This is a genomic window from Pantoea sp. SGAir0175, assembly GCF_043547855.1.
Genome location: NZ_CP028081.1, coordinates 4006908 through 4063602, shown reverse-complemented (window position 1 = coordinate 4063602; position 56695 = coordinate 4006908). Strand labels below are relative to the sequence as shown.

General features: G+C 57.0%; 58 protein-coding genes. 25 read left to right on the top strand and 33 right to left on the bottom strand.

Going from position 1 to position 56695, the window contains the following annotated elements; all coding sequences use genetic code 11:
• Positions 1-4 precede the first annotated feature (4 nt).
• Together C1N56_RS18980 and C1N56_RS18975 are read right to left on the bottom strand one after the other, a co-directional pair.
• Positions 5-1393, bottom strand: coding sequence for a nucleobase:cation symporter-2 family protein (locus C1N56_RS18980; RefSeq protein ID WP_021507110.1), 1389 nt, complete (start codon positions 1391-1393; stop codon positions 5-7).
• A 90-nt stretch (positions 1394-1483) separates the two neighbouring features.
• On the bottom strand, positions 1484-2419 hold the full coding sequence (locus tag C1N56_RS18975; protein ID WP_394516972.1) for a quinone oxidoreductase family protein: 936 nt from the start codon (positions 2417-2419) through the stop codon (positions 1484-1486).
• A 69-nt stretch (positions 2420-2488) separates the two neighbouring features.
• Between C1N56_RS18975 and C1N56_RS18970 the strand changes: the two genes are divergently transcribed.
• The gene (locus tag C1N56_RS18970) at positions 2489-2974 is read left to right on the top strand and encodes a MarR family winged helix-turn-helix transcriptional regulator (protein WP_058775457.1); all 486 of its coding nucleotides are present in this window, start codon (positions 2489-2491) and stop codon (positions 2972-2974) included.
• On the opposite strand, the gene recG is transcribed toward C1N56_RS18970, so the two are convergent.
• From recG to gmk, 5 genes are read right to left on the bottom strand one after another with little or no spacing between them, the layout of a single operon-like run.
• On the bottom strand, positions 2971-5049 hold the full coding sequence (gene recG / locus C1N56_RS18965; RefSeq protein WP_059011671.1) for an ATP-dependent DNA helicase RecG: 2079 nt from the start codon (positions 5047-5049) through the stop codon (positions 2971-2973). The genes C1N56_RS18970 and recG overlap by 4 nt on opposite strands.
• On the bottom strand, positions 5046-5741 hold the full coding sequence (trmH, locus tag C1N56_RS18960) for a tRNA (guanosine(18)-2'-O)-methyltransferase TrmH (RefSeq protein WP_031279638.1): 696 nt from the start codon (positions 5739-5741) through the stop codon (positions 5046-5048). The genes recG and trmH overlap by 4 nt, the downstream gene beginning before the upstream one ends.
• A 3-nt stretch (positions 5742-5744) precedes the next feature.
• The gene (gene spoT / locus C1N56_RS18955; protein WP_021507105.1) at positions 5745-7856 is read right to left on the bottom strand and encodes a bifunctional GTP diphosphokinase/guanosine-3',5'-bis pyrophosphate 3'-pyrophosphohydrolase; all 2112 of its coding nucleotides are present in this window, start codon (positions 7854-7856) and stop codon (positions 5745-5747) included.
• A 20-nt stretch (positions 7857-7876) separates the two neighbouring features.
• Positions 7877-8152: a DNA-directed RNA polymerase subunit omega gene (gene rpoZ / locus C1N56_RS18950; protein WP_021314198.1), complete on the bottom strand. Its 276-nt coding sequence runs from the start codon at positions 8150-8152 to the stop codon at positions 7877-7879.
• 57 nt (positions 8153-8209) lie between these two features.
• Positions 8210-8833, bottom strand: a complete 624-nt coding sequence (gene gmk / locus C1N56_RS18945) for a guanylate kinase (RefSeq protein ID WP_021507104.1) — start codon at positions 8831-8833, stop codon at positions 8210-8212.
• A 238-nt stretch (positions 8834-9071) separates the two neighbouring features.
• Between gmk and ligB the strand changes: the two genes are divergently transcribed.
• Positions 9072-10841 (top strand): NAD-dependent DNA ligase LigB, encoded by a 1770-nt coding sequence (gene ligB / locus C1N56_RS18940; protein ID WP_394516971.1) that lies wholly within the window; start codon positions 9072-9074, stop codon positions 10839-10841.
• On the opposite strand, the gene C1N56_RS18935 is transcribed toward ligB, so the two are convergent.
• Positions 10755-11372, bottom strand: a complete 618-nt coding sequence (locus C1N56_RS18935; protein ID WP_031279636.1) for a trimeric intracellular cation channel family protein — start codon at positions 11370-11372, stop codon at positions 10755-10757. The genes ligB and C1N56_RS18935 overlap by 87 nt on opposite strands.
• A 288-nt stretch (positions 11373-11660) precedes the next feature.
• Here C1N56_RS18935 and C1N56_RS18930 point away from each other — a divergent pair, with 288 nt between their 5' ends.
• Positions 11661-12350 (top strand): response regulator transcription factor, encoded by a 690-nt coding sequence (locus tag C1N56_RS18930; RefSeq protein WP_394516970.1) that lies wholly within the window; start codon positions 11661-11663, stop codon positions 12348-12350.
• A 79-nt stretch (positions 12351-12429) separates the two neighbouring features.
• Here C1N56_RS18930 and C1N56_RS18925 read toward each other — a convergent pair whose 3' ends face one another.
• The 7 genes from C1N56_RS18925 to C1N56_RS18895 all read right to left on the bottom strand — a co-directional run bounded on the left by C1N56_RS18925 (position 12430) and on the right by C1N56_RS18895 (position 18384).
• Entirely contained in the window at positions 12430-13074 is a 645-nt protein-coding gene (locus C1N56_RS18925; RefSeq protein ID WP_021507100.1) for an oligosaccharide flippase family protein, read from the bottom strand.
• A 74-nt stretch (positions 13075-13148) separates the two neighbouring features.
• Complete coding sequence (locus tag C1N56_RS18920) at positions 13149-13415, bottom strand: hypothetical protein (protein WP_058771008.1); 267 nt, start codon at positions 13413-13415, stop codon at positions 13149-13151.
• A gap of 436 nt (positions 13416-13851) precedes the next feature.
• On the bottom strand, positions 13852-14247 hold the full coding sequence (locus C1N56_RS18915) for a hypothetical protein (protein ID WP_021507099.1): 396 nt from the start codon (positions 14245-14247) through the stop codon (positions 13852-13854).
• 121 nt (positions 14248-14368) lie between these two features.
• Complete coding sequence (locus C1N56_RS18910) at positions 14369-15511, bottom strand: alanine racemase (protein WP_394516969.1); 1143 nt, start codon at positions 15509-15511, stop codon at positions 14369-14371.
• Between the two features lie 53 nt (positions 15512-15564).
• Positions 15565-16488 carry a kdo(2)-lipid IV(A) palmitoleoyltransferase gene (gene lpxP, locus C1N56_RS18905; RefSeq protein ID WP_394516968.1) on the bottom strand — a complete coding sequence of 308 codons (924 nt, stop codon included), beginning with the start codon at positions 16486-16488 and terminating at the stop codon, positions 15565-15567.
• Positions 16489-17094: 606 nt separating this feature from the next.
• A complete protein-coding gene (locus C1N56_RS18900; protein ID WP_394516967.1) occupies positions 17095-17958 on the bottom strand; it encodes a YicC/YloC family endoribonuclease in 864 nt (287 codons plus the stop codon).
• A gap of 174 nt (positions 17959-18132) precedes the next feature.
• Positions 18133-18384 carry a hypothetical protein gene (locus tag C1N56_RS18895; RefSeq protein WP_349844101.1) on the bottom strand — a complete coding sequence of 84 codons (252 nt, stop codon included), beginning with the start codon at positions 18382-18384 and terminating at the stop codon, positions 18133-18135.
• A gap of 140 nt (positions 18385-18524) precedes the next feature.
• Here C1N56_RS18895 and C1N56_RS18890 point away from each other — a divergent pair, with 140 nt between their 5' ends.
• The 15 genes from C1N56_RS18890 (at position 18525) to pyrE (ending at position 32125) form a co-directional block, all read left to right on the top strand.
• Entirely contained in the window at positions 18525-19049 is a 525-nt protein-coding gene (locus tag C1N56_RS18890) for a fimbrial protein (protein ID WP_021507095.1), read from the top strand.
• Between the two features lie 63 nt (positions 19050-19112).
• On the top strand, positions 19113-19649 hold the full coding sequence (locus C1N56_RS18885; protein WP_021507094.1) for a fimbrial protein: 537 nt from the start codon (positions 19113-19115) through the stop codon (positions 19647-19649).
• A gap of 29 nt (positions 19650-19678) precedes the next feature.
• Complete coding sequence (locus C1N56_RS18880) at positions 19679-22225, top strand: outer membrane usher protein (RefSeq protein ID WP_215480741.1); 2547 nt, start codon at positions 19679-19681, stop codon at positions 22223-22225.
• A 14-nt stretch (positions 22226-22239) separates the two neighbouring features.
• Positions 22240-22989, top strand: a complete 750-nt coding sequence (locus C1N56_RS18875) for a fimbria/pilus periplasmic chaperone (protein WP_104094259.1) — start codon at positions 22240-22242, stop codon at positions 22987-22989.
• 3 nt (positions 22990-22992) lie between these two features.
• Complete coding sequence (locus C1N56_RS18870) at positions 22993-23523, top strand: fimbrial protein (RefSeq protein WP_132466155.1); 531 nt, start codon at positions 22993-22995, stop codon at positions 23521-23523.
• Entirely contained in the window at positions 23516-24022 is a 507-nt protein-coding gene (locus C1N56_RS18865) for a fimbrial protein (RefSeq protein ID WP_394516966.1), read from the top strand. The genes C1N56_RS18870 and C1N56_RS18865 overlap by 8 nt, the downstream gene beginning before the upstream one ends.
• 9 nt (positions 24023-24031) lie before the next feature.
• Positions 24032-24547: a fimbrial protein gene (locus C1N56_RS18860; protein WP_125311827.1), complete on the top strand. Its 516-nt coding sequence runs from the start codon at positions 24032-24034 to the stop codon at positions 24545-24547.
• 9 nt (positions 24548-24556) lie between these two features.
• Complete coding sequence (locus C1N56_RS18855) at positions 24557-25411, top strand: winged helix-turn-helix domain-containing protein (RefSeq protein ID WP_394516965.1); 855 nt, start codon at positions 24557-24559, stop codon at positions 25409-25411.
• The gene (locus tag C1N56_RS18850; RefSeq protein WP_132466143.1) at positions 25378-25887 is read left to right on the top strand and encodes a hypothetical protein; all 510 of its coding nucleotides are present in this window, start codon (positions 25378-25380) and stop codon (positions 25885-25887) included. The genes C1N56_RS18855 and C1N56_RS18850 overlap by 34 nt, the downstream gene beginning before the upstream one ends.
• A 60-nt stretch (positions 25888-25947) precedes the next feature.
• Positions 25948-26955, top strand: coding sequence for a fimbrial protein (locus C1N56_RS18845; protein WP_394516964.1), 1008 nt, complete (start codon positions 25948-25950; stop codon positions 26953-26955).
• Positions 26956-27078: 123 nt separating this feature from the next.
• On the top strand, positions 27079-28107 hold the full coding sequence (locus C1N56_RS18840) for a fimbrial protein (RefSeq protein WP_394516963.1): 1029 nt from the start codon (positions 27079-27081) through the stop codon (positions 28105-28107).
• Between the two features lie 277 nt (positions 28108-28384).
• Positions 28385-30220, top strand: coding sequence for a PglL family O-oligosaccharyltransferase (locus C1N56_RS18835; protein WP_104094256.1), 1836 nt, complete (start codon positions 28385-28387; stop codon positions 30218-30220).
• Positions 30221-30227: 7 nt separating this feature from the next.
• Positions 30228-30632 (top strand): DUF3574 domain-containing protein, encoded by a 405-nt coding sequence (locus C1N56_RS18830; protein WP_136546208.1) that lies wholly within the window; start codon positions 30228-30230, stop codon positions 30630-30632.
• Positions 30633-30717: 85 nt separating this feature from the next.
• Complete coding sequence (rph, locus tag C1N56_RS18825; RefSeq protein WP_021507082.1) at positions 30718-31434, top strand: ribonuclease PH; 717 nt, start codon at positions 30718-30720, stop codon at positions 31432-31434.
• 49 nt (positions 31435-31483) lie between these two features.
• Entirely contained in the window at positions 31484-32125 is a 642-nt protein-coding gene (pyrE, locus tag C1N56_RS18820; RefSeq protein ID WP_021507081.1) for an orotate phosphoribosyltransferase, read from the top strand.
• Between the two features lie 450 nt (positions 32126-32575).
• Here the strand turns inward: pyrE and slmA are convergent, their stop codons facing one another.
• The 3 genes from slmA to coaBC form a co-directional block, all read right to left on the bottom strand.
• On the bottom strand, positions 32576-33172 hold the full coding sequence (slmA, locus tag C1N56_RS18815) for a nucleoid occlusion factor SlmA (RefSeq protein ID WP_021507079.1): 597 nt from the start codon (positions 33170-33172) through the stop codon (positions 32576-32578).
• 115 nt (positions 33173-33287) lie between these two features.
• Positions 33288-33746, bottom strand: coding sequence for a dUTP diphosphatase (dut, locus tag C1N56_RS18810; protein ID WP_031279631.1), 459 nt, complete (start codon positions 33744-33746; stop codon positions 33288-33290).
• On the bottom strand, positions 33715-34944 hold the full coding sequence (gene coaBC, locus C1N56_RS18805) for a bifunctional phosphopantothenoylcysteine decarboxylase/phosphopantothenate--cysteine ligase CoaBC (RefSeq protein WP_058775471.1): 1230 nt from the start codon (positions 34942-34944) through the stop codon (positions 33715-33717). The genes dut and coaBC overlap by 32 nt, the downstream gene beginning before the upstream one ends.
• A 190-nt stretch (positions 34945-35134) precedes the next feature.
• Here coaBC and radC point away from each other — a divergent pair, with 190 nt between their 5' ends.
• The 4 genes from radC (at position 35135) to mutM (ending at position 37330) form a co-directional block, all read left to right on the top strand.
• Complete coding sequence (gene radC / locus C1N56_RS18800; RefSeq protein ID WP_021507076.1) at positions 35135-35791, top strand: RadC family protein; 657 nt, start codon at positions 35135-35137, stop codon at positions 35789-35791.
• Positions 35792-36034: 243 nt separating this feature from the next.
• Positions 36035-36271, top strand: coding sequence for a 50S ribosomal protein L28 (gene rpmB, locus C1N56_RS18795; RefSeq protein WP_010616494.1), 237 nt, complete (start codon positions 36035-36037; stop codon positions 36269-36271).
• An 11-nt stretch (positions 36272-36282) separates the two neighbouring features.
• Positions 36283-36450, top strand: a complete 168-nt coding sequence (gene rpmG, locus C1N56_RS18790) for a 50S ribosomal protein L33 (RefSeq protein WP_001051798.1) — start codon at positions 36283-36285, stop codon at positions 36448-36450.
• A gap of 70 nt (positions 36451-36520) precedes the next feature.
• Positions 36521-37330 carry a bifunctional DNA-formamidopyrimidine glycosylase/DNA-(apurinic or apyrimidinic site) lyase gene (gene mutM, locus C1N56_RS18785; RefSeq protein ID WP_088516674.1) on the top strand — a complete coding sequence of 270 codons (810 nt, stop codon included), beginning with the start codon at positions 36521-36523 and terminating at the stop codon, positions 37328-37330.
• Here the strand turns inward: mutM and coaD are convergent, their stop codons facing one another.
• The 8 genes from coaD to C1N56_RS18745 form a co-directional block, all read right to left on the bottom strand.
• Entirely contained in the window at positions 37331-37816 is a 486-nt protein-coding gene (coaD, locus tag C1N56_RS18780; RefSeq protein ID WP_136546205.1) for a pantetheine-phosphate adenylyltransferase, read from the bottom strand.
• Positions 37813-38589, bottom strand: a complete 777-nt coding sequence (locus C1N56_RS18775; RefSeq protein ID WP_010616498.1) for a glycosyltransferase family 2 protein — start codon at positions 38587-38589, stop codon at positions 37813-37815. The genes coaD and C1N56_RS18775 overlap by 4 nt, the downstream gene beginning before the upstream one ends.
• A gap of 3 nt (positions 38590-38592) precedes the next feature.
• Positions 38593-39867, bottom strand: a complete 1275-nt coding sequence (gene waaA, locus C1N56_RS18770) for a lipid IV(A) 3-deoxy-D-manno-octulosonic acid transferase (RefSeq protein WP_021507071.1) — start codon at positions 39865-39867, stop codon at positions 38593-38595.
• 85 nt (positions 39868-39952) lie between these two features.
• Positions 39953-41086: a glycosyltransferase family 4 protein gene (locus C1N56_RS18765; protein ID WP_104189256.1), complete on the bottom strand. Its 1134-nt coding sequence runs from the start codon at positions 41084-41086 to the stop codon at positions 39953-39955.
• On the bottom strand, positions 41079-42155 hold the full coding sequence (gene rfaQ / locus C1N56_RS18760; protein WP_394516962.1) for a putative lipopolysaccharide heptosyltransferase III: 1077 nt from the start codon (positions 42153-42155) through the stop codon (positions 41079-41081). Before rfaQ ends, C1N56_RS18765 begins: the two co-directional genes overlap by 8 nt.
• Positions 42156-42228: 73 nt before the next feature.
• Complete coding sequence (locus C1N56_RS18755) at positions 42229-43179, bottom strand: glycosyltransferase (protein WP_058771085.1); 951 nt, start codon at positions 43177-43179, stop codon at positions 42229-42231.
• A 31-nt stretch (positions 43180-43210) separates the two neighbouring features.
• Positions 43211-44332 carry a glycosyltransferase family 9 protein gene (locus tag C1N56_RS18750; RefSeq protein ID WP_394516961.1) on the bottom strand — a complete coding sequence of 374 codons (1122 nt, stop codon included), beginning with the start codon at positions 44330-44332 and terminating at the stop codon, positions 43211-43213.
• 43 nt (positions 44333-44375) lie between these two features.
• Positions 44376-45500: a glycosyltransferase gene (locus tag C1N56_RS18745; protein WP_021507066.1), complete on the bottom strand. Its 1125-nt coding sequence runs from the start codon at positions 45498-45500 to the stop codon at positions 44376-44378.
• Positions 45501-45814: 314 nt separating this feature from the next.
• On the opposite strand from C1N56_RS18745, the gene C1N56_RS18740 reads away from it, so the two are divergent.
• Complete coding sequence (locus C1N56_RS18740) at positions 45815-46780, top strand: polysaccharide deacetylase family protein (RefSeq protein WP_127833500.1); 966 nt, start codon at positions 45815-45817, stop codon at positions 46778-46780.
• A 14-nt stretch (positions 46781-46794) separates the two neighbouring features.
• Here the strand turns inward: C1N56_RS18740 and rfaC are convergent, their stop codons facing one another.
• Genes rfaC through rfaD form a run of 3 tightly spaced genes read right to left on the bottom strand, consistent with a single transcriptional unit; the run spans position 46795 to position 49762 of the window.
• Complete coding sequence (rfaC, locus tag C1N56_RS18735; RefSeq protein ID WP_088516667.1) at positions 46795-47766, bottom strand: lipopolysaccharide heptosyltransferase RfaC; 972 nt, start codon at positions 47764-47766, stop codon at positions 46795-46797.
• A 2-nt stretch (positions 47767-47768) separates the two neighbouring features.
• Entirely contained in the window at positions 47769-48812 is a 1044-nt protein-coding gene (gene rfaF / locus C1N56_RS18730) for an ADP-heptose--LPS heptosyltransferase RfaF (RefSeq protein WP_211727016.1), read from the bottom strand.
• Positions 48813-48829: 17 nt separating this feature from the next.
• Positions 48830-49762, bottom strand: coding sequence for an ADP-glyceromanno-heptose 6-epimerase (gene rfaD / locus C1N56_RS18725; protein ID WP_021507062.1), 933 nt, complete (start codon positions 49760-49762; stop codon positions 48830-48832).
• A 231-nt stretch (positions 49763-49993) separates the two neighbouring features.
• Between rfaD and C1N56_RS18720 the strand changes: the two genes are divergently transcribed.
• Entirely contained in the window at positions 49994-51205 is a 1212-nt protein-coding gene (locus C1N56_RS18720) for a glycine C-acetyltransferase (protein ID WP_058771026.1), read from the top strand.
• Positions 51202-52230, top strand: a complete 1029-nt coding sequence (gene tdh, locus C1N56_RS18715) for an L-threonine 3-dehydrogenase (RefSeq protein ID WP_058781667.1) — start codon at positions 51202-51204, stop codon at positions 52228-52230. The genes C1N56_RS18720 and tdh overlap by 4 nt, the downstream gene beginning before the upstream one ends.
• Positions 52231-52260: 30 nt before the next feature.
• On the opposite strand, the gene C1N56_RS18710 is transcribed toward tdh, so the two are convergent.
• The 4 genes from C1N56_RS18710 to envC all read right to left on the bottom strand — a co-directional run bounded on the left by C1N56_RS18710 (position 52261) and on the right by envC (position 56672).
• Positions 52261-53172: a hypothetical protein gene (locus tag C1N56_RS18710; RefSeq protein ID WP_088516666.1), complete on the bottom strand. Its 912-nt coding sequence runs from the start codon at positions 53170-53172 to the stop codon at positions 52261-52263.
• Positions 53165-54394, bottom strand: a complete 1230-nt coding sequence (locus C1N56_RS18705; protein WP_394516960.1) for a glycosyltransferase — start codon at positions 54392-54394, stop codon at positions 53165-53167. The genes C1N56_RS18710 and C1N56_RS18705 overlap by 8 nt, the downstream gene beginning before the upstream one ends.
• Positions 54395-54461: 67 nt before the next feature.
• Complete coding sequence (locus tag C1N56_RS18700; RefSeq protein WP_394517489.1) at positions 54462-55367, bottom strand: divergent polysaccharide deacetylase family protein; 906 nt, start codon at positions 55365-55367, stop codon at positions 54462-54464.
• Between the two features lie 3 nt (positions 55368-55370).
• Positions 55371-56672 (bottom strand): murein hydrolase activator EnvC, encoded by a 1302-nt coding sequence (envC, locus tag C1N56_RS18695; RefSeq protein ID WP_031279626.1) that lies wholly within the window; start codon positions 56670-56672, stop codon positions 55371-55373.
• Between the last annotated feature and the right edge of the window lie 23 nt (positions 56673-56695).

Below are 56695 nucleotides of genomic sequence, written 5' to 3'. Positions count from 1 at the left end.
AGCATTACTTTTCCTGCGGAAAGACGAGGTTAAGCACGATAGCGGTGATACCCCCGGCGGCGATGCCGGATGACAGCAGGGTTTTCAGCCAGTCCGGGGCAAATTGCAGAATCAGCGGCTGTTGCGATACGCCGAGGCCCACCGCCAGCGACAGCGCGATGATCATAATGGCGCGGCGATTGAGCGGCTCGCGCGACACGATACGCACGCCAGAAGCGGCAATGGTACCAAACATCACGATGGTGGCACCGCCCAGTACCGGTTCCGGAATATGCTGCACAAAGCCGCTCACCGCCGGGAACAGGCCGAGTACGATCAGCATCAGCGCCACCACAAAGCCCACGTAGCGGCTGGCCACGCCGGTCAGCTGAATCACCCCGTTGTTCTGACCAAAGCAGGAGTTAGGGAAGGTGTTGAACAGCGCCGACACAAACGAGTTGAGACCATTGGCCAGCACGCCGCCTTTCAGACGCTTCATATACAGCGGACCGCTGACCGGCTGTTCGGAGACATCGGAGGTGGCGGTAATATCGCCGATGGTTTCCAGCGAGGTCACCATAAACACCAGCATCAGCGGGATCAGCAGATTCCAGTCAAAACCCAGGCCGTAATAGAGCGGCGATGGCACGGCCAGCAGCGCCTGGTTGGTTGGTGCAGAGGTAGCGGGCAGCATATCCAGCGCCCAGGCCAGCGCATAACCCACCGCCATGGCGATCACCAGCGACGCGACGCGCAGATAAGGGTTGCGCTGGCGGTTGAGCAGGATGATAACCACCAGCACGGCACCGGCCAGCAGCAGATTTTTCGGCGCCCCAAAGCTGTGATCGTTCATGGCGGCGAAGCCACCGCCAATCGAGGTCAGGCCGACCTGAATCAGCGACAGACCGATAATCATCACCACAATGCCGGACACCAGCGGCGTGATGATGCGGCGTGCGAGGTGCAGCACGCGTGACAGCAGCATCTCGGTACAGGAAGCCACCATCAGGGTACCAAACAGCGCCGCCATCATGGTTGGCACATCGGCGCCGCCGTTTTTCAGCGCCATACCGCCCATGATCAGCGGCGTGACAAAGTTAAAGCTGGTGCCCTGAATCGACAGCAGGCCAGAGCCCACCGGTCCCCAGGTTTTAATTTGCAGAATGGACGCCACGCCCGAAGCAAACAGCGACATGCTGATGATGTGCTGCGTGTCCTGCGCCGGTAAGCCGAGCGCCTGGCAGATCAGCAGTGCCGGGGTAATCACCGCCACAAACATCGCCAGCAGATGCTGGCAGGCAGCAAACAGCGTTTGCGGCAGCGGCGGACGATCTTCAAGACGGTAAATCAGTTCACTTTTGCTCTCGCCTGGCGCAGTGGCAGGCTGGCGGGATTCAGCAGTATTGACGGACATGGTGGCTTCTCAATAACAACAAAGGGGCGATTTTAAACGGTTGCGTTGTGAAAGCAATCGTTTGCAATACCCCTTTTAGTTGCGATTGATCTAGAGCGTAAACACGGTGCGGCAGCGGCTGTCATCCTGCTGCCACGCCTGCTCTACCTCACTCAGCGGACGCTGCTGAAAAGCGATGGAGAAGTCACTTTCAGCGGCGGCGTTCAGCATCTCACCAATACAGGCGATCAGTTCGCTGTCAGAGACGCTGCCCAGTCCGCTGCCCATCAGCGTCAGCCCGGATGAGCGCAGCAGTTTACTGTGCAGTGCGATCTCCTGCCCGCTGAGCGAGCCAATCTGCACGAAGCGCACCGTTTTCTCACCGCCGGCCACGGCCGCATGCATGATGTCGAGCGCACTCTGGCCCCACAGATAATCCAGCACCACATCAATGCCCTGCTGCATCAGCGCTGGCAGCGCGCCGGGCAGTTCATCCAGCGTCAGGATGATATCCGCGCCCTGCGTGCGCAGCTGCTCCAGCACCGCGCGGTTACGGCCGGTGGCGATGATTTTCCCGGCACCGAGGTGACGCGCAATGCGCACCGCCAGCCCGCCGGAGGTGCCGGTTGCGCCGTTGATCAGCACGGTTTCACCTGCCTGAAACTGCGCGCGACGCGTCAGTGCGGCCCACGAGGACATGCCGGGATTGGCGATTGCCGCAGCCAGCAGCGGATCAAGCGTCGGCGGCAGCGCAACCACCGCCGCAGCCGGCACCCGGGTCTGCTGCGCCATACTGCCCCACGGTGCGCTAAAGGCGAGAAAATAGACCGGATCGCCGTTGCTCAGCGTGCCGGTGCCATCAATACCGGCGATAAACGGATAGTGGCTATCGGCGCTGTAATGGGCGCCGGCAGCTCGCGCTTTCGCCAGCTGGCTGATGGCGGCGGCCTTCACCGTCACCACCACATGCTGTTCATCGGCCTGCGGTGCCGGGAAATCGGCCCATACCGGTTTCTCACCTGCGGCACTGACAATAGCTGCTTTCATGTTTCACCTTCAGTTCATCGGATAATATGTGTAATATGCACACATTAGGCCTGCTCTGGGATGACGTCAATGAAAAGCGTGCAAAATACACGTAATAATGCCGGTTTCGATGATTTGCACAACGCGCTGCTAATGATCGTCGGCACCTTTAATCGTCCGCAACGCGATGAATTATTAATAAAAGAGTCCGGTATCCAGCTGGATCGTGCCCTGTTTCCGCTATTGATCCAGATTGGCCGCTTTGGTCCCCTCGGCGTGGTCGAGCTGGCCGATCGCGCCGGGCGCGATTACACCACCGTCAGCCGCCAGGTGGCGAAGCTGGAAGAGCTGGGGCTGGCGCAGCGGCAGAAAAATGTCAGAGACAAGCGGGTCAATGAGGCGGTGATCACGGCGGCGGGAAAAGCGATGACGGATAAAATCGACGCGGCGCGCACCCAGATCTATCAGCAGCTGTTCGCTGGCTGGCCAGCCGAAGAGCGCGCTGAGTTAACGCGCCTGTTACAGCGCTTCGTCGGGGATTTTATGGCGGTGGATCGACAGCCGCAGCTGGATTAAGCGTGGCTGTAGCGCTCGGTTTCCGGCAGCCAGCGCTCGATCAGCGCCTGAGCCTGTTCAGGATAATGCTGGTGGATATGGCGCGCCACGCGCTGAACTTCCGGAATCATGCTTTGATCGCGCAGTAAATCGGCAACTTTAAACTCGGCGTTGCCGGTCTGGCGCGTGCCGAGCAATTCACCCGGACCGCGAATTTCCAGATCGTGCTGGGCGATGACAAAACCGTCGTTACTGTCGCGCAGCACCTGCAGGCGTTTCTGCGCGGTTTTACTCAGCGGCGCTTTGTACAGCAGCACGCAGTGTGAGGCGACGGCACCGCGGCCAACGCGTCCGCGCAGCTGATGCAGCTGCGCCAGACCAAGTCGTTCCGGGTTTTCGATGATCATCAGGCTGGCGTTGGGCACATCCACGCCGACCTCAATCACCGTGGTGGCCACCAGCAGCTGGATTTCGTTGGCCTTGAACGCCGCCATCACCGCCTGCTTCTCTGCCGGCTTCATACGCCCGTGTACCAGACCGACCTGCAGGTCCGGCAGCGCCACTTTCAGCTCCTGCCAGGTGGCTTCCGCCGCCTGCGCTTCCAGCACGTCGGATTCATCGATCAGCGTACACACCCAATAGGCCTGACGGCCCTCGTGGCAGGCGCTTTGCACCCGGGTGATGATGTCGCTGCGGCGGGTATCGGGAATTGCCACCGTGGTCACCGGCGTACGGCCCGGCGGCAGCTCGTCAATGGTTGAGGTATCGAGATCGGCGTAGGCCGTCATCGCCAGGGTGCGCGGAATCGGGGTGGCGGTCATGATCAGCTGATGTGGATGGAAACCCTGCTCTTCGCCTTTTTCCCACAGCGCCAGCCGCTGATGCACGCCGAAACGGTGCTGCTCATCAATGATCACCAGCGCCATACCGTTGAATTTCACCTGTTCCTGGAACAGCGCGTGCGTGCCCACCACCATCGCCACCTGACCGCTGGCAATCGCCTCCTGCTGCGCTTCGCGCGCTTTCCCTTTCTGTTTTCCGGCCAGCCAGCCAACTTCCACGCCAAGCGGCGCAAACCACTGGCGGAAATTACTGGCGTGCTGTTCAGCCAGCAGTTCGGTCGGCGCCATCAGCGCTACCTGCTTGCCGTGGGCGATTACGTTCAGCGCCGCCAGCGCAGCCACCAGCGTTTTACCGGAGCCGACATCACCCTGCACCAGGCGCATCATCGGGAAGTCGTGCGCCAGATCGCGCTCAATCTCTGCAACCACGCGCCGCTGCGCCGCGGTGGGGGAGAATGGCAGCGCGGCCAGCAGTTTATCCACCAGTTCGTGGCGTGCCGGCATGGGCAGGGCGTGATGGCGCTGCGCGCCGGCGCGTACCGCCAGCATGCTGAGATTGTGCGCCAGCAGCTCTTCGAGGATCAGACGCTTCTGCGCCGGATGACGGCCGGTTTCCAGCTCGCTCAGGCGCAGGTCCGGCGGCGGCCGGTGCAGGGTGCGCAGCGCCTCCGGCAGGCTGATCAGACCGCCGCTCAATTCCGGCGGCAGCAGCTCGGCAATCGGGCAGCTCTCCAGCAGCGTCAGTGCCTGATCGGTGAGATTGCGCAGCGTGGCCTGGCGAATACCTTCGGTGGTGGGATAGACCGGCGTCAGGGTTTCCTGCAGCTCAACGCCACCCAGCTCGCCCTGGACGCGATACTCCGGATGAATGATTTCGGCGCCGCGCTGACCGCGTTTGATCTCGCCATAAGCGGTGACGCGACGGCCCGGCGCCAGGCTGTTTTTCATGCCGGCGTTGAAATTGAAGAAGCGCATGGTCAGCACGCCGCTGCCGTCGCTGATCTGGCATACCAGCATGCGGCGGCGGCCAAAGGTGATTTCGCTGTGCAGCACTTCACCTTCCACTGTCGCCCAGATGCCGGGCAGCAGATCGTTAATTTTGTACAGCTGGGTGCGGTCTTCGTAGCGCAGCGGCAGATGCAGCAGCAGATCCTGAATGGTAAACAGGCCGAGTTTCGCCAGCTTACCCGCCTGGCTGGCGCCGACGCCGGTCAGGGTACTGAGCGGAATGGCATCCAGCAGACGGCCTTTCATTTTTTACCCGTCGCTTGCATGGTGGACCACCAGGCGGCATCGGCTTCGACTTCGCCCTGCGCGTTGATGTGCGGATAGGGCAGGCCTTTCTGCTTCGCTACGCGCGCCAGCACCGGATAACCGCCCTCAAACAGCAGGCGCTGCTGCTCATCCTCGTCCAGCAGGCTGTGCTGGCGGCGATACATGCCGGCGTTTTGCCGCTGGCGCTGGGCTTCATACAGAATCAGTGCGGAGGCCACGGAGACATTCAGCGACTGCACCATACCGACCATCGGAATGATGATATCGCGATCGGCCAGCGCCAGCGCTTCAGCAGTGATGCCGGTTTTCTCCTGGCCCATCAAAATACAGGTCGGTTTGGTGTAATCGATCTCACGGAAATCGACTGCTTTGTCTGACAGATGGGTCGCCAGCACCTGCATGCCGCGATCTTTCAGATGGCGCACCGCATCAGCAATGTGGCGATGGGTTTTCACCTTCACCCAACTGTTACTGCCCGCCGACGCGGACACCATGGTGCGCATACGCACGCTGGGCCATACCGCGTGCACTTCGTGGATGCCGACGGCGTCGGCGGTGCGGATCACCGCAGAGACATTGTGCGGCTTATGCACCTGCTCCATGCAGACGGTGAGATCGTGCTGGCGCATGGCCAGCATCTCCTGGATACGAGCAAAACGTTGAGCGTTCATGCACTAATTACGGTTACGGTGAACTTTAATCACGTCCGGCATCACGCGGATTTTACGCATGATATTGGCCAGATGGACGCGATCGTTCGCGGTGAGGCGGATGAAGGCGCTGTAAACGCGGCCGTCACGCTCTTCGGTATTGAGGCTTTGAATATTCGAACCTGCGGTATTGATTGCCGCGGTCAGGTTGGCCAGCGCGCCCTGGTGGTTAAACATATCCACCTTAATCTCGGCGACAAACTCCTGATCGGTCACTTTATCCCATTCAACCGGCATGAATTTTTCCGGTTCTTTCTGGTAGCCGCGAATGTTACGGCAGGATTCGTGATGCACCACCAGACCTTTACCGGGGCTGACGTGCGCGACAATCGGGTCGCCAGGAATCGGACGGCAGCACTTGGCGAAAGTGATCAGTACGCCATCAGCGCCCTTGATTGGCAGCTTTTTGCTGCGCTTACTGCTGCCAGATGACGGTTCGCTGCCGGATTGCAGCAGGTTCTTCGCCACCACTACGCTCATGGCATTGCCAAGGCCAATCTCCGCCAGCAGATCGTCGATGCTGGAGAGCTTCATACGCTCCAGTTCCTGCTGAATATTCTCCGCCGGAATCTCGGCCAGTTTTTTGCTGCCGCCGAGCGCGTGGCTCAAAAGACGACGACCGAGGTTAACGGAATCTTCGCGCTTGAGGTTTTTCAGCAGCTGGCGAATTTTGGCACGCGCTTTTGAGCTCACCACAAAGTTGAGCCACGCGGCATTTGGCCGGGCGCCAGGTGCGGTAATGATTTCAATCGTCTGGCCGCTGGTCAGCGCCTGCGACAGCGGATACGGCTGGCGATCGACGCGCGCACCGACGCAGGCGTGGCCGATATCGGTGTGCACCGCATAGGCGAAATCCACCGGCGTGGCGCCAGCGGGCAGTTCGACGATACGGCCTTCCGGCGTAAACACGTAGATCTCATCCGGGAACAGATCGGATTTTACGCTCTCGATGAATTCAAACGAGCTGCCAGCGCTCTGCTGCAGTTCCAGCAGGCTTTGCAGCCAGCGCTGGGCGCGAATTTGCGCGGTGGTACCGCTTTCGCCGGCTTCTTTATAAGCCCAGTGGGCCGCCACCCCCATCTCCGCCATCTGATCCATATCTTCGGTACGGATTTGCACCTCAACCGGCACGCCGTGCGGGCCGATCATCGAGGTGTGCAGTGACTGATAGCCGTTGGCTTTGGGAATGGCGATGTAATCTTTCACGCGTCCGGGACGCGGTTTGTACAGGCTGTGCATCTGACCGAGCACGCGATAGCAGGTATCGAGGTCTTTCACGATGACGCGAAAGGCATAAATATCCATGATCGAGTGAAATCGCTGCTCTTTCAGGTGCATTTTGCGGTAGATCGAATAGAGATGCTTTTCACGTCCGCTGACGCGGCACGGAATGCCGGCTTCCTGCAGACGCCCGTCGATTTCCGACAGGATCTTCTGAATCATCTCTTTACGGTTACCGCGCGCCGCTTTCACTACCTCTTTAATCACGCGGAAACGGTTTGGATAGAGCGCTTCAAAGCCGAGCTCTTCCAGTTCCGTTTTCAGGTGATGAATACCGAGGCGGTGCGCCAGAGGACTGTAAATCTCCAGCGTTTCCAGCGCGATGCGCCGTTTTTTATCCGGACGCAGCGCACCCAGCGTGCGCATGTTGTGCGTGCGGTCAGCCAGTTTGATCAGGATGACGCGAATGTCCTGCACCATCGCCATGATCATTTTGCGGAAGTTTTCAGCCTGCGCTTCTTTCTTGTCGCGGAATTTCAGCTTATCGAGCTTGGAAACGCCTTCTACCAGCTCGGCCACGCTTTTTCCGAACAGCTGTTCCATGTCCTGATAGGTGGCGGGCGTATCCTCAATCACATCATGCAGCAGCGCCGCCATCAGCGTTTCGTGGTCGAGCTTCATCTCGGCCAGAATGCAGGCAACCGCAACGGGATGGGTGATATAGGGTTCGCCGCTGGAGCGTGTCTGGCCCTCGTGGGCATCACGTGCGACAAGGTAAGCTTGCTTGAGGCGCTTGATTTGCTCCTCAGGCAAGTATTTTTCAATCAGCTGATTGAGGCTTTCAAACAGATACAAGGTTGACCTGCAGAGTGCTGTTAACGACGACCTTCAGCGATAGCGGTAACGGCTTGTAACTCAGCGGCTTCCTGCTCTTGCTGTTCCTGACGATCACGGACATCCAGAATCTGGTTGGTGATCAGGCCTTCTTCGATTTCGCGCAGGGCGATAACGGTGGCTTTATCGTTCTCTTCCGGAACCAGCGGATCTTTGCCGCCTACCTGCATCTGACGTGCACGACGTGCAGCGACCAACACCAGGTCAAAACGGTTACCAACTTTCTCTACTGCGTCCTGAACGGTTACGCGTGCCATAGGTGTGCTACTCCACAGATGATGAAGAAATGACTGGGCATAATACTGAAAGTGACTTCAGACTGCCAATAGTTTGCTGATTAAAGCATCATGTCGCGCTTTCTGGCGACCCATACGCAGACGTTCTGCGCGAATAATGGTTTTCAGATCCGACAGCGCCAGATCGAAATCATCATTAACAATCAAATAATCGTATTCGGCATAGTGGCTCATTTCTGCCACTGCCTGCGCCATGCGGCGGGCGATCACCTCTTCGCTGTCCTGACCGCGGCCGCGCAGGCGGCGATCCAGCTCTTCGGTGGACGGCGGCAGAACAAAGATACTGCGGGCGGCCGGCATTCTCTGGCGAATCTGCTGCGCGCCCTGCCAGTCAATGTCGAGAAACACGTCAACGCCGGTCGCCAGCACCTGCTCAATCGCCGCGCGTGAGGTGCCGTAATAATTGCCAAACACTTCCGCATGCTCAAGGAAAGCATCCTCGGCGATCATGCGTTCGAATTCAGGCTTTGAGACGAAAAAGTAGTGTTCACCATGCGCTTCGCCGGGGCGCACGCCGCGGGTGGTATGAGAAACAGACACCTGCGTATCGTACAGCGGTTGTGTCTTTAACAGCGCCTGAATCAGGCTGGATTTACCTGCGCCGCTGGGGGCGGAAACAATATAGAGCGTGCCTTGAGCCATGGTTATCTTGAATTGAGTAAAGAGCGGAGTCGATTTCCTGCACAGTATACACGGCTTAAGCGCAGCACGCAGCGTTTGCCGCCCGCACGCGGCAATTCTTTTTCTGTGCGCGCCCTCCAGCGGCAGCGCAACTTTCTGCAATTCGCACAAAAACCCGTCAGTCTCGCTCCACAATCGGCTTTTTAACGCTGGTGTCACTCACCGCGGCACGCTGCAATCAGCAAAAAAGGAGGCGACGATGAAAGGATGGAGATGGCTGGGGGCGATGTTGCTGGCGGGATGTGCGAATGGGATGGCGGTTTGTCCCAACTGGTCACCGGTGCGCGCTGAACAGGAGATGGGCGTGCTGCACAACCAGCTGCGCCACTGGGATGATACCTACTACCGTCAGGGGCAAAGCCAGGTAAGCGATGCCGATTACGACAGCCTGCAGCAGCGCTTACAGCAGTGGCAGCGCTGCTTCACGCCGGCGTTGCCCGGCTATACGGCACAGCTCAGCACTGACGGCAGCACGCTGCACCCGGTGGCGCATACCGGCGTGCGCAAGCTGCGTGACAAGCTGGCGGTGGCCTACTGGATGCAGGATAAACCGGCACTGTGGGTGCAGCCGAAAGTCGATGGCGTGGCGGTGACGCTGGTGTATCGCCACGGCGAACTGGCGGGCCTGATCAGCCGGGGCGACGGACTGCGCGGTGAACAGTGGCTGGCGAAAGCGCAGCACATTGCGGCGATCCCGCAGCATATCGCGACCGACCGTGCGGAAGTGGTGTTGCAGGGCGAACTGTTTCTGACGATGACCGATCACCATCAGGCGCGCGACGGCGGTCAGAATGCGCGCGCCCAGGTGGCGGGCGCCATGATGCGGCGCGAAGCCAGTCCGCTGCTGTCGCGCATTGGCGTGTTTATCTGGGCATGGCCGGATGGGCCGCCGATGATGCAGGCGCGGCTGGCGCAGCTTACGCAGTGGGGCTTTGCCCTGACGCAGCAGTGGAGCCGCCAGGTCAGCAATGAGGAGGAGGTCGCGGCCTGGCGTGAGCGCTGGTATCGCCAGCCGCTGCCTTTTGTCACCGATGGTGTAGTAATTCACCAGTCACCGCAGCGCGTCGGACGCGACTGGCAGCCCGGGCAGGGCAGCTGGTCGGCCGCGTGGAAATATCAGCCTGCCGAAGTCAGCAGCGAAGTGCTGTCGGTGGATTTCAACGTCGGACGTACCGGCAAAATTGCCGTGGTGCTGAACCTGCAGCCGGTGCAGCTGGAGGATAAAACCGTCCGGCGGGTCAATCTGGGCTCGCTGCGTCGCTGGAAGCAGTGGGATGTGATCGCCGGCGATCAGGTCACGCTGTCGCTGGCCGGGTTGGGTATTCCGCGGCTGGAACGGGTGATCTGGCGCGTGGCGCAGCGCGACTATCCGCCGCCGCCGCAGGACGACGCATTCAATCCACTGAGCTGCCTGCACTTCAGCCCAGGGTGCCGCGCGCAGTTTCTGTCGCGTCTCAGCTGGCTGAGTCACAAGTCGGTGCTGGATATTGCTGGCATGCAGCGCAGTAGCTGGCAGCGCCTGCTGGACGGCGGCAGCATCAGCCACCTGTTCTCCTGGCTGACGCTCACGCCAGAGCAGATTGCGCAGGCGCAGGGCATCTCCACCGTACGCGCCCGGCAGATCTGGCATCGCTTTAACCTGACGCGCCAGCAGCCGCTGCGCCGCTGGATCAGCGCGCTGGGCTTACCGCTGCCGCGCACGGCACTCCAGGCGTTGCCCGATACGCAGTGGTCGCAGCTGCTGGCGCGTTCAGCCGACAGCTGGCAGCAGCTGCCGGGTATCGGCAACATCCTGGCACAGCGATTGGTGACGATGCTGCAGGATGCGCGTCTGCAGTCACTGATTCACTTTCTGCAGCAGCAGAATATCCCGGCGCAGCCGTCAGTGCTCGGGGTGGGGGTAGTTGAAAATCGGCAGACCGAGGCGGAAGCGCAGCGCCAGCAGGCGGGCGAAGAAGCCGAACAGTAGCGTGATGATCACCACCACTTCATGTGCCAGCGGTGTTTTCAGCAGCAGGATATACATCCAGCCGGAGGCAAAAGCGATGCCGGCGTACAGCTCTTTCTGGAACACCAGCGGAATGCGGTTGCAGAACATATCGCGCAGCACGCCGCCAAAAACGCCGGTTATGACTGCGGCGATGGCGGCGATGATCGCCGCATGGCCGGAATCCAGCGCAACCTGTGCGCCGATAATCGAGAACACCACCAGACCCAGCGCATCCAGCACCAGAAACACTTTACGCAGATGATTCATCAGCGGCGCGACAAAGGTGGTGACCACGGCCGCCGCCGCGACGATCATGATGTATTCCGGGTGTTTCACCCAGCCGAGCGGATAATGGCCCAGCAGAATATCGCGCACCGAGCCGCCGCCAATCGCCGTGACCGACGCAATAATAATGACGCCGAACAGGTCCATTTTGCGTCGGCCTGCCGCCAGCGCACCGGTCATTGCTTCGGCGGTAATACCAATGATGTACAGGACGGTTAATAACATAGAGCACTCCAGTAAACTGGCGGCAAGGCTAAAGATTTCCCAGAGTGTAGACCACTGAGATTTTCTAAAAAAATGTTTTCGGATTAGCCATGCTGATGGCGAGCCTGCTGATGGGCTTGTTACAGAGGAACTGCAGTTGTCAGCCGGTGTTTTCGCATCAATAAAAATGATGCGAGACGGCGGAACGACCCTGATTTAAGTTTCGCCGATGATGTGTCGTACCTGATTAATGCCTGCTCATTCAGGCTCATCATTTACGGGCGCGACGTGCAGCAACTCTGGACAGGCATGAAAAAACACAGCGAAGACATCCTCTACTACTCCTCCGATAAGCTGGCGGCACTCGGGCTGGAAAGCCTGCTGACGGCATTACCGGTAGGCTGCCGGGCGCATGAGCTCTGGTCGCTCAGTACCGTCATCTCGCAGTGTGAAAAGCTGCGACCCCGCTTGCTGGTGTTTATCTTTCACGAAAATATGCCGCTGAGTGGCACCTTCAAAGTGCTGTATGCGCTGCAGCAGCAGTTTCCGGCTATGCAGGTGCTGGTACTGACGCGACGCCTGTTGCCGATGATGCACGCCCTCAGTCGTTATCTGCCCGGACTCAGCGTCCTCGATTTAAAATCCTCACACACCGCGCTGTGTCGTTGCCTGCTGGCCTGTATCGCCGGCGGGATACCGCAGTTGCAGGAGGGGGCTGACATTCTGCTACCGGACCGGCAGCTACGGGTGCTGCTGATGATGGCGTGGGGCTACAACACGGAGCAGATTGGTAACCGGCTCGGTATCAGCCATAAAACGGTGAATGCACACAAGCTAAATGCGCTTACCCGCCTGCAGGTGAAAAGCAAAAACGATATGGCCGATCTGTTTATGGTGATTGACGAGCTGCGCATGCTGGTGGGATGGCTGCGCCTGCACCGCAATGGCAAGCTGAGCGAGCTGGCTTATCATTCGCTGGAAGAGTTACTGGAAGCATAAAAAGAAAAAAGCGTGCTGGTAACCAGCACGCGAACGCATCTTGCAGATGCCCAGAGCCCACCATACAGACTTGTTGTTATTATCCGTTTCTTGCTCGCACTGCGGCGAAAGCTTTCAGGCTAAAACGGTACTCCGGCTGGAACCAGGGACGTCCGTAGTAGCAGTAGATCAGCATTCTGATGGAAACCATCGCCAGGTAACCCCAGATGGCGCACAGCACTGACGGCGTCAGCCACACGGTAAACAGCGTGACCGCCAGCCCTGCCAGCACGGAAGACGTTTCCGTAAAGGCAATGCGCGTAAATTGTTTTTCCCGTTGCAGGATGGCGCGATAGTGCTGCCCCTGCGGAATAATAATAAAGATGACGGAAATCATCTCCAGCATAATTGCCAGTTCCGGCTGTCCCATTACTCGGCTGTAAATGTCACTGCCGATAAACAGCGCGGCAAAAATAAATAGACCGCTTAATACATTACCCCAGTAAAGCGTCGAGAGTTCGCTGTTATTTAAACTTTGATAGCGAATAAGTGCGTTACCGAAGCCGCGATCGGCTAGTGTATCAATCACTAATAAGATCACTACGGCAATCGCGAGCAAATTGAGCTCATTTGCCTGCAGGATTTGCGCCAGCAGTGAAAGTTGTAATACCCCAATGCCAACGATTTTTATGGATGACAACACTGACCATTTGGCGCTGGCCAGATTTCTTTCGCGTATCGCCATACTCTGCTCATTATGGTACATGTACCAGTGCAATTAAGGGTTCACCCGGGCGGCGGCCCAGAGTACAGATCACATCAATGCAGCGCTTCCTGTCGCAGTCCTGAGATACCTTTCAGTACCGGCCACGTCGCGATGCTGTTAATTAAGTGATGCTCTGATAATAAAATGATGCCCCTGGCGCGTAATTGTTGTGGCGTCTGCGCGGTATCTCCTCCGGTCAGGAGGAAATCCGCGAGATCGTTATAAAATCCTTTTGCATTATTATATTTCCCGGCCAGTATCCGTCTGGCAATCTCAACAAATTCTTTTTCAGATAACAAAGGATAGGTTGAGCGATCCATGTTATGTCCCTGCTGTTTTTATTATTAAGTACTGCTGTGTGTGAAGGAGTTATACCGTGTTTTATTTAAATTAACACCATAAGAAAACTCCTATAAATCGACTGCAGGAATAAATGGTTTCAGAATATGGATGTGAATATATAAGTTCTGGTCTTTACAATTTATTAGTCCTTTTCCACCTTTTATGGCGCTGCAAAGTTGAACAAGTCAGTGCACAGGAAAAAACAGAGATAAATCAGAAGCACTCAGCTCTCGCCAGTCCGGCACGACCAGGAATTTTCCCGGTTATGACGCTTTAGCCAGACTGGTGAATGGTGCGAAAATGCGCTTTGCGCGCGGTGAAACAGTTAAACACCGCTGCGCGAAAAAAATGCCGCTTTTTAGCGATTGCGTCCAGCGCAGGATAAAGGGCGGCTGGTGGGATAATGCATTGATTCTAATGGGTTAACAGATGCAGGAGGCGCTCGAGATCGCGTTTTACCCAGGCAACATCCCCGGCGAACTTCTCATCAGACATCAGCGGCTGACGATAAACCACCATGACGACTTCGGCACCCTGCTCGTTGGCAATGACCCGCATCGGCATATAAATCTCTTTACCGCTGCCGGTGTCAATCCAGTGATCCATCACGCCAAACGGGTTATAGGGAGTGAAACGAATCTTCACTGTGCCTTCCGGGCCTTTCGCTTTCCAGTACTGGCCTTCCTGCGTCAGCGTGCTGCTGCTCAGGCCGCTGGCCCACTTTGCAAAACATTCAGGTTTCCAGATGGTTTCGTACAGATCTAACCAGTTACGGGGAATGGTGAGCGTCACTGTCTGAGATGGCAGCATGGAGCCTCCGCGGGGCAGGTAAACGACAAATTAAACCTGAAACATCGCCTGTCACCTTAACTGAAGGTCACCGGACTGCAAACGGCCCGGTGACGGAAGTGTGCTGCAACAGCGTTTTCTGTCAGATAAAACGACCGCGGCCCTGAATGTCATGCAGTTCGGCGCTGCCGTCGGCCTGACGCAGCACGAAGCGATCGGATTGCGCTACCACCGCACAGCTGTGGTTAGGGAAGATGCGCAGCAGAGCGCCAACTGCAGGCGCATGTTCGCCATAGGTTAAAAAGCCGTGTTCTTCCGACAACTTCTGCACTTCGTACTGATGGCCATGCTCGTCCACCGCGATGCCGAAACCGCTGGCATTGGTGCCGTGCGGGCCTTTGTCCGAGCTCAGCATTTTGGATCCGGCATCAATGATGGCGTAATAAGGATTAACGGCCACCACGCGCGTCACGACTGTTAACGCCAGCGCATCCGCCTCACACAAGCCCAGACGCCAGGCGGTGAGATCCAGCAGGGCATAATTACCGGGGCGAATTTCATCGCTGCCGGCGGCTACCGGTGCCGCCAGCGCCGTGGGCGTGGAGCCAACCGAGACGGGACAAGGGGCAAAACCGGCATCCAGCAGCCGCCGTTGCAGGTCACGCATCAGCGCGATCTCCTGCTGCGCCACCTCAGCTATCGCCGTGGCATGACCCGCAGCGTACGCATGACCCGCATGCGAGATCAGCCCGGCGAAGGGCAATCCGCTGGCGACAATCTGCTGCGCCAGCGTCAGCGCGCTATCGCTATGCGGATCGACGCCAACGCGATGCAGACCCACATCCACTTTAATGGCGATCGCCAGCGCGCAGTCCGGCTGCTGTTGATGGGCGGCGACAATGGCGCTCACGCCCGACGCGCAATCTGCGATGCAGGTAATGCGCGCCTGATGCTGTGCCGCCAGCTGCAGCAGTTCGGTCAGCGCGGCGGCGTGCACCACGGGATAAGCCAGCAGTACATCGCGTGCCCCGCCGTGCACAAAAGCCACGCCTTCGCTCGGTTTCGACACAGTAATGCCGCGCGCACCCAGCTGGCGCTGCTGTTCAGCGATCCAGACGCTTTTATGGGTTTTGATGTGGGGACGCAGCGCGACGCCGGCGGCATCGGCTTTCTGTTGCATCAGTTGCAGGTTACGCTGCAGGCGCGCAGCATCAACTTCCAGGTAGGGCGTAAGCCGGTCGGCGTGCAGCGGTCGCAGCCAGCCTGCTGTCTCAGAGTGTTCCATTATAATAGTCCGCAGGTTATGTCTTGGTGCGGACTATCATTCACGAGCGCCGGTTAGACGTAAAGTGAAGCTTCGCCTGGCGGACGGGTTTTAAAGCGGCGATGCAGCCATAGATATTGCTCAGGCGCGCGCAGAATTTCTTTCTCAATCACCCGATTCATGTACGCCGCGGCGGCCGCTTCATCATCATGCGGGTAGTTTTCCAGCTGCGGCTGAATGATCAGCTGATAGCCGTCTTTGCGCGCATTACGAATCAGCACGATGGTCAGCATCGCCGGTTTCGCCAGCCGCGACAGCACAAAGGTGCCATTGGTGGTGGCCGCTTTCTCGACTGCGAACAGCGGAGCAAACACGCTGCCTTTCGGGCCGTAGTCCTGATCCGGCGCGAACCAGACGGCTTCGCCCTGTTTCAGCGCCTGAACCATGCCGCGCAGATCGCGTCGATCAATCATTGCTTTATTGGATCGCATGCGCCCTTTGGTCTGCGCCCACTCCATCGCCTGATTATTGTGCGGGCGATACATCGCCATCATCGGCTGGCACAGTCCGGTGATACGGCCACCCAGCTCCAGCGACATAAAGTGCACGCCAATTACCATTACGCCGCGCTGCTGGCTCTGCGCCAGCTGAAGATTGGCGATGCCGTGCACCTGAAACAGCTGTCGCACGCGCGCATCGGACCAGAACCAGGCGATGCCGGTTTCTGCCAGCGCCATGCCCAGCGACTCAAAATTGCCGGCAATCATCATCTCTTTCTCGTCTTCATTAATGTGCGGGAAGCAGAGTTCGATGTTACGCCGCGTGATGCGTTCGCGCCGCTTCAGGAAGTGGCGTGATAACCGGCCCGCTGTCGCACCCAGCCGGATCAACATTGGATAGGGGAGCTGCACCAGCAGCCAGAGCACTGCCAGCCCGAACCAGGTAAACCAGTAGCGGGGATGCAAAAGTTTGGAACAGAACTGCCCGGTTTTCTTCATAGCGCCTTCATGTCAGGAGTGAATGTAACGCGCGAAGAAGTCGGTCCATGGTTCCCGGTGCGGTACAACTGTAGTTATTACGACCGGCACTTTAGCAAATAGTGCCGTATAAGATATGTAAACTCTGCAATCTTCAGGATTCAGATGATTGATGGATCGTGCACTAACTGGCGTGAGAGTGAAATCGGATTGGGTTTAAACTGCTTAAAAACAATAGGTTGGTGGATTGGCTGACTAAATTTATATGTCATTTTCGGTCAGTAACAGACACAGTTGTTCATCATTCAGGCAATAATCCTTACATTGCGAAAATTAAATATTGGTCTACTGCATCGGCTGGCAGCTTCTGCAAGCCAGTTTCAGACACAGTAATGTCCTTTTTGCCCTAAAAAAAGCCATGATCAGACACTATTGTGTCTATGCGGAAGCGCTATAGCTCAACCAGGCTTACCCTATGGCTACGGTGTGCAGCAAAATCTCACCGCATACCTGCGGCAGGCCGTAAGAACCGTGCCATCCAGCCACCAGGCACTATATAAACCGGCGTAATGGCTGCGGTTAGCAAGGAAAGATAAAGCCCTGAGCAGGGCTTTACAGAGATAAGAGTTACTCGATGTTCTGAATCTGCTCGCGCATCTGTTCGATCAGCACCTTAAGCTCAATCGCTGAGGCGGTGATGTCCGCATTGATCGATTTCGATGCCAGCGTGTTCGACTCGCGGTTGAACTCCTGCATCATAAAGTCGAGGCGGCGGCCGACGGCTTCTTTCTTCTTCAGAATGTTGTAAGTCTCTTTTACGTGCGCATCGAGGCGATCCAGCTCTTCGGCTACATCAATACGCTGGGCCATCATCACCAGTTCCTGCTCAAGGCGATTATTCTCCAGCTGAACCTCAGCTTCTTCCAGCTTGCTCACCAGACGCTCGCGCTGCCATTTCAGCACTTCCGGCATCTGTGCACGCACTTTGCTGACCTGATCGGTCACGCCCTGCAGCCGCTGTTCGATCAGCGCTTTCAGCGCGTTGCCTTCACTTTCACGCGCAATGATGAAATCGTCCAGCGCACCATCCAGCGCCGCCAGCAGTTCCGCGTTGATGGCATCCAGATCCTGCTCCTGCGCGGTCATCACGCCCGGCCAGCGCAGAATATCCAGCGGGTTAATTGCGCCTTCATCACTCTGCATCTTCACCCAGTTCGCCGCCTGCACCAGCTGTTTAGCCAGCGACTCATTCAGCTGCAGCTCACCCTGGGCGCTGGCATCGGCGTCGAAGCGCAGGTTGCACTCGATTTTGCCGCGCGTCAGGCGGTTGCGGATGCGTTCGCGGATCACCGGCTCCAGACTGCGAAACTGCTCCGGCAGGCGGATATAGGTTTCGAGATAACGCTGGTTGACGGAACGCAGTTCCCAGGCGGCGCTGCCCCAGCTGCCTTTGGCTTCACGGCGGGCGTATGCGGTCATACTGCGGATCATAAGCTTCTACTCATTCAGGAAATGTTCTTCGAATTATAGCGAGGGTGCTCCCGGCATGATAGGTGTAAACGCACAGCAGGGTGCCAGGCCTTTGACAACCGCGTTTATTGTTATTTACCGATGTTTTCAGGCGATAAAAATATCAAGGTTGTGAATGCAGAGATAAATAACGTTTTAATCTGGCGAAAAAATAGCTACTGCGTGAATTGACCTGCGGTAATTATCGCCAGCTTGTGAACGGGCAGGGTTTTTCCCTTGATTAAAATCATTAAAACACTGATGCAAAGCTGTGAATTGTGTCAATTCATTGATTTTAATGCCTTTAATAACCGTTAAAACATAATGGATTTGTGAGTGTTGTTTTTGATCATATATAACGAAAATACCGTTGCGCAGGGCAAAATTGATCTCTATCGTTGGCACCACTTGAGGACGACAACCACAAAAATGATGTGGACGGCCATCAGGAAAAATATAAGTAATTAAATTTTTCTATACACAGCAAATTGAATAAGACCGACGCAGAACGCGCTCCTTGTTTTATTCACCTAAATGGAAATCAGCAAATGAACATGAACAAAATCGTTGTGGCTTTAGGTCTGTCTATGTCTCTGGTGGCGGGTTCTGCAATGGCAGCAGGTGAAGGTAACGGTACTGTGACGTTTAAAGGTGCGATTGTTGATGCGCCATGCTCCATCGAACCAGGTTCAGTCGATCAGACGGTTGAGCTGGGTCAGATTTCCAACCTGGCGCTGAAAGACGGTGGCCGTTCTACACCGCGTCCATTCCAGATCAAACTGGAAAACTGCGACACCGCAACCAAAAAAGAAGTGACCGTGACCTTTGCCGGTACTGGCTCTCAGGTTATCCCGGGCAAACTGGCTATCACCGGTACTGCATCAGGCGCGGCGATCGGCATCAACTTCGGCGATACCGAAATTGAACTGGGTACCGCAACACCAGCGCAAAAACTGATGGACGGCAACAACCAGCTCTCCTTCGCAGCCTTCCTGCAGGGTGGCGGCGCTTCTGAGACTATCGTCCCGGGCGAATTCCAGAGCGTGGCTGACTTCGCACTGAACTATCAGTAATGGTCAGAGACTGGCGGGCTTCCTTGCCCGCCACTCTATCTTTTCGCTTAAGGAACTGCGGCGATGAGTCGTTTTATGCCTGCGGCGATAGTTTCGGCATCGGTGCTTTTCATCAATGACTGCCGCGCCGAACAGTTGATCGACCGCGGCCGCGTTGCGTTACGCGGCGCCATTCATCAGGGTGCCTGCGCCATTAAGGTCGATGATGCTGAACAAACCATCGCGATGGGGGTGCTGCCGCTGGCGCGCCTGCAACGTGACGGTAAAGGGCCGGGTTTTCCCTTCTCTATCCAGCTGGTCAATTGTCCGGTGGAGTACAGCGCGTCGGGAGGCGTGGCACGCACCTTTTCTATCACCTTTGACCACGATGGCCCGCCGGGTCAGCAGCGTTTTGCTGTGTATGGCGATGCCAAAGGGGTAGAGCTGATGATTACGGATACGCAGGGCAACACCATTGCTCCCGGTGAGGCGCAGCCGATCGATCAGCATCTGACGCAGCAGCACGACCTGCGTTATCGGCTCACGCTGGTCAGCAACCAGCAGCAACTGCACAGCGGGAGTTACGCCGCCGCGATTCGTTTTCACATTAATTACAACTGATCTTTCACGGTTTACGGACACCGCTTGCCATGAAAAAGGCTTCATTAACTGCGCCAGCCTCATGTGCGCGCAGGCAGCGTATCAGGCTGACGCCGCTCAGCGTGGCGTTAATGTTAGCCCTTGGCTACAGTGCTCCGCTCTTCGCTGCCGGTGCGGTCTCATTCAACACCGATATCCTTGATCTCAACGATCGGCAAAACATCGATCTGTCGCAGTTTGCTCAGGCTGGCTACATCATGCCGGGCGAATACATGATGGAGCTGCGCGTCAACCAGACACAGATTCCGGAAATGCTGGTGCGCTACTATGCGCCCGAAAACGCGCCGAATGAAAGTCTGCCCTGCCTGACACCCGAAATGGTGGATAAACTGGCGCTGAAACCGGAAGTGCTGAAAAACGCGTCGTGGCTGCAGGACGGCCAGTGTCTGGCGGTGGATTCCATCTCCGGCATGCAGGTGCGCGGCAATCTGGGTGAATCTCGCCTCAACATCACCATTCCACAAGCATGGCTGGAGTACAGCGCCGCCAACTGGGAACCGCCGTCGCGCTGGGATAACGGCGTCCCGGGCCTGTTAATGGATTACAACCTGTTTGCCTCCACTACGCGTGCGCAATACGGCGCTAAAAGCCAGAGTGTAAGCGGCAACGGCACCGGTGGCGTTAACGCCGGTGCCTGGCGCCTGCGTGCGGACTGGCAGATGCAGCAAAATCGTGGCACGGGCAGCCATCGCCAGGAATTCACCTGGACACGCTTTTACGCCTATCGGCCGCTGCCTTCTCTCCAGGCGAAAGCCACGCTGGGCGAGAACTATCTCGATTCCGGCATGTTTGACAGCTTTCGCTATCTTGGTGCGGCGATCACCAGCGATGACAACATGCTGCCGCCCAACCTGCGTGGCTATGCGCCGGAAGTAACCGGTATCGCCAAAACCAACGCCAAAGTCACCATTAGCCAGCAGGGACGGGTGATTTATGAATCGCAGGTGGCTGCCGGTCCATTTCGTATTCAGGATCTCAATGATGCCGTCTCCGGCCAGCTTGACGTGCGCGTCGAGGAGCAGGACGGCAGCGTGCAGACCTTTAGCGTCGATACCGCCACCATCCCGTATCTGACCCGTCCGGGCCGCGTGCGTTACAAATTCGCCAGCGGCAAACCAGGCAGCGAAGAGCACAAAACGCAGGGCCCTACGTTTGCCACCGGCGAATTCTCCTGGGGGATCAGTAACGGCTGGTCGATGTACGGCGGCGGGCTGGCCGCAGGCAATTACAAAGCGTTATCGATGGGTCTGGGGCGCGATCTGCTGTTGCTGGGCGCCATTTCATTTGATGCCACCCAGTCACAGGCTGGCTTACCGCAGCAGGGCAACAAAAGCGGCGGCTCTTATCGCCTGAGCTATTCCAAACGCTTCGAGGAACTTGATGGTCAGGTGACGTTTGCCGGCTACCGCTTTTCGCAGCGCAACTTTATGAGTCTGCCGCAGTATCTCGACGCGCGTTATCGCAACCAGCAGGTTTCTAACAGCAAAGAGCTCTACACCATTACGCTCAACAAGCACTTTCGCAGCCTGAACCTGAGTAGTTACCTCAGCTACAGCCATCAGACCTATTGGGATCGTGCCCCGCTGGATCGCTGGAGCTTTTCCACTTCGCGCTACTTTGATGTCGGCCGGTTTAAGAATCTGAGTTTAAGTCTGTCGCTCAACCGGACGCAATATAACGGCAAAAACGATGACAGCGTTTACCTCAACTTCAGTATGCCGATTGGCGGTGACAGTAGCCTGAGCTACAGCCAGCAAACCAGCGGTAAGCAAACCACCCACTCGGCCAGTTTTTATGACCGGCTGGACAGTAACAACAGCTACAGCCTGAGCGCCGGTCTCAATAACGATCGCCGTCAGTCGTTCAGCGGGTTTTACAGTCATCAGGGCAGTCTGACCAGCATGACGGCCAGCGCCAGCGCGCAGCAGGGACAGTACCGCAGCGCCAGCCTGTCACTGCAGGGCGGTTTAACGCTCACGCCGCAGGGCGCGGCGCTGCACCGGCTGGGCATGCCCGGCAGCACGCGTCTGATGGTCGATACCGATGGCGTGTCCGGCGTACCGGTCAACGGTGGTGGCAGTAACACGTATACCAATTTCTTTGGCAAAGCGGTGATTTCGGATGTGAACAGCTACTACCGCAACACCGCCAGTATCGATGTCACCGGACTGGCCGACAACGTGGAAGCGTCGCGCCCGGTAACCCAGATCACCCTGACCGAAGGTGCCATCGGTTACCGGCGTTTTGGTGTGATTAAAGGTATCAAAGCCATGGCCGCCATCCGGCTGGAAGATGGTAGCTGGCCGCCCTTTGGTGCCAGCGTCCAGAGTAACGGACGCGAAGTGGGCATTCTGGATGATGACGGCCTGGTATGGCTGAGTGGCATTGAGGCCGGTGCCAGCATGGATGTGCGCTGGAACGGCGAAACCCAGTGTCAGCTGGCATTACCCGATCCTCTGCCGCAGCAGTTGCTCGACGAAGGACAGAACTTGTTATTACTTTGCACGCGCCGCGCCGCGCCTGCTTCTTCAACGTAAGGAAAGAGTTAATCATGCTGGTAAAAACGCTGAGTGGCGCCTTGCTGCTCTCCACGCTGACGCTATCGCTGCAGGCTCACGCGGCGATTGCGCTTGATCGCACCCGGGTCATTTTTAACGGTAACGAAAAAAACGTCTCACTGAATATCAGCAATGAAAACAAGCAGCTGCCTTATCTGGCGCAGGGCTGGATTGAAGACAGCAGCGGTAAAAAAATTACGTCACCGCTGGTGCTGCTGCCGCCGGTGCAGCGCGTCGAACCGGGCGAACGCAGCGTAGTGAAAGTGCAGGCGCTGCCCGCCATCAAGGCGCTGCCACAGGATCGTGAATCGGTGTTCTATTTCAGCATGCGTGAAATCCCGCCGCGCAGCGAGAAGAGCAACGTGCTGCAAATCGCGTTGCAGACGCGTATCAAGCTGTTCTATCGCCCGGAAGCGATCGTGGTGAGCAATCCGTCAGTGGTGACGCCATGGCAGGAAAAACTGACGCTGACGCGCAAGGGTGCACGCTACCAGCTGAATAATCCCACGCCTTACTTCATTACGCTGGTGGATGCACAGCCAGCGAAAGGCCAGTCGCTGAAGAAGAGCTTTGAACCGGTCATGGTCGCGCCAAAAACCAGTATCGATCTGGGCGTGAACGCAGCAGAACTGGGCAGCGCGCCGCTATTAACCTACATCAACGACTACGGCGGCCGTCCAACGCTGGCGCTGAAGTGTGCCGGCGACAGCTGCAGCGTCGTCAGTAACAAGGTGGAGCAGTAAGCGATGCGTGTGCTGTTGCTGGTGCTGACGCTGTTGAGCCTGACTTTGCAGGCAGCAACCAACGGCGTGGTGCATGTGTATGGCGCGCTGCAGGAGAGTCCATGCTGGCTTGACGTCGGTAACAATGATCAGGCGGCTGGCCTCGATACCACGCCGACCGCCGCGCTGCAACAGGTCGGCGAGCAGGTGATGAAGCAGGCGTTAACGCTGCATTTGCAGGACTGTCCGTACAGTATCCGCAATGTCGCCGATCCGCTATGGCTGCAACATGTGCCGTCCATCAGCATCGACTTTTTTGCCCCGCAAAGTCTGGCCGACCCGCAGCTGATTCGCGTACAGGGCTCTGACGGCGTGGGCCTGCAATTGTTTGATGAGAACCATCAGCCGCTGCCGCCCACCTTCCGCAATCTGCGCGTGCCGCTCAGCGCCGGCAGCAATGTGCTGAGCTGGCTGACGGTAGAGGAGCGCACCGCGCTGCCGCTGCAGCCGGGTGCCTGGTCAGCCAGCGGTCAGTTACAGGTGAACTATGACTAAGCATCGACTTGTTCCGTTGATGAAGTATTACAACAGGCTGCTGATCGGTAGCCTGCTGCTGTGCATCTGCTGGCCGCTGCATGCGGTGGAGCTGCGCCTGCACGGTACGCTGATTGAGAATCCGCCCTGCACGCTGAATGACAACCAGAGCCTGATGATTGAGTTTGGCGATGCGCTGAGCGTGAAAAAGATCGATGGCGTCAACTATCTGCAGCGTAAGGCGATACCGGTCAAGTGCACCGAGGATCCGGGTGCGGCATTGCAGGTGCGTCTGACCGGTACCGCTTCCGGTTTCGACAGCAGCGCGCTGCTCAGCAGTGTGAGTGCGCTGGGTATTCGCTTTTATCTGGCCAGCAAGCCGCTGGCGGTCAACAGCACGTTGCCGATTGTTTTCCCGGGCACACTCGATCTCGGCGCGGTGCCGGTACAGCAGCCGGGCGTGACGCTGGAGGGTGGGGAGTTCACCGCCAGCGCGGCGCTGCTGCTGGAATATCAGTAAGGAGAGGCGATGAGAGCGGGCGTAATGCTGGTACTGGGATGGCTGCTGGTGTCACCGGCACAGGCGATAGAGATGCAGCTGCACGGCACGCTGGTGGCGGAACCCTGTTCGCTGGAGCCGGATCAGCAGCAGCTGGAGCTCAACTTTGGCGATATCGTTGCGAAATCGCTGTATCAGAATCCGCGCACGCCGGCGCGTCCGCTGGTGATGCGTCTGAGCGGTTGTGATACCGAACTGGGTAAAGACGTCGAGCTGGTGTTCAACGGTATTGCCGATGCCGAGCAGCCCGATCTGCTGGCGCTGGCCGGTGATGCCGGTGCCAAAGGCGTGGCCATTGGCCTGAGTGATGCGGACGGAAAGCTGGTGCCCATTAACCGCGGCGTGATGCATTTTCCGCTGCAGCAGGGCGACAACCAGCTGCAGTTCAGTGCCTGGCTGCAGGCTTCGGCGAGCGCGATTGCCGAGCGCACCATTGAGCCTGGCAACGTATCGGCGATTGCTACTTTTTATCTGAACTATCCCTGAGTGCCTGTTATGTGGTTGATAAATCAACATATCACGTTTGACCCGGATCGGCGCCTGTTGCGCGATCGGCATGATAACGAGCTGCTGCTCAACCAGAGCAGCGCACGCTGCCTGGCGCTGTTTCTGCAAAAGCCGGGTGAGGTCATTAGCCACGAAACGCTGCTGGATGAGGGCTGGCGCAGCCAGGGGGTGCACGTGACGGAAAACTCGCTGCGCCAGATGCTATCGATGCTGCGCAAGCAGTTTCTGCAACTGCGGGTGGAAGGAGAAACCTTTGTCACCGTTCATCGTCAGGGCTACCGGCTGCATGAGTCGGTGCGGGTGGAAGCCTGTTTACCGCTGGCTGAAGCCGTAGAAGAAGCGCGCATTGCGTCGGAAGCACGTATTCAGCCGCTGGTGACCACCCATGTGCACACGGCGCCGCTGCCGGTGATGGTGCAGCCGCCAGCCACCGCCACCGTGGAGGAGCAAACGACCGCTGCGGCACCACGCAGCCGTTCCGGACTGGTGTTAATCGGCATGTTGATTAGCGCAGTGCTGTTACTGGTGCTGGCCTTACTCGGCATTAAGGTGCTGGAGATTCGCGACGTGGTCACCGTGACCTATGCACCCTATCGCCACGTGCAGGGCCGACAGTGGTATATCCAGGACGACTTCAGCGCCACCGAACGTGAAGAGATCGATCAAAACCTGCAGCTGGTGAGTGACAGCATGGCGCGCTTTATCCAGCTGGCCGAAGAGGAACGCCACATCTATATCAACCGCACCAAGCTGGCTGACCGTTACAGCTGGTTTATCTGTCAAAACCCTATCGAGCAGAAGGATGCGTTATGTCGGTCAGCCATATATTTCGTCGCCGAGTAACCTGGGTGTTGCAGGGGGGATTACTGATGCTGGCGCTGGTACTGGCGGCCATCCTGATTTATCAGCTGTCACGTCGCATTCCCCATTGTGAAGCGGATTCGATTCTGATTTCCAGAGAGGCGGGACAGCTGGTGGTGTCGCACGGGCAGTGGAAAGTGCAAAACAGTCTGTTTCAGGCCACCGGCAATTACAGCGGCATGATCAGTTATTACTCGCCACAACAACAACTGCAGCGCCGCGAACCGGTTGATGTCTCTTTTGAACTGCGCCACAGCTTCTCCGGCGCCGCGCTGCGCAGCGAAACCACTGCCATTTCCTACAATCTTGCCAATCGCGCCTCACCACAAAATATTGAACGCTATATCTCCGCCGGCCTGGCGCCCGGCCATGTCAATTACGGCTGGATTTATCGTCTGCAGAATGTGCGCTATGTGATTGGCAATAATGCGAATCCGTCGGTGATTTGCAGGAAATAACTTTAGGTAATTATTCTAAAAATGTCGGTCTTTGTTTTTATGTTTAATTAGAGTGAGTTTATGCAGATCAAATTTATCGGAGTTTTTTTATGTTTATTAAGTCTTCCTTCGTTTGCTGAGCCAGATAAAACCTGCTGGGAGAATCCACCTAATAAATTAGTTGCTGAAATTACAAACTTAACTATAACGGGAAACAAAAAAGGTGATAAAGGTATCGCTAAGTATGGGACTTCACCTAATTTTTACTCGTCAATATGTAATAATTTAAATGGCGTTGCTGCCAGGGAGTACTTTCTGAAAGGCGATTCAGTCTTGCCGCCTTCAGAAATTAACAGGGGTTATTATAAGTTGTCTGATGATCTGGATATAAAAATAAAATATCAGGATGGACGACAATATTACACCGTTCCATTTGAAAATTTAGGTCAGAAGGACGGTATCCCAATCCCACAGGGAAGTGAGGTTAGAATTTTTGGGATGGAGGCTGGCGGTAATGGTGAGGTTGAACTGATTTTAAGGAGGGATATTATTGGTGGGGCTATAATTATTCCATCGGAAATAATGGTGTCTAATCTTTTTAGAAAATTTGGCCTATATAACAACTATGGTGAATATGCCCACTCTCCTGTTATTGAAGTTTATACACGATCTCAGGTTATACCCGTGCCTGTTTTATGTAGTATAAATGGCGGGGCAATGACCAATATTGAATTTGGTAATATCGACGTGAATGAAATCCCAGCTGATACGTACATGTCGAAAAGTGGAAAAGAGGCATCTTTGTTTTTTCAATGTAATGAACCAATTAGTCAGGCTGTAAAAGTTAATATCATAGGGACGGCTTCATCCTTCAGGAGTGACTCTTTGATAAGTGATAATCCAGACGTTGCCTTTGCTATTTTTCATAAGGGAAAAGTAATTTCACCTCTAAGCGGATTTCCGTCTTCAATCAATAATGGTTATGGTAACGATGTTATCACCGTTTCTCCAGTAAAAAATCCAAATGCTAAAGAAATAAGGTTGGGTGATATTAACTCGTCAGCAACCCTAATTCTTACATTACCATAACTAAAAACCAACGAGATGGCGGCGTGAAGGATGATATTTTTAAAATGATTATATTATGGTTTTACTATTAATTTTTTTAGAGGTTAGCCGATGAGGTTATTTTTGTTGCGAAGGAAATATATATTGTTGGTTGCTAAGATTTTTTTTATGAACACCTTCTCTGGTCAGGCTCATGCTGGTCTTGATTATGCCTGCTGGACCGACCCTTTAGCAGTAATGGTATTGACATCAGGCCGTTTGGCTAGCCACAGCATATCTCCTGTAAAAGGAGTACACGGCAGGTTATTCTTTGACGAATCATTAGGGGGGTTTTCTGGCATATGTAATAATCCCGGTAAATATGAATGGTATAACTTACTTATTGAGGCTGATCTGGGTGCACATTTTATCCCTTCATCTACAAATATCGGTTATTATAAACTCACTGATGAGGTTGATGTGAAGGTGCAAGGCTATGCTCCAAGCTGGTATCCTTATCCAATGACTTTCGAGGACCGTAGATATAAAAGTCCTGGTCGTGGGACAATAAAGCCTGGGCTGGGAATGATTCATGATGTTTTTTCGGCTTCTTCATTTCTTTTAACTGATTTTATTATAACAAAAGATATTATCGGTGGAGCGATTTTTGTCCCGCCTGATGTAGAGATGGTGACCATTTATACGATTGGTTATATGAGCCCGCCTTATCCTCCGAGACCTGAAAAACCCTTGCTAAAAATCGTTATCGGACCTCACGGCATTATCATCCCGGTACCCATTGTCTGCGACATCAATAACGGTACGGATATTAACGTTGAATTTGACCGCATCGCCGTAAGCTCCGTTTCTGAATCAGTGTCCAATACCACCAACTTCAAAGATGTGCCGTTAGAAGTTAAATGCAGTTCCGCATTAAATCAGGAAGTCAATTTACGCTTAGTTGCCGGCACCACCGCGTTCTCCGACGAGCTGATAGCCACCAACTATCCTGATCTGGGCATTGCGGTTAAACATAAAGGACAATTGCTCAAACCGATGGGCACTTCTGCTGTCCGGTTAATCAACGGCATGGCGTCAGAAGTTATCACCGTGTTCCCGGTGAAAAAGAAAGGACAACCGCTGAGCGGCGGTGAATTCAACGCTTCAGCAACATTGCTGATCAGCCTGCCTTGATGATGCTTTAAACCGCGTTATTGATATTAATGTTAATTAATCTTTTTATGATGGTTAAAGTTAAACACTTATCAGAGGGAGATCGGCTTAACCTGCAGCGATACAGATTAACGGTGTTTGAAAATATTTTTCATCATCACAGCTGTGTGAATCACCATGATTCACGGGGGTTTTCACACCATTCACAGCTTTTTGGCCGTACATTTTCTGTAGCCAAAGTCTATCAACCATTATTCAACGAGACAGTTTTTGGCCTGTTTCGGCAATTGGGTTTGCTATGCTCTTTCTCTGTTTTATGTCGTGGTATCTGTCCGGACGAGACCCGCGCGTCACGCCGCCTTTGCTGATGCAGCAATTTCTGCAGCGGCGGCGTCGGGGACAGTGCGGTGAGAAAGTCGCTTCTTTCCCTTTCGCTTCGCTGGCCTGCCTTATCTGTTTTCTCCCCACGCTGATTTATCTGCCCAACAGTGGTGGCAATGGCTTTGATCTGCCGCTGAATTTGCTCACTGCAGGCTGCCTCGCGCTGCTGGCAGCCACGCTGCTGTTGAAGAACTGGCGCCAGCCGCGCGATTTAATTGATGACAACGTCATGACGCATGCGCTGTTGCTGATGCTGTTTTGCTTTGCGCTGGCGGTGATCCTGCAGGAGAACGATAACGGACTGCTGACCGGCGTTATCCGACTACTGGGGCTCAGTGCCATACTCATTCTGTGGCTGCTGCTGGGCCTGATGCCGCAGCTCTGGCAGCAGCGTCAGCAAATCATTGCCGGCATCGTATTGCTCAGCACCTTGCAGGCGCTGCTGGCGATTGCGCAAACCTGTTTTCCGGCCCAGCTGCAAACGCTGATGGAGTTTCGTTATCACGCCGGCCAGATTCGCCCTTACGGTATTTTTCAGCAGTTCAATTTGCTGGCCAGCTTTCTGGCGACCGGTCTGGCGGCTACGGTCTGGCTCTGTCTGCAATCTGACATCAGGCACCGTTTCTTACTACTGCCGGCAGTGCTGATCAACAGCCTGGCGCTGCTTCTGACGCAGTCGCGTACCGGTGCGTTTGGCTTTGCGCTGGCGCTGCTGGTGATGCTGCTGGTGTGCGATCGTCGCCAGCGCGCGGTAATCATCAGGATTGTCATGGTGATGGCGCTGGCCGTGCTGTGCGCCCTGCTGCTGCGCAATGAATTAGCGCCGGGCATGCGTGAATTTGCGGCGTCCGACCTGGCGCGCCAGCAGCTGCTGGAATACACGCTGCGGATGATCATGGAAAAACCGTTCAGCGGCTGGGGCTTTGGTCAGTTTGAGTATCATTTTTCGCGGATACGCATGGTGGACGCGATCCACCTGAAAGATTTCAACGCTACCCATCCCCATAACGAGTGGCTGTATAGCTGGGTGGAGGGCGGTGTTTTGCCGATGGTAGGCTTCACCGCCGTGTTGCTGGCATGGCTGACGCCGTTGTGGCGCTGGCGCAGTCAGCCGCAGCGCCTGATGCTATGGAGTCTGACGCTGCCCGTCATGCTGCACACCATGGTCGAATTTCCGCTCTATCAATCGCTGCCGCATCTGTGGCTGCTGATGCTGCTTACCCATCTGGCGTTACGTCAGCCCGAAGATCGATCAATGATTGAACCTGCGACGCCGGGGCTGCCGTCGCGCATGCTGCGCCTGAACATGGCCGGCGGCGCGATTGCGCTGATGCTGTTTTTCTTCAGCGGCCTGCAGACCAACGCGCTGCTCACCCAGGCGGAGCGCGGTCAGTTCCTCTCCTATCCTTCACGCGATCAGCTGTGGAATCCGTGGATTCAGGGCGAGCGCTATGAGTTTGGCGAAATGGTGCATTGCCTGATGCGCTACAACCAGACGCGGGATGAGCGCCTGCTGGCGCGCTTTGTGCAGCAGTCGTCGCTGTGGCTGGAGCGCCATAACGATCTCAACGTGTTCCGTAATGCGGTGATGATTGAGTGGCATCTGCGTCACTATCAGCGATCGCGCAGGCTGCTGCGTCAGGCGCTGACTCTCTATCCGACAGATGAAAGCCTGCTGCAGCTGAAAGCAAAAATGATGACGGAATGGTCATCGGCGGCCTATGCTGTGACAGATGAGACAGGCAACTTCTGAGGCTAAGATGTTGAATAAATGGATGGGGCCGCTGGGCTTCGCCATGATGTTAAGTGGATGTCAGACTTCTCCGCCCACCCCGCAGGTTATTCCGCCGCATACCGCGCCCGTGGCCGTGTGCGGGGCCGGCGAGATGATGATGCAAACCACGCTGTGGTTTGATCTGCCGTCCCCCGCTGGCGCAGCGGGCTGGTCGCAGTTTGCTGAACGCGACATCACGCCGCACTTTCCCTCGCCGCTGACGATTTACGATGCCCGCGGCCCGCAGGGCAATCGCAAGGTACTGGTATTGCTTCATCCGGCGGATCGGGCCAGCTCCGAAAGCATTAACGCGCTGCGCGACAAGTTTAAACATCGTTTTGCGACACAACCGGTGACGCGTATCGACTCGCTGGTGTGCGCGGCGCTGTAACACGCGCTGGCTGCACGCGGGCAGGACAGCCGCCTGTGAAGTCCGTATAATGCGCAGCCAAACCCAAGCAAGCCGGAGAGAAACCATGCGTCCAGCAGGCCGTAGCACTTCTGAAGTGCGTCCCGTCACCCTCACTCGTCACTTTACCAAACATGCGGAAGGCTCGGTTCTTGTCGAGTTCGGCGAAACCAAAGTCCTGTGCACCGCGACCGTTGAAGAGGGCGTGCCGCGTTTTCTCAAAGGCAAAGGTCAGGGCTGGGTAACCGCAGAATACGGTATGCTGCCGCGTTCGACGCACAGCCGTATGGCGCGTGAAGCCGCCAAAGGCAAGCAGGGCGGACGTACGCTGGAAATCCAGCGCCTTATCGCCCGCTCGCTGCGTGCGGCGGTTGATCTGCAGGCGCTGGGTGAATTCACCATCACGCTGGACTGCGACGTGATTCAGGCCGACGGCGGCACGCGCACCGCGGCAATCACCGGTGCCTGCGTGGCGCTGGCGGATGCGCTGAACGCGCTGGTGGCGGCCGGTAAGCTGAAAGCCAGCCCGCTGAAAGGCATGGTGGCGGCGATCTCGGTCGGCATCGTGGCCGGTGAAGCGGTGTGTGATTTAGAGTATGTCGAAGACTCTGCCGCTGAAACGGATATGAATGTGGTGATGACCGAAGATGGCCGCATGATTGAGGTGCAGGGCACCGCAGAAGGCGAGCCGTTCAGCCATGACGAATTGTTGCAGCTGCTGGCGCTGGCGCGCGGCGGCATTGAGCAGCTGATTCAGGCGCAGAAAGCGGCGTTAATTGATTGATGTAACAGGCGACCACAGAGTCGCCTTTTCTTTATTTGAGGAGTGAGAAATGAAAGCCTGGCAGCGTCAGTTTATTGAGTTCGCCCTGAACAAAGGGGTATTAAAGTTTGGTGAGTTCACCCTGAAGTCCGGCCGCAAAAGTCCCTATTTCTTTAATGCCGGTCTGTTCAATACCGGGCGCGATTTAGCGCTGCTGGGCCGTTTCTATGCGCAGGCGCTGGTGGATGGCGGCGTCGATTTCGACCTGCTGTTTGGCCCGGCCTACAAAGGCATTCCGATTGCGACCACTACCGCCGTGGCGCTGGCCGATCATCATGACCGCGATGTGCCGTACTGTTTTAACCGTAAAGAGGCCAAAGATCACGGCGAAGGCGGTTTACTGGTGGGCAGCCCGCTGCAGGGCAAAGTGATGCTGGTCGATGATGTGATCACCGCCGGCACGGCAATTCGTGAATCGATGGACATCATCAACGCCCACAACGCCACGCTGGCCGGCGTGCTGATTTCACTCGACCGCCAGGAGCGTGGCCGTGGCGAGATTTCCGCGATTCAGGAAGTGGAGCGCGATTATCAGTGCAAGGTCACGGCGATCATTACGCTGAGCGAGCTGATTGATTACCTGGCGGAGAAGCCAGAGATGGCCGACCATCTGGCGAAGGTGAAGGCGTATCGCAAAGAGTACGGCATCTAAGGTTTGCCGCGGTCGCCATGAATGGCGACCCTACAGTAGCAGGATGTTTGAGCGTAGGGTGCGCATTGATGCGCACCTGGTGGCAAAGGTGAAGGCGTATCGTAAAAAGTACGGTATTTAAGGTTTGCTGCGGTCGCCATGAATGGCGCCCCTACAGTAGCAGGATGTTTGAGCGTAGGGTGCGCATTAATGCGCACCTGGTGGCGAAGGTCGGGGCGATTGCAAAGAGTACGGCATTTAAGGTTTGCCGCGGTCGCCATGAATGGCGCCCCTACAGTCGCAGGATGCCAGGGCGTAGGGTGCGCATTGATGCGCACCTGGTGGCGAAGGTCGGGGCGATTGCAAAGAGTACGGTATTTAAGGTTTAGCGCGATATTCAGCGCCGCACGATAGCGTAGCGGCGCAATTTATTGCGCGATGGATCGCGCCGCGACAAATCCGCTGTGCGTATTAAACCAGCTGTGCGGCAATCAACGGCCAGCGGCTGTCGAAATCGGCGGTCGGACGATAACGGAACTCCGAGCGCACATAGCGTGACAGCAAACCTTCGCAGAACGCCAGCAGCTGGCTGGCGAGCAGCGTCTCATCGGTCTGGAAACCTTCGCCGTCGCGCATCTTCTTCTCTTTCATCACCTGGCGCAGCTGAACTTCAATACGCTCAAACAGCTGATTAATGCGCCCCTGCAGGCGATCCTGTTCGAACATCAGCGCGTGGCCGGTCAGGATGCGCGTCAGCCCTGGATTACGCTCACCAAATCCCAGCAGCAATTGCACGATCAGACGCAGACGCGCCATCGTCTCTTTTTCATCTTTCAGGATCAGATTGATGCGGGTAATCAGACTGTCTTCAATAAACTCAATCAGGCTATCAAACATGCGCGTTTTGCTGGGAAAGTGGCGATATAACGCCGCTTCCGAAACGCCGACATTGGCGGCCAGCTTGGCGGTGGTGATACGCTGACTGCCATCGCCCGACTCCAGCATTTGCGCCAGCGCCTGCAAAATCTCTTCGCGACGATTCCGTTTCGCGACTTTTTTTTCTGCCATGACCTTCAACACCCCTGAAATTCACCAAAAACAGGCAATACTGCCTTATCTGCCACAGATAAAGCGGCCTGTGGCGACAAGAAATAAAAAGATGGCTATGCGAAAAGTGAGCGTATTACTGACGGCCAGAGTGACCGAAACCGCCTGCGCCGCGATCGCTGGCGTCAAAATCTTCCACCAGGTTAAATTCGGCCTGCACCACCGGTACAAACACCAGCTGGGCCAGGCGATCGCCAGGCTGCAGCGTGAAGCTATCCTGGCCACGATTCCACACTGAAACCATTAGCTGGCCCTGATAGTCGGAGTCAATCAGCCCTACCAGGTTACCCAGTACGATGCCGTGTTTGTGACCGAGACCGGAGCGCGGCAGGATTACGGCAGCCAGTGACGGATCGGCAATGTGAATCGCCAGGCCGGTCGGCACCAGCGTGGTCATGCCCGGTGCGATTTCCAGTGCGTCATCAAGGCAGGCGCGCAGATCGAGACCCGCGGAGCCAGAGGTCGCATAGGTGGGTAGTGGGAATTCCTTGCCTACGCGCGCATCAAGTATTTTTACGTCGATTTTTTTCATCATAACGGCTGACAATCTCGTCTATTAATTGTTGGCCAAGGAGCGTCTTATCACTGAGCGGTAAGACTTTCTCTCCCTCCTGCCAAAAAAGGTGAAGAGCATTGGTGTCGCTATTGAAGCCCTGCCCGGCCTGCGCCACATCATTGGCGCAAATCAGGTCCAGGTTTTTCCGCACCCGTTTTTGCCGCGCGTATTCTTCCACATTCTGGGTTTCGGCAGCAAATCCCACCACGAAAGGGCGCTGCACTTTGAGCGCCGCGACGCCTGCGACAATATCCGGGTTCTTCACCAGCTGCAGCGTGACGTTATCATCGCCACCCTGTTTTTTAATTTTCTCTGCGGCAATGTTTGCCGCCCGGTAGTCTGCCACGGCTGCGCTGGCAATGAAAATATCTTGTTGGCTGATTTGCGCCATCACCGCCGCTTCCATCTCCAGTGCGCTGTTGACATCAATACGCGTCACGCCGGCGGGCGTGGCTAAGTTCACCGGACCGGAAACCAGCGTCACGTTTGCGCCGCGCTTCGCCGCAGCCGCGGCAACCGCATAGCCCATCTTGCCGGAGCTGTGATTACTGATATAGCGCACCGGATCCAGCGCTTCACGCGTCGGACCGGCGGTGATCATAATGTTGAGATGTTGCAGATCGTTGACGGGCGCGGCCCACTCCAGCGCATGCGCAACGATGGCCAGCGGGTCCAGCATGCGGCCCGGGCCGATATCACCGCACGCCTGGCTGCCGCTGTCCGGTCCCCAGACCAGCACGCCGCGCTGCGCCAGACGCTGCAGATTCTCCTGCGTGACTGCCGCGCGGTACATCTGCTGGTTCATGGCCGGCACGATGGCGACCGGTGCCGCGCTGGCCAGGCAGGCGGTGGTGACCAGGTCGTTTGCCATGCCAGCGGTAATGCGTGCAATCAGATCGGCGGTTGCGGGCGCAAGCACAATCAAATCGGCCCATTTTGCCAGTTCGATATGGCCCATTGCCGCTTCGGCCGCCGGGTCGAGCAGGTCATCAAACACCGGATAGCCGGAAACCGCCTGCAGGCTGAGCGGCGTAATAAAGGCTTTGGCCGCATCGGTCATCATCACGCGGACATCCGCGCCGCGATCGCGCAGACGGCGCACCAGTTCCGGTGCTTTATAGGCCGCGATGCCGCCACTGACGCCCAGCAGAATTTTTTTTCCGGCTAATCCCATCATGTTGTTTGCCTCACTTCAACGCAGAGTGCCGCGCCTGGCGCGACAGATGCAGGCAACTTTATCACAAAATCGGCGACCCGCCTTTTCACTGCCTGCGCCCTTTGCGAGCCGGCTCTGGAATTTGTCACGCGCCGCTGGTGGCCTGCAATGCACCGGCGCAGAATGGCGGCATTGCAAGGAGGGCGGAACGATGACGGAACTGGCACCACGGGAAAAACTGACGCTGCTGGGCGCCGAGGCGCTAAGCGATGCCGAACTGCTGGCGATCTTTTTACGCACCGGCACGCGCGGCAACAGCGTGATGGGGCTGGCGCGGCTGATGCTGAATGAATTCGGTTCGCTGTATCGCATCATGACCGCCAGTAAAGAGGAGCTGGGGCAGATAAAGGGCGTCGGCAGCGCCAAAATGACGCAACTGCATGCCATTGCGGAACTGGGGCGGCGCTTTTTTGCCAGCCAGCTGGCGCGCGAAAATGTGATGGAGAATCCGCAGGTCACGCGCCACTACCTGCAAAGCGTGCTGGCACATCAGGAGCGTGAAATCTTTATGGCGCTGTTTCTGGATAACCAGCACCGCGTTTTGCAGGCGCAGAAGATGTTTTCCGGCTCCATTGCCAGCGTGGAAGTGCATCCGCGTGAAATCGTGCGTGAGGCGCTAAAGCTCAACGCGGCGGCGGTGATACTGGCGCACAATCATCCGTCCGGCATGGCGGAACCGAGCCGTGCCGATCGTGAGATTACCAGCAAGGTGGCGCAGGCCTGCGCGCTGCTGAATATCCGCTTATTAGATCATCTGGTGATTGGTCACGGCGAGTTTACCTCTTTCGCCGAGCGCGGCTGGTTGTAATTCGCGGCGTCAACTGGGCAGAAATCCGGCGTTTTTGCGCGATCCGGAGGGATCTTTATCTGTTCGGGACTTGAGCACTTCGGCTTAGCGGCGTATACTACGCCACCTTTGAGAATCTCGGGTTTGGCGTTTGGGCCAGCTTAGCGGGTTCACATGGAACTCGCCTGGGCGGGCTAAGGCCTGACGAGGCGGCCAAAACCTAGTTTTTAAAGCTCGAGCTGATTTGATTTTTGGAGAATAGAAATGTCACGAGTCTGCCAGGTAACTGGAAAGCGTCCGGTGACCGGTAACAACCGTTCCCACGCAATGAACGCGACGAAACGCCGTTTCCTGCCGAACCTGCACTCTCACCGTTTCTGGGTTGAGAGCGAGAAGCGCTTCGTTACTCTGCGTGTATCTGCTAAAGGTATGCGTGTTATTGATAAAAAGGGCATCGATACGGTTCTGGCCGAAATCCGCGCCCGTGGTGAGAAGTACTAAGGAACTGAATCATGGCTAAAGGTATTCGTGAGAAGATCAAGCTGGTTTCCTCTGCTGGTACAGGTCACTTCTATACCACCACGAAGAACAAACGTACTAAACCTGAGAAACTGGAACTGAAAAAGTTCGATCCGGTTGTACGTCAGCACGTGATCTACAAAGAAGCCAAAATTAAGTAATTTTGGTGTTCTTGCGAAAAACCCGGCTCCGGCCGGGTTTTTTGTTTCTGCGCTACGTTGAGGAGATGAGATGCCTGAATTACCTGAGGTAGAAACCAGCCGACGCGGTATAGAACCTCACCTGGTGGGAGAAACCATTCTGCATGCCATTGTGCGCAATCCGCGTCTGCGCTGGCCGGTTTCCCATGAAATCCACGCGCTGAGTGACCAGCCGGTGCTCAGCGTACAGCGCCGCGCCAAGTATCTGCTGCTGGAGCTGCCGCACGGCTGGATCATCATTCATCTTGGCATGTCCGGCAGCCTGCGCGTCCTGCCCGGCGAACTGCCGGCTGCGAAGCACGACCACGTCGATTTGGTGATGAGCAATGGCAAAGTGCTGCGCTATACCGATCCGCGGCGTTTTGGTGCCTGGCTGTGGACTACCGATCCGGAAGGCAGCAGCGTGCTTGCGCACCTTGGTCCGGAACCGTTGAGCGATGCCTTCAGCGGCGGGTATCTGTATGAAAAGTCGCGCGGCAAACGCACGGTGATCAAGCAGTGGCTGATGGATAACAAAGTGGTGGTGGGCGTGGGTAACATCTATGCCAGCGAATCGCTGTTTACCGCCGGGATCTTACCCGATCGTCCGGCGATGAGCCTGAGTGAAGCGGAAGCCGAACTGCTGGCGAACACCATCAAAGCCGTACTGCTGCGTTCGATTGAGCAGGGCGGCACCACGCTGCGTGATTTCCTGCAAACCGACGGTAAGCCGGGCTATTTTGCGCAGCAGCTGCAGGTGTATGGCCGCACTGGCGAGCCCTGTCGCGCCTGCGGTACGCCGATCCTCAGCGGTAAACACGGTCAGCGCAGCACCTTCTGGTGTCCACGCTGCCAGCACTGATTACGGCTGCGCCAGCTTCGCCAGCAGCGCCTGATGCACCACGGCAGGCAGAAATGCCTGCACGTCACCCTGATGGCGCGCCACTTCCTTGACCAGCGACGATGAGACAAATGAGAAGCCTTCGGAGGGCATCAGAAACACGCTCTCCAGCGTGGGCCGCAGATGACGGTTCATGTGCGCCAGCTGCAGCTCATACTCAAAGTCCGATACCGCACGCAGACCGCGCACCAGCACGTTCGCGTTCTGCGCCTGGGCAAAATTCGCCATCAAATCGCTAAAGCCAACCACCTCAACATTGGGCAGATGGGCCGTAACCTGGCGCGCCAGATCGACACGTTCATCAAGGCTAAACAGCGGCTTCTTACCCGGGCTGGCGGCAATTGCCAGCACGATGCGATCAAACATCTGCGCTGCGCGCGTGACGATATCCAGATGGCCCAGCGTCATCGGGTCAAACGTGCCGGGATAAATCGCTTTAGTGCTCATACGCGGCCCTGTGTTGAGGTGTGATGCAGCGCCCAGAGCGCCGAGTATTTATTAAAGGTGTATTGTGCGTTGACCACCGCCAGAATCCAGCCCTGTTTACCATCGAGAAAACCGGCGCGCAGCAGCAGCGTCTTAATAAACGCGCCTGCGGTGTGGCTGAAAACAGAGAGAATACTGCAGCGCTTGCCGCGCTGAAAGCGCTCCTGCGCCCAGGCTTCGGCATAGTTCATCTGCTTGCGCTGGAAGGCAATCAGGTCGCGGCAGGTCAGGTGCTGCAAATCACCCGGCAGCGCCACCACCGGCGTGCCCTGCGTCTCCAGCGATTCGTGCACCAGATTGTCGTTATAGCGCAGATGGCGCGGATAGAGGCGCAGCACGCGGTCGGGATACCAGCCGCTGTGGCGCATAAAGCGGCCGAGAAACAGATTACTGCGGCCGAGGCTGTAAACCTTATCGCTGGGTGGCTGTGTCAGCACCTGCTCAATGGCGCGGCGCAGCTCTGGCGTAACCCGTTCATCGGCATCCAGCATCAGAATCATATCGCCGCTGGCAAAGGCCTGGGCGCGCTGACGCTGCTTACCAAAGCCGGCCCAGCCGTCTGCCTGATAGACCTGTGCACCGTGCGCGCGTGCCACCTCAATGGTCGCATCGCTGCTGCCCGAATCCAGCAGAATGATTTCATCTGCCCAGCTGACGGAAGCCAGCGCCTCCGGAAGGAGTTCAGCTTCGTTTTTGGCGATCATCACCACGGAAAGACGTTGGCGTTGAGACATGCGTTAATGAGCTCGTGGAGGCAGATGCGGTTCGAGTAACTGTAGCAGACGCTGCAGTGCGCCCTGATTCTGGTGCAGCACGTCTACCGCGTGGCGGCCGTAGTAGCGGCGATAATCGTCATCCTGCAGCAGGTTCGCCACTTCTTTTTCCAGCGACACCACATCAGTAACGGTAATCAGCCCTTCCGCCTGTTGCAGACGGGCGCAGATATCTTTGAAGTTCCAGATGTGCGGGCCCATCAGCACCGGAATGGCGTGCGCAGCGGGCTCGAGCGGATTATGGCCGCCGCGCTCCACCAGGCTGCCGCCAACAAAGGCCAGATCGGCGATGCCGTACAGCAGCATCAGTTCGCCCATGGTATCGCCAATCACCACCTGCGTGGCGCTGGAAGGGATCTCGCCGCTGCTGCGCAGGGTAAAGCTGAAGCCGCGTTTTTGCGTCAGGTTGCATGCATCTTTAAAGCGTTCCGGATGGCGCGGCACCAGAATCAGCAGCAGATCCGGGAACTGTTGCAGCAGGCGACGATGGGCGTCGAGCACGATGGCCTCTTCGCCTTCGTGCGTGCTGGTGGCGATCCACACCGGCCGGCGCGATGCCCACTGGCGGCGCAGCGTCACCGCGCGTGCCGCCAGCTCCGGCGTAACGGAGATATCAAACTTAAGACTGCCGGTCACGGCCAGATGCGAGCGCTTCAGGCCGAGGCTGAGGAAACGATCGCCGTCCTCAACGTTCTGCGCGGCAATCAGCGTAATGCGCTGCAGCAGGTCACGCATGAAACCGCCGAGCTTTTTATAACCTCTGGCGGAGCGTTCAGACAGGCGCGCATTGGCAATCACCAGCGGAATCTGGCGCTGATGCAGAATGCGAATGATGTTCGGCCACAGCTCGGTTTCCATGATAATCACCAGCCGCGGGTCGACGGTATCGAGGAAACGGTTAATTGAGCCGGGCAAATCGTACGGCAGATAGACGTGGTGCACGTCTTTGCCAAACGCCGACTGAGCACGCTCGGAGCCGGTGGGCGTCATGGTGGTCACGGTAATGGGCAGCGTCGGATAGCGATGACGCAACGCGCGCACCAGCGGCACGGCGGCGAGCGTTTCACCGACCGAAACCGAGTGCAGCACGATGCCGTGCGGCGCCACTTTACCGCTGCAGTAGCCGTAGCGCTCCGCCCAGCGTTTGCGATAGGCCGGTGCTTTTCGACCGCGCAGCCACAGGCGCAGCCAGATCAGTGGCTGAATCAGATAAAGCAGGGCTGTATAGAGAGTCGTCATAGTTAAGGTTACGACCAGTTCGCGTCAAAAAACACAGGAAAGGCGGCATGTTAACAGAAACTGACCGCCTGCTCATACCACTTCGTCAACGGGTTTGCAGGACGCGCTGATAAAGCGAAGTCAGTGCCTGCGCCAGTCTTTGCGGACCATAAGGTTCGATTTTGCGACGCGCGGCCGCGCCCAGCGCTGAATTGTGCGAAAGCGCGGGCGTCGCTATTACCGCTTCGTTTAACGCCTTGATATCCAACGCATCGCAGACAAAACCCTCTTCACCGTTGGTGATAAATTCTGCGCCGCCGCAGCCGGTGCTGGTAATGATTGCCAGCCCGCAGGCCATCGCTTCCAGTACCACATTGGGAAACGGATCGTACAGCGTCGGCAGCAGCAGCGCATCGGCGGCATGGTAAAACGGCTGAACGTCCTGCTGCACGCCGGCGAAGCGCAGGCGATCGAGGCAGTTAAGCTGGTTCGCCAGCTGCTGATAGCGCGCCAGCTGTTTGTCCTGGCCGACCACCACCAGGTAGCGATCGCTATTAGCGACCGCTTCGATAGCGGCCTTTAGCCCTTTGCGTTCGAAGCCGGAGCCGACGTAGATCATCACCGTGGCGTCCTGCGGCAGGTTGAGTCGCTGACGCGCGGCGTGACGCAGCGTATCGCTGGCAGGCTGAAAACGCTGGCTATCAATGGCGTTGTGAATCACGTGGATTTTGCTGGCATCCAGCGCGAAGTGGCGCAAAATATCCTGTTTCACCATGTGCGAATTACAGATCACCGCTTTCAGCGAGGGCGCGTTGAACATCTCCGCTTCCGCCTGCAGCACATAGCGATGGTACGGGCTCAGGCTGGCGCTCAGCCGCTGCCACGGCGAAACAATGCGCGCGCGCTGCTCCAGCCATACGCGATGCACACCGTCGCCGGCGCGGAAAATATCGCAGCCGGCGATGCGCTCGTGGCTCTGTACGATATCGAACTTTTCCCGTTCCCAGCAGGCGCGCGCCGCGCGGGCAAAGCCGCGTTCACGCGAAATGCGGCCGAATTTTGCCGGATTGCAGATGTGCAGGTGCCAGGCCGGGTTCGGCGTGCCCTGCCAGCTGCGGGTAATGATGTTGAGGTCGAGCTGCTCGCTGTCCAGCGCTTCCAGCGCGCGTGAGATAAAACGCTCGGCACCGCCGTCCGGCCGGTATTTCTGCCGGACAATCGCCAGCCGTAACTTAGTCATGCAAAAGGCTCCTGGCGGCGGCAAGCACATCCTCAACCGGGATGGCAGACAGATAGCGCTGCTCGGTATTGGTATTGATCGAATCCGGTGACGGCAGCGGCGCATAGTCGCCCGCCCAGATAACGCGGTTATTGTCGCCCCACGGGCGCCAGTGCTGCAGCTTGGTCGGGCCGAACAGCGCCAGGCACGGCGTCTGCAGCGCCGCGGCCATGTGCATCGGTGCGGAATCGACGCCAATAAACAGCTGTGCGGCGTCGATCAGCGCCGCCAGCTGCGGCAGCGAGAGCTGGCCCGCCAGCGACACCACATTCGGCGTGCGGCACAGCGACTGGATATGGGCGATCATCGCCAGCTCTTTCTGATCGGGCGCGGCGGTCAGCACCACGCTGCGACCATCAGCGGCCAGCGCATCAATCAGCTGCGCCACCTTTTCATCTTCCCAGCACTTAAAAACCCAGCGCGAGGTGGGCTGCACCACCACAAACGGTCCGGTAATCGACTGCTGAGCGAGGACGTCCTGCACTTTTTGCTGGTCGGCGGTGCTGAAATGCATGGAGGCTGTCGCCCCGGCGGTGGGAATGCCGAGCGGCTGCAGCGCCGTCATGTTTTGTTCCACGGTGTGCAGCTGATGGTGACGGTCGGTGGAAACCAGCTGGTTATGGCACCAGCGCCAGAACGCGTTGTCGCGCTTGCGGTAGGCAAAGCCAATGCGAACCGGCGCACCGGACAGGCCGGTAATAATGGCGCTGCGCCACTGGTCGGCCAGATTGATCACCACATCGTAATGGCAGGCGCGCACCGCCCGCACCAGCGCGACCTCATGGCGAAACTTCTGCCAGCCGCCTTCCTTTTTCCAGTTGCGATCGATGATATGCAGCTGACGGATCGCCGGATGCGCTTCCAGCATCGGGCGCGTCTCTTTATACAGCAGCACATCAATGTTGGCCTGCGGATAGCGCTGGCGCAGCGCATTGATGGCAGGCGTGGTCAGCAGCATATCGCCATGATGACGCAGCTTTATCAGCAAAATATTTTGCGGTGCAAAGTGGGCTGGAATCGGGCTTGCCATACTCAAATCATCTCAAAATTCAGTGAGCTGATTGTAGGGCAAACCCTGGAGGGGTTAAAGCCGCGGCGGGCGCTTATTTATTGCGCCAGCGATAAATGCGGCTCAGCCACAGCAGCAGCTGATACCACTGACGCGCGCCGCGCGCATTGCGCAGCATGCGTTTGTGCGTCTGGCTGCTAAACAGATCGGCGATCATTGCCTGGCGCGCTGCGGCGTCCGGTTCGCGCCGGATAGCGTGGCACACGCTGAGCGCTTCGCGGGTAATCTGCGCGTGGAAGCTCGGGTAAATCTTCACCTTGTGACGATAGCGCGTATTGATCTCTTCCAGCATGCGCGCGATTTTCAGGTAGTGACGCTGATAGTCGACGTTGTGCTGGCCGGTGCGCTTGCGGTTGCTGATCGACGCATCGTGCATGTAGTAGCGATACAGCACCCGATCGGTGTAGCGCACGCGCTGCACATTGAGCATGAACTCAGTGGTCCACGGGATGTCCTGATGATGCAGACCGGGTTCAAACTGCAGATTAAGCTGTTCGATCAGCTCACGGCGGTAGATACCGAGCCACACGACGTGCAGGTAACGCCGGGTTTTCAGCGCCTTGTCGAGCCACTCCGGCCCGCTTAACACGCCAGTGCTGGTGAGGCGATCCCGCGGAATCATCGGCTTAATTGTCTGGCTGGCCTTGAAAAACCACTCGGCGTTGCACTGCGCAGCGTCCAGACGATCGCGCTCCGCCATGTCGACCAGCGTCTGGTACATCGCCGGGTCCATGGTGTCGTCAGCGTCAGGAAAGCTGACGTATTTACCCCGCGCCACGGCCAGCCCGGCATTGCGCGCACGCGACACGCCACCGTTCGGCTGATGAATCACCTGGATATGTGGGTACTGCTGCGCCAGCGCGTCGGCGCGCTCGCCAGAGCCGTCGGTGGAGCCATCGTCAACAATGATGATCTCCAGCGACGTCAGGGTTTGCGCCAGCAATGCATTGATACAGCCGGTAAAGTCAGCACCAGCGTTAAACATCGGGATAATGAGACTGAGTAGCGGGGATGAGCTATCGGGCTGCGCTGTCATGTTCTTCGTTGTTCCGTCGCGCCAGGCGCTGCTGCTGCCGGGTGCGGATAAAATCATGGATATCATTTAGCTTGCGTTCATCCAGCTCGAACAGCTGTTCAACCGGATGGGCAAATTTGTATTGCGCAGCGAACACAAACGAAGAGGGCGCGATGTGGTTCGGGCCAATTAAGAGCACGTCACCCAGCGGCCTTTGCTCCTCTACGCAGCAGGGACCATAAATTAAAATCACCGGTACCTGTTGCGCGTCGGCAATATACACATTGCCGGAATCCGAGGCGATATAGAAATCCATCTCGTTAATGGCGGCAGGCAGCGCCTCGAGCGGGATTTTACCTACCAGACTCACCAGATTGTTTCGCTGACCGGCAACTTTAAACAACTCCTGAACGCGTGATTGTTCATTCGGTGCGCCGAAAGCAAAAAAAGTGCAGGGGAGATCGTTCAGGTGGTCGAAAAGCCGACACCAGATTAACGGCGGAATGGTTTTGGCCTGATTCCCTGCCGTTACGCTAATACCAATGCGGATGCCCGGCGCCTGCCTAATTTCCGCTGGCAGGGTTTCCGGTTGCCACAGTGGCAGGGTGGCATGTTTGGGATAACTCTCTTTGGTAAAAGAGCGATCGGCCAGTTTCAGGTAATTTTCCAGCGTTAAGGTATTTTTCTCGTGATAAACCACGCCGCTGGCCGTTAAATAAAACAGGCCCTGATAGCCTTTGCGCCGATAGCTGGAAAGAAATTGTTTGTTGCTGGCATTGCAGCAGGCGGCAATAAATAAATTGAGATTGGTGGGATGCAGCAAATAAATATTGTCGTAGCGATTGAGCAGCTGCCACACCAGTTTAATTTTTTTCATCAAACCGGAGCGATGATCTTCGATATACCAGATGTGCTCCAGCGTGGTGTCACGTTCAGCCAGCGGGGCGACACTATAGCTCAGCAGGGCATCGCTTTTTCCCAGGTGGGATAATAACGGCGTGATATTAATATAGTCGCCAATTTTAGCGGTCTGTATCACCAGATTTTTACCGGTGCGGCCATGAACAAACTTCATCACCCATTTGACCGGTGAAAAAAGAATAAACAGTAGTACGTACGTCAAGTAGTCATCCCCATGATTCGGTCACACCGTCATGGGGGACCTGTTAACCTGAAACGTGCTGCGTGGTTGAAAATGACGTCTCCGCCACCTGAATAAGCTGCAGGTATTGCTGGCAAACAACGCTCAAACTATAAATGCTTAAGTCCAGATGTTGCAACCTGGGGGGAGTTGTATAAATTTCTCGCATTTTTTCTGCCAGCGATGTTGCATTCATCTCTGCCAGACCGCGTGACAGTTCGCCGGTGAGGATCGAAACAGGACCGCCCGGACAGCGCGTACTGACCACCGCGGTGCCGCAGCTCAGGGCTTCGACCAGCACATTACCAAAACCTTCACTGTCGGAGCTGACCACCAGCAGGCGCGCGTGCCGTATCCAGGGATAAGGATTGCGCTGAAAACCTTCGAAGCGCACGCGCTCTGCAATGCCTGAATTCTGCGCCTGCTCACGCAATTTTTGCGTTATTTTTTCGCTTCCCTGTCCCAGCAAAACCAGCGGCGCGGTGATGCCACTCAGGGCATAAGCTTCGAGCAGGCGGTCATGGCGTTTGGTTTCATGGAAGCGTCCCACGTGCACCAGGAAATCGGTGCCGGCCAACGGGCAGGGTTCTGCCGCCAGTCGGGCGAGGCTGTCAAAATCGAAAGGATTGGCGATCACTTTGGCCTGGCGGGGCTGTACGCCAATGTTTTGCACCATATCGTCGATGACGTACTGCGAAACCCCAACGATTTGGCGATCCTGATAAACGTGACGGATTTTCAGCCGCTTCAGCCACAGCGAGAAGCCGGTTTTACGTGCCAGATACGAAGCAGAAAACACGCCGTGCAGACAGAACCAGGTCCTGTCTCCATCGAGCGCCGGCGTTTGCCTGACAATGCGGTCAGTTTTATGCAGATGAGAGAGGATCAGATCAAATTTGCCGTGCCGCGCTTCACTGTCGCGCACCGCACGATCCAGCAGGCGCGCGCGGCGCCATGTTTCTGTCAGCTTGCGCCACGGGTGGTTACAGCGATCAAGAATCACCTGGTAATCCACGCCAGCCGGAATAGGGTAATCACATACCTTCCGCAATGAGAAGATCGAAACCTGGTGTCCCTGACTGAGGAAGCCCCCCGCCAGAGTCAGTACGACTTTTTCGGCGCCGCCGCCCGGCAGGCCATCAATCACCATTAAAATGCGTTTCGACAAAATTTTTTACCCCTACATGCCAGTCTGCTGTAAAGACTTAGCTGCTATCATTCCCGGTGCTATCAGGACTTAATATAAGAAAATTCAATTAATTATTTTTATGGCCAGGTAATTTTACACGAACGTGCGCTCGGTTAATTGATAAAATTCAGGCCAGTGAAGAGTTTAAATTATTCTAGTTTAACTAATCTTATACCGCTATCGACTTCCCCTCGAACCCGCATGGGAAAAGTTTGCGCCCGTCAGGAGCGTTGCGTACCATAGCGATTATAACACTGTAATTCACCGGATAAGTTATGGAAAAACCTGCCTTTTTAATTACCCTTGATACCGAAGGGGATAACCTGTGGCGCAATCGCAGCGGCAAGGTCACTACCCATAACGTCCGGTTTTTACCGCGCTTCCAGGCGCTGTGTGAGAAATACGCTTTTAAACCGACCTGGCTGACCAACTATGAGATGGCCAGTGACCCGGCTTATGTCGAGTTCGGGCGCGATCTGCTGGCGCGCGGTCAGGGCGAAATCGGTATGCATTTACATGCCTGGTACAGTCCACCTGAATATGCGCTGACCGACGATGAGTGGCGTTACCAACCTTATCTGATCGAATATCCGGAAAACGTCCTGCGCGATAAAGTCGCCTTTATGACCGATCTGCTGGAGAACGCTTTTCAGCGTAAAATGACCAGCCACCGCGCCGGCCGCTGGGCATTTAATGAAGTGTACGCCCGCGCCCTGATCGATCAGGGCTATCTGGTTGACTGCTCGGTTACGCCGCGCGTGAGCTGGCGTAATGCGCAGGGTGCACCGCAGGGACAGGGCGGAACGGATTACAGCCATTTCCCCGATCGCGCTTATTTCCTTGATGAACAGGATATTTCCAGGCCGGGCGACAGCCCGCTGCTGGAACTGCCGATGAGCATTCAGTATCGCTATGGCACGCTGACCAATCAGCTTAAAAAAATGTGGAATGGCATCCGCGGCAGGCAGCGCGGACCGTCAGTGAACTGGCTGCGGCCGGTGGGCGGCAATCTGGCCCAGATGAAGCAGGTGGCAGAACAGACGCTCAGTCAGGGTAATGACTACGTCGAGTTCATGCTGCATTCATCCGAGTTTATGCCAGATGGCAGCCCCACGTTTAAAACGGAGGCTGATATTGAACGCCTGTATGACGATCTGGAAGGCCTGTTCAGCTGGCTGGCGACCCGGACGCAGGGCATGACGCTCACTGAATTTGCGCAGCTGAAGCACCAGCAGCGCTAAACAGCCCAATCGCGTTACAGCGCGATCTCAGCCAGCATGGCCATCACGTCGTCAGGCTGAATGTCTGCCATGCTGCTGCTGCCCTGCGCGGGCCGTAACGCATGCTGATTCCTGCCATAGCCACCAATCAGACCCGGGTCAGTCGGGCCGAACAGGGTGATGTTGGGGCGATCCAGCGCGGCGGTCAGATGGCTCAGACCGGTATCCACCGAGACCACCGCCCGGGCGCCCGCCAGCTGCTGCGCCACCTGCTCCAGCGTCAGCTTCGGCAACACCTCTGCATGATCAAACCCTGCTGCCAGCCGCTGCGCGCGCTGGTGCTCGTGTTCGGCGCCCCACGGCAGCCTGACGCGCAGGCCAGTGGGCTGAACCCGCGCGATGAGCTGGCGCCAGTGATCTTCCGGCCAGTGTTTGTTGTCGCGCGTTGTGGCGTGCAGAAACACCAGGTACGGTTGGCTATCCTGCGGTTGTGCCGCGAGAAAATGACCGGCAATGGCATAGTCGCCCTGCGTGGCCGGTTTTTCATAGCCCAGACTTTTCGCGAACAGTTCGCGCGTGCGTTCCACGGCGTGCTGCTGCTTACCAATCTCATGACGCTTGTCATACCACCAGCTGGCGAACGGTTCACGTGCGCTGCGGCTGTCCTGACCATGTTTGATGCCTTTGGCGAGGCGCGTCACCAGCGCGGCGCTTTTAATCAGCCCCTGGGCATCAATCACCACGTCGTACTGACGTGACTGCAGCTCGCGTTTGAATTGCACGCGCTCTTCGCGCTGCTGGCTGCCAAACCAGTGTTTGCGCCAGCGACGAATCGCCACCGGCAGGACTTTGTCGACGGCCGGATGCCAGCCAGGAATTTGCGCAAAATTCTCTTCCACCACCCAGTCGAAGCGAATGCCGGGAATCGCCTGCATCGCATCGGTCAGTGCCGGCAACGTGTGCAGCACATCACCCATCGACGAGGTTTTAACAATCAAAACGTGCATGGTTACTCCTGCACCGGATGCAGTAACTCATTGAGTTCCTGATGCACGCGTGCCGGTTGAATATCAATCAGGCTCTGGTGATAGCCCTCTTCGGCATCGCCTTTGCGCACTTTGTGGTAGCCGGTAATCAGGCGAATGATGCGCGCCTGATGGGACAGCGGCGGCGTGAAGTCCGGGCTGCTCGGGCCATACAGCGCCACCAGCGGCCGGTTGAGCGCGGCGGCAATGTGCATCAGTCCGGAATCATTGCTGACAACCGCAGCACAGTGGGCGATCAGAATCACCGCCTGCTCCAGCTGCGTTTCGCCCGCCAGATTGCGGCAGTGCGCGCGCGCCGTGTCCGGCAACGCCTGCAGGATCGCCTCGCCGGTTTCCCGATCTTTAGCCGAGCCAAACAGCAGCACCTGATAGCCTTCAGCAATCAGCTGTTCCGCCAGCGCGGCGTAGTGATAGTGTGGCCAGCGCTTCGCGGGACCAAATTCGGCACCGGGGCAGAAGCCGATGGCCGGGCGATCGGCCGACAGCGCAAACTGCGCCGCGGTCATGCGTTTTTCATCGTCGTCGACGCGCAGCTGCGGCCACAACAGCGGCTGCGGCAACTGTGCTGCCGCCGCAACCGGCTGGTCATAGCCCAGCGCCACATAGCGCTCCACCATTAAGGGAAACGCGGCTTTGTCCAGCACCCGCACGTCATTCAGCACGCCATAGCGCATTTCGCCGCGCCAGCCGATGCGGCGTTTGATGCCGGCAAAAAACGGCACCAGCGCCGATTTAAACGAGTTTGGCAGCACATAGGCGCGATCGTAACCGCTGGCCCGCAGCGCTTTGCCCAGGCGACGGCGCTCACCCAGCGCCAGCGCACCGTGGCCAAGCGGCATCGCCAGCGCCTGATTCACTTCCGGCATGCGTGACAGCAGCGGCCGGCACCAGGCCGGCGCCATCACATCAATTACCGCCTCAGGGTGCGCCTGTTTCAGCGTGCGATAGAGACTTTGCGACATCATCATATCGCCGACCCAGGAGGGGCCAATAACCAGAATTTTCATCGCCGGTGCCGGTTTCCTTATGCGTGACGGTTCAGCCAGGCCATGTATTCGCCCACGCCCTGCGCAACGGTTTTAAACGGTTTGTCATAGCCCGCGGCGCGCAGTTTGCTGAGATCCGCCTGCGTAAAGGCCTGGTAGCGCCCTTTCAGTTTGTCCGGGAACGGGATGTATTCGATCTGGCCTTGCTGGTGGAACTTCAGCACTGCATCCGCCACTTCCTGGAAAGATTCGGCGCGGCCGGTACCACAGTTATAGATGCCGGATACGCCGTTTTCCCAGCACCACAGATTGACCGCCACCACATCATCGACGTGGATGAAGTCACGACGGAAGCTGTCGCTGCCCTCGAACAGCTTAGGATTTTCACCGTTGCTGATCTGCGTATTGAGGTGGAACGCGACGCTCGCCATGCTGCCTTTATGGCCTTCACGCGGCCCGTACACGTTGAAATAGCGGAAGCCGCACACCGGCGAATCCGCTTCCGGCAGAATCTGGCGGACATAGTGGTCGAACAGCATTTTTGAGTAGCCGTACACGTTGAGCGGCTGCTCGTACTGGCGCTCTTCAATGAAGTTCTCGTTACGCCCGCCGTAGGTGGCGGCCGAGGAGGCATACAGGAACGGAATTTCACGTTCGAGGCAGAAGTGCAGCAGATCTTTCGAGTACTGATAGTTATTGTCCATCATGTACTTACCGTCCCACTCAGTGGTGGCTGAACAGGCACCTTCATGGAACACCGCTTCAATCGGACCCAGATCTTCACCCGACATGATGTAGGTGAGGAACTCCTCTTTATCCATGTAATCCGCGATGTCCAGATCCGCGAGGTTCACGAACTTGGTGCCATCTTTCAGATTATCCACCACCAGGATATCGGTATGACCGCGATCGTTGAGCGCTTTCACAATGTTGCTGCCAATCATGCCCGCGCCGCCGGTTACGATAATCATATGCTTTGCCTTTAAACAGTTGGGGTGAAACAGGAGGTTTCACGCACGAATACCTAACATCATAACATTTCAGCCCGATGCGGACAGCCAGATGACGCCGATCGCGCTGCACAAATCCTGCGCGCCGCGTGAACTATGCTGCAAAACGGAGATTTCCCTGGCTGAATTGTCGTCCATTCGCTTTTCGATCAGTAATATGTGCCAAAATTTTGCTATCTGAGGAGCAGAATCATGTCCGATCAGTTCTATTCACAAATCCGGCAACAGCTTGAGACAACGCGGCAGGACGGATTGTTCAAACAGGAGCGCACCCTGACCTCGGCGCAGCAGGCGGAAATCAACGTCGCCAATAGCCCGCCGGTGATCAACTTCTGCGCCAATAATTATCTCGGCCTTGCGAACCATCCGGCGCTGATTCAGGCCGCCAAAGACGGCATGGACACGCATGGTTTCGGCATGGCGTCGGTGCGTTTTATCTGCGGCACGCAGGACAGCCATCAGCTGCTGGAACGCCGGCTGGCGGAGTTCCTCGGCATGGAAGAGGCCATCCTGTTCTCCTCATGCTTCGACGCCAACGGCGGGCTGTTTGAGACCCTGCTGGGCGCGGAAGACGCGATTATCTCGGATGCGCTCAACCATGCGTCGATCATCGACGGCATCCGCCTGTGCAAAGCCCAGCGCTATCGTTACGCCAACAATGATATGGCTGAGCTGCGCGCGCGCCTGCAGGAGGCCCGTGACAAGGGGGCGCGCCACCTGCTGATTGCCACCGACGGCGTGTTCTCCATGGATGGCGTGATCGCTAACCTGCAGGGCATTTGCGACCTGGCCGATGAGTTTAATGCGCTGGTGATGGTGGATGACTCGCACGCGGTGGGCTTTGTCGGCGCAAGCGGACGCGGCACGCATGAATACTGCGGCGTGATGGATCGCGTGGATATTCTGACCGGCACGCTGGGTAAAGCGCTGGGCGGTGCGTCCGGCGGTTACGTGGCGGCAAAACGCGAGGTGGTTGAATGGCTGCGTCAGCGCTCGCGCCCTTATCTGTTCTCTAACTCGCTGGCACCGGCGATTGTGGCCGCATCGCTGCGCGTGCTGGATCTGCTGAACGAAGGCGATGGGCTGCGGCAGCGGCTGTGGGAAAACGCCCGCTTCTTCCGGGAAAAAATGACCGCCGCGGGCTTTACGCTGGCCGGTGCCGATCACGCCATCATTCCGGTAATGCTGGGCGATGCCAAAGTGGCGCAGCAGTTTGCCAGTCTGCTCCAGCAGGAAGGCATCTACGTTACCGGCTTCTTCTATCCGGTGGTGCCGCAGGGCCAGGCGCGCATTCGCACGCAGATTTCTGCCGGCCACACTCAGGCGCAGCTGGAGCACGCGGTGGCGGCCTTCACGCGCATCGGACAACAGTTAGGGGTTATCACTGCAGGAGCCAACGGATGAAAGCACTGGCTAAACTGAAAGCGGAAGAGGGGATCTGGATGGTGCACGACGCGCCGGTGCCGGAGCCCGGTCATAACGATCTGCTGATTAAAATCCGCAAAACCGCCATCTGTGGCACCGATGTGCATATCTATAACTGGGACGACTGGTCGCGCAAAACCATTCCGGTGCCGATGATCACCGGCCACGAATACGTGGGTGAAGTGGTCGGCATCGGTCAGGAAGTGAAGGGTTTCGCCATTGGCGATCGCGTATCGGGTGAAGGTCACATCACCTGTGGCCACTGCCGCAACTGTCGCGCCGGCCGTACCCATTTATGCCGTAATACCGTGGGTGTCGGGGTTAATCGTCAGGGCTGCTTCGCTGAATATCTGGTGATCCCGGCGTTTAACGCGTTCAAAATTCCCGACAATATTTCCGACGAGCTGGCGGCGATTTTCGATCCGTTCGGTAACGCGGTGCATACCGCGCTCTCGTTTGATCTGGTAGGTGAAGACGTGCTGATCTCCGGTGCCGGACCGATTGGCATTATGGCGGCAGCGGTGTGTAAGCACGTCGGCGCGCGAAACGTGGTGATCACTGACATCAATGAGTACCGCCTCGGGCTGGCGCGTGAAATGGGCGTGACGCGTGCGGTCAACGTGGCGCAGCAGAATCTGCGCGAGGTGATGACGGAACTGGGCATGACCGAAGGCTTTGATGTCGGACTGGAGATGTCCGGCGCGCCGCCGGCGTTTCGTACCATGCTGGAGACCATGAATCACGGCGGACGCATTGCGCTGCTGGGCATTCCGCCGGGTGAAATGTCGATTGACTGGAATCAGGTTATCTTCAAGGGGCTGTTTATCAAGGGGATTTACGGCCGTGAGATGTTTGAAACCTGGTACAAAATGGCCGCGCTGATTCAGTCCGGCCTCGATCTGACGCCGATCATCACGCATCGCTATCACATCGACGACTTCCAGCAGGGCTTCGACGAGATGCGTTCCGGGCGTTCAGGCAAAGTGGTGCTGAGCTGGGATTAAACGACACACCGGCCTGCGGGCCGGTGACGCTCAGGATTGCTGTTTTTCCGCATCGGTCAGGTAACGCACCTTACGCGTGTAGTCCTGGCCTTTGAAGCTCAGCGGCTGGTGCGGATCCTGCAAATATTTTTGCCATTCGCTCAAGGGGAAGCCGCCATGCGCGCCAATCACCTGCGGTGGAATCACGGCCGACTGACCGCCAATGCGTTTCGACACCGGCCAGTTAGCCCATTCGCCCAGATTGACCGTGCGGATATCCAGCAGGTCGAGCAGGGCCGCGAGCGGTAGCTGATCGGTTGGCGGCTGGTCGTCATTCATCAATTCCCAGGTATCATTAAATAACGTCAGCCACAGCGGACAAATACGCTGCCATGTGCGACGGGAGGCCGCCAGATAGGCGCCATTCACGTGATCCTGCAAATAAGGGCGAACGGTGTGGTGGTAATAGGCCGGAATATGTTCTTCTGGCGCGCCGGCCAGTTTGGCGATCATCTTGCCCTGACGGAAGCTGCTGTACAGATGATGCTCACGCATCGCAATATCCGGCGTTTTTAATAAATTGAGATCGGAATCGATCATCAATATACCTTCACCGGTCGCCTGCAAGGGGGCCTGAAGTTTTATCAGGCGGCTGCGGTAGATCTGTTTATAACGGTAGTTTTCTTCTCGAAACGGCACTTCCAGCGTCACCACGCGCACGCGTGCCGGCAGCGGCGGAAAAGCGCTGGAAGGCTGATCGCTGACGATGACAATTTCGCTGATGGTGTCGGCGCAGCGGCTGGCAAAATAAGCGCTGAGCACCGCTTCTTCAATGTAATCAGCGCCGGTACAGGGGATGACGACGGAACTGACGGCAATTGTGCCCTGCGCATCCGCCTGCGTGGCGGGAATGTTGTGGCGCGAGAGAATATAGCGACGGTGTTTATTTAAAAAATCAAACATGCTTTTTTCTCTCCATGACGTTTTCCAGAATGTTTTCCACGCCCGATACGTAATGTTCAATGCTATAGCGCTCGCGCACCCGGGCGGCGGCGGCGGCGATTAAACGCTGGCGCAGCGCAGTATCCTGCCACAGCGCGCTAAGATGCTGGCTAAGCTGTTGCGTATTGCCATAGTCAAACAGTAAACCGGTCTCGCCGTGTTGAATTAATTCCGACGTACCGACGACATTCGAACCTATCACCGCCGTATTCACCAGCATCGCTTCCAGCACCACGCGCGGCAGCCCTTCACTGGCTGAGGCGAGAATAAACGTATCGAATGCCGCCAGATAATCCAGCGCGTTATTTTGAAAGCCGGTAAAAATAACCTGCGCGGCGATACCCTCTTTTTGCGCCAGCTGCTGTAAGTGCTGCTGCTCCGGGCCGGCACCGACGATCACCATTTTCCATTTAGCGGCAGGATGCGCGCGGCTGAATGCACCTAGCGCCTGCAAAATATGATGGTTAGATTTACGCGCAATCAGAGAACCGATGGAGCCGAAAATAAAGGTATCCGCGGGATAATCAAAGCGCTGACGCACTGCCTCACGCACCGGCAGCGGCTGATGAATATCGATAGCGTTGGATACGGTAAAGCAGCGCTGCGCATCAACATCGCTTTCGCTCAGGGTGCGGTGTACGCCCTGTGACACGGCAATCACCGCATCACAATGCCGATTAATCATCTTGACCAGCGCATTATTGAGTAATGGATCAATGCGGCAGTGCTGAATTAACGCCACATGAGTCTGTTCAGCGGCGAGATAGCCTTCAACGTTGGTGCTGGGCTGATTATTCATGTACAGCGCATCATAGCCACCGTCGCGTAAAATCGTCGCGATTTGGCGGGCGTTAGGCTGCATGCGCCACTGGCGATCGATGCGGTCGATGGCGTTTTTTTTCACCGCGCGGTTAAAAAACAGCAGGGTGCGCAGCAACTCTTTGGTGATTTTTGCCCAGAGCGGCTGGCGACGCTGCGCAATAAATGTCACCGGAATGCCGATCGCGTCTAATACCGAGGCAATCGTCTCCTGATTGCCACGCGCATAATTCTGATAAAAACAGCAGGTGATAGCGAAACGCTGGCGATCAATGCGCTTGAGTAATTCCAGCATGCTGTTGGTACCGCCGCCCCATTCGCGCCCGGTATCCAGCAGCAGAATTTTCTTTCTGGTTGACGTCATCTGTTCCGATATCCTTGCGCGGAAAAGGTGTGGCGTTAAATAAGGCGCAGCACGCTGCGCCTGATAATCAGAATAGCTGTTTAAGCGACTGCACGAGTGGACTGCCGGTAATGCTCTCTGTCACTACCTCCACCGCACGACTCTGCGGTACGGCAGGCAGCGGCTGGCCCGGCTTACACACGCCAGGCGCACGGAACACCGGGGTGCGCGGTTTCACCGGCGTGCTGGCCGACGGCGTAGCGCCCTGGCGCAGCGGTTCGTTGAGCAACTGGCTGGGGCGGACGAGGGTGATATCGCCCGGTAGCGTCGGCAACATCTGCTGCAACACCCGTACCGTGGTGGGATGCGGATGGCCAATGGCGATAGCGTAGCCATCACGCTGTGCCAGCTTCACTGCGCGGTTGAACTGGGTGCGAATCGCCGCTTCATTCTGGCTGTCGTCGAGGAATACGCGCCGCTTCAGGACTTTGACCTGCGTGCCCTGCGCGGCCGGGACCGACTGGCTGTTGCCAATGGTCATGCTATCGAGGAAGTAGTAGTTGTAGTGATTAAGCACCTGCATCACTTTCTGCATGCCGGGCAGGCTGGAGGTCATTTTGCTGCCCATATGGTTGTTCAGGCCAACCGCATACGGCACTTTGTTGCTGGCGTCACGCACGATGCGCGCGATCTCTTCGCTGCTCATCTCCGGCGTTAGCGTGTCCTTCTCCAGCGGCTGTTTGCTCAGCGGCGCCATCGGCAGGTGAATCAGCACTTCATGACCGCCCTGATGCGCTTTGGTTGCCATATCACGCGCATGAGGCGCGTTGGGTAGCACCGCCACAGAAATCGCGGCGGGCATCTGCAGCACTTTATTCTCTTCGGCCGGGCGGTAGCCGAAGTCGTCAATGACGATAGCCAGTTTTCCCGCATGGGCGGCAAAGGTGAAAAACAGCCCGCACAGGGCGGCGCTAAGCTTTTGGGACTGAAACAACACTTATCTTCCTAACCACGGCAGTGGGTTGACGGCCTGTCCCTGACGACGAATTTCAAAGTAGAGCGAGGGCGTGCCGCGGCCGCCGCTGGTGCCCACGAGGGCGATAGGCTGTCCTGCCTTCACCTGCGCACCGACGCTCACCAACGCGCTCTGATTGTAGCCATAAAGGCTCATATCGCCTTTACCGTGTTCGACGACCACAACCAGGCCGTAGCCTTGCAGCCAGTCGGCCATCAGCACGCGACCATCAGCAATGGCTTTGACTTCAGTGCCTTCCGGCGCATCAATCACCAGACCTTTCCAGCGCAGTTCGCCCTGCATTGCTTCACCAAAGCGATGTTCAATGCGACCGCGCACTGGCCAGATGGCCTGTCCGCCCGGCCGGCCAAGGCCGCCGGTGCGCGCCATCAGCTCGCGCTCGCTTTGCGTAGGGGAATAGCTGGAGCCTTTGGCTTTTGCCTGGGCCTGACGCTGGCGCACTTTTTCCGCCTCGCGCGCTTCGCGTTGCGCCCGTTCGCGCGCCTCACGTTCGGCTTTGGCGATTTTGTCCTGCAGGCGGCTTTCGTTCTGGCGCATCTCGACCAGATCGGCCTGGTCTTTCTCCAGCGCGCTCTCCAGTGCGGACAGCGTTTTCTTGCGTGCGGCGCTGGCGGTTTCCAGTTTGTTCTGTTGCGTCTGCTGCTGCGCTAACAGCGACTTTTGCTGCTCCTGCTTGCCCTGCAGCGCCTGACGCTGCTGCGCCAGTTCCTGCTGAGTCTGCTTAAGCTCGTCGATATTTTTCTGCCGGGCGGCATTGAGGTAGCCAAAATAGGCCAGAATGCGTTCGCTGCGCTGCGCTTCTTCACCGCCGAGCAGCAGTTGCACGCCGTTGTGCTGGCCCTGACGAAACGCGGCATCCAGCTGCTGCGCCAGCAGTTTTTCCTGCTGCGCCTGCTGCTTTTCCAGCCGGGCAATGGCGGCGGTGGTTTGGGCGATTTCGCCGTTCAGCGCGCTCAGGCTATTGCGGGTTTCACGCAGCTGGCGACTGGCCTGGGCAATCACTTTTTCCTGACTCTGCAGCTGATCGAGCAGCTTACTGCGCTGCAGCTTCTGCGCTTTAACGCTTTTCTCTTTTTCGGCGATGTCCTGCTGAATGGACTTTAGCTGCGTTTTGCTGTCATCGGCGCTATGCGCGGCGACGGGCAACAGCAACGCACCCGCACAAAGCAGGCTGAGGGAGATATCGGACCAGCGAAATGACAACGGAGATGCCGGGTCGTTGTAACGGGTCCTTGTGTGTGTAACGGTCGCTTTTCCCTTCATAGTCGATAATTATTCCACGATGA

Bases quoted from the DNA above. Each gene is read 5' to 3' on its own strand.
- C1N56_RS18980 (WP_021507110.1), bottom strand. From the start codon at position 1,393: ATGTCCGTCAATACTGCTGAATCCCGCCAGCCTGCCACTGCGCCAGGC.
- C1N56_RS18975 (WP_394516972.1), bottom strand. From the start codon at position 2,419: ATGAAAGCAGCTATTGTCAGTGCCGCAGGTGAGAAACCGGTATGGGCC.
- C1N56_RS18970 (WP_058775457.1), top strand. From the start codon at position 2,489: ATGAAAAGCGTGCAAAATACACGTAATAATGCCGGTTTCGATGATTTG.
- recG (WP_059011671.1), bottom strand. From the start codon at position 5,049: ATGAAAGGCCGTCTGCTGGATGCCATTCCGCTCAGTACCCTGACCGGC.
- trmH (WP_031279638.1), bottom strand. From the start codon at position 5,741: ATGAACGCTCAACGTTTTGCTCGTATCCAGGAGATGCTGGCCATGCGC.
- rpoZ (WP_021314198.1), bottom strand. From the start codon at position 8,152: ATGGCACGCGTAACCGTTCAGGACGCAGTAGAGAAAGTTGGTAACCGT.
- gmk (WP_021507104.1), bottom strand. From the start codon at position 8,833: ATGGCTCAAGGCACGCTCTATATTGTTTCCGCCCCCAGCGGCGCAGGT.
- ligB (WP_394516971.1), top strand. From the start codon at position 9,072: ATGAAAGGATGGAGATGGCTGGGGGCGATGTTGCTGGCGGGATGTGCG.
- C1N56_RS18935 (WP_031279636.1), bottom strand. From the start codon at position 11,372: ATGTTATTAACCGTCCTGTACATCATTGGTATTACCGCCGAAGCAATG.
- C1N56_RS18930 (WP_394516970.1), top strand. From the start codon at position 11,661: ATGAAAAAACACAGCGAAGACATCCTCTACTACTCCTCCGATAAGCTG.
- C1N56_RS18925 (WP_021507100.1), bottom strand. From the start codon at position 13,074: ATGGCGATACGCGAAAGAAATCTGGCCAGCGCCAAATGGTCAGTGTTG.
- C1N56_RS18920 (WP_058771008.1), bottom strand. From the start codon at position 13,415: ATGGATCGCTCAACCTATCCTTTGTTATCTGAAAAAGAATTTGTTGAG.
- C1N56_RS18915 (WP_021507099.1), bottom strand. From the start codon at position 14,247: ATGCTGCCATCTCAGACAGTGACGCTCACCATTCCCCGTAACTGGTTA.
- C1N56_RS18910 (WP_394516969.1), bottom strand. From the start codon at position 15,511: ATGGAACACTCTGAGACAGCAGGCTGGCTGCGACCGCTGCACGCCGAC.
- lpxP (WP_394516968.1), bottom strand. From the start codon at position 16,488: ATGAAGAAAACCGGGCAGTTCTGTTCCAAACTTTTGCATCCCCGCTAC.
- C1N56_RS18900 (WP_394516967.1), bottom strand. From the start codon at position 17,958: ATGATCCGCAGTATGACCGCATACGCCCGCCGTGAAGCCAAAGGCAGC.
- C1N56_RS18890 (WP_021507095.1), top strand. From the start codon at position 18,525: ATGAACATGAACAAAATCGTTGTGGCTTTAGGTCTGTCTATGTCTCTG.
- C1N56_RS18885 (WP_021507094.1), top strand. From the start codon at position 19,113: ATGAGTCGTTTTATGCCTGCGGCGATAGTTTCGGCATCGGTGCTTTTC.
- C1N56_RS18880 (WP_215480741.1), top strand. From the start codon at position 19,679: ATGAAAAAGGCTTCATTAACTGCGCCAGCCTCATGTGCGCGCAGGCAG.
- C1N56_RS18875 (WP_104094259.1), top strand. From the start codon at position 22,240: ATGCTGGTAAAAACGCTGAGTGGCGCCTTGCTGCTCTCCACGCTGACG.
- C1N56_RS18870 (WP_132466155.1), top strand. From the start codon at position 22,993: ATGCGTGTGCTGTTGCTGGTGCTGACGCTGTTGAGCCTGACTTTGCAG.
- C1N56_RS18865 (WP_394516966.1), top strand. From the start codon at position 23,516: ATGACTAAGCATCGACTTGTTCCGTTGATGAAGTATTACAACAGGCTG.
- C1N56_RS18860 (WP_125311827.1), top strand. From the start codon at position 24,032: ATGAGAGCGGGCGTAATGCTGGTACTGGGATGGCTGCTGGTGTCACCG.
- C1N56_RS18855 (WP_394516965.1), top strand. From the start codon at position 24,557: ATGTGGTTGATAAATCAACATATCACGTTTGACCCGGATCGGCGCCTG.
- C1N56_RS18850 (WP_132466143.1), top strand. From the start codon at position 25,378: ATGTCGGTCAGCCATATATTTCGTCGCCGAGTAACCTGGGTGTTGCAG.
- C1N56_RS18845 (WP_394516964.1), top strand. From the start codon at position 25,948: ATGCAGATCAAATTTATCGGAGTTTTTTTATGTTTATTAAGTCTTCCT.
- C1N56_RS18835 (WP_104094256.1), top strand. From the start codon at position 28,385: ATGCTCTTTCTCTGTTTTATGTCGTGGTATCTGTCCGGACGAGACCCG.
- C1N56_RS18830 (WP_136546208.1), top strand. From the start codon at position 30,228: ATGTTGAATAAATGGATGGGGCCGCTGGGCTTCGCCATGATGTTAAGT.
- rph (WP_021507082.1), top strand. From the start codon at position 30,718: ATGCGTCCAGCAGGCCGTAGCACTTCTGAAGTGCGTCCCGTCACCCTC.
- pyrE (WP_021507081.1), top strand. From the start codon at position 31,484: ATGAAAGCCTGGCAGCGTCAGTTTATTGAGTTCGCCCTGAACAAAGGG.
- slmA (WP_021507079.1), bottom strand. From the start codon at position 33,172: ATGGCAGAAAAAAAAGTCGCGAAACGGAATCGTCGCGAAGAGATTTTG.
- dut (WP_031279631.1), bottom strand. From the start codon at position 33,746: ATGATGAAAAAAATCGACGTAAAAATACTTGATGCGCGCGTAGGCAAG.
- coaBC (WP_058775471.1), bottom strand. From the start codon at position 34,944: ATGATGGGATTAGCCGGAAAAAAAATTCTGCTGGGCGTCAGTGGCGGC.
- radC (WP_021507076.1), top strand. From the start codon at position 35,135: ATGACGGAACTGGCACCACGGGAAAAACTGACGCTGCTGGGCGCCGAG.
- rpmB (WP_010616494.1), top strand. From the start codon at position 36,035: ATGTCACGAGTCTGCCAGGTAACTGGAAAGCGTCCGGTGACCGGTAAC.
- rpmG (WP_001051798.1), top strand. From the start codon at position 36,283: ATGGCTAAAGGTATTCGTGAGAAGATCAAGCTGGTTTCCTCTGCTGGT.
- mutM (WP_088516674.1), top strand. From the start codon at position 36,521: ATGCCTGAATTACCTGAGGTAGAAACCAGCCGACGCGGTATAGAACCT.
- coaD (WP_136546205.1), bottom strand. From the start codon at position 37,816: ATGAGCACTAAAGCGATTTATCCCGGCACGTTTGACCCGATGACGCTG.
- C1N56_RS18775 (WP_010616498.1), bottom strand. From the start codon at position 38,589: ATGTCTCAACGCCAACGTCTTTCCGTGGTGATGATCGCCAAAAACGAA.
- waaA (WP_021507071.1), bottom strand. From the start codon at position 39,867: ATGACGACTCTCTATACAGCCCTGCTTTATCTGATTCAGCCACTGATC.
- C1N56_RS18765 (WP_104189256.1), bottom strand. From the start codon at position 41,086: ATGACTAAGTTACGGCTGGCGATTGTCCGGCAGAAATACCGGCCGGAC.
- rfaQ (WP_394516962.1), bottom strand. From the start codon at position 42,155: ATGGCAAGCCCGATTCCAGCCCACTTTGCACCGCAAAATATTTTGCTG.
- C1N56_RS18755 (WP_058771085.1), bottom strand. From the start codon at position 43,179: ATGTTTAACGCTGGTGCTGACTTTACCGGCTGTATCAATGCATTGCTG.
- C1N56_RS18745 (WP_021507066.1), bottom strand. From the start codon at position 45,500: ATGGTGATTGATGGCCTGCCGGGCGGCGGCGCCGAAAAAGTCGTACTG.
- C1N56_RS18740 (WP_127833500.1), top strand. From the start codon at position 45,815: ATGGAAAAACCTGCCTTTTTAATTACCCTTGATACCGAAGGGGATAAC.
- rfaC (WP_088516667.1), bottom strand. From the start codon at position 47,766: ATGCACGTTTTGATTGTTAAAACCTCGTCGATGGGTGATGTGCTGCAC.
- rfaF (WP_211727016.1), bottom strand. From the start codon at position 48,812: ATGAAAATTCTGGTTATTGGCCCCTCCTGGGTCGGCGATATGATGATG.
- rfaD (WP_021507062.1), bottom strand. From the start codon at position 49,762: ATGATTATCGTAACCGGCGGCGCGGGCATGATTGGCAGCAACATTGTG.
- C1N56_RS18720 (WP_058771026.1), top strand. From the start codon at position 49,994: ATGTCCGATCAGTTCTATTCACAAATCCGGCAACAGCTTGAGACAACG.
- tdh (WP_058781667.1), top strand. From the start codon at position 51,202: ATGAAAGCACTGGCTAAACTGAAAGCGGAAGAGGGGATCTGGATGGTG.
- C1N56_RS18710 (WP_088516666.1), bottom strand. From the start codon at position 53,172: ATGTTTGATTTTTTAAATAAACACCGTCGCTATATTCTCTCGCGCCAC.
- C1N56_RS18705 (WP_394516960.1), bottom strand. From the start codon at position 54,394: ATGACGTCAACCAGAAAGAAAATTCTGCTGCTGGATACCGGGCGCGAA.
- envC (WP_031279626.1), bottom strand. From the start codon at position 56,672: ATGAAGGGAAAAGCGACCGTTACACACACAAGGACCCGTTACAACGAC.